General features: G+C 68.9%; 42 protein-coding genes (1 of these 42 only partly in view). 18 read left to right on the top strand and 24 right to left on the bottom strand.

The genetic code is table 11. The annotated features are described in order from the left end of the window. Together AD72_RS11050 and AD72_RS11055 are read left to right on the top strand one after the other, a co-directional pair. A protein-coding gene (locus AD72_RS11050; protein ID WP_031466373.1) for a cytochrome P450 crosses the window boundary here: on the top strand, positions 1-948 show its 3' portion. The gene continues 270 nt to the left of window position 1, outside the view; 948 of the gene's 1,218 nt are visible here — the last part of the coding sequence; its start codon lies off the left edge, out of view; the stop codon is at positions 946-948. Further along, positions 948-2,393 carry a flavin-containing monooxygenase gene (locus AD72_RS11055; RefSeq protein ID WP_031466374.1) on the top strand — a complete coding sequence of 482 codons (1,446 nt, stop codon included), beginning with the start codon at positions 948-950 and terminating at the stop codon, positions 2,391-2,393. Before AD72_RS11050 ends, AD72_RS11055 begins: the two co-directional genes overlap by 1 nt. A gap of 55 nt (positions 2,394-2,448) precedes the next feature. Here AD72_RS11055 and AD72_RS11060 read toward each other — a convergent pair whose 3' ends face one another. Next, on the bottom strand, positions 2,449-3,690 hold the full coding sequence (locus AD72_RS11060; protein WP_031466375.1) for a YeeE/YedE family protein: 1,242 nt from the start codon (positions 3,688-3,690) through the stop codon (positions 2,449-2,451). Positions 3,691-3,782: 92 nt separating this feature from the next. On the opposite strand from AD72_RS11060, the gene AD72_RS11065 reads away from it, so the two are divergent. Beyond that, positions 3,783-4,730 carry a phosphotransferase family protein gene (locus AD72_RS11065; protein WP_031466376.1) on the top strand — a complete coding sequence of 316 codons (948 nt, stop codon included), beginning with the start codon at positions 3,783-3,785 and terminating at the stop codon, positions 4,728-4,730. A gap of 27 nt (positions 4,731-4,757) precedes the next feature. Here AD72_RS11065 and AD72_RS11070 read toward each other — a convergent pair whose 3' ends face one another. After that, positions 4,758-5,150, bottom strand: coding sequence for a hypothetical protein (locus tag AD72_RS11070; protein ID WP_031466377.1), 393 nt, complete (start codon positions 5,148-5,150; stop codon positions 4,758-4,760). An 83-nt stretch (positions 5,151-5,233) separates the two neighbouring features. Continuing rightward, positions 5,234-5,815, bottom strand: coding sequence for a TetR/AcrR family transcriptional regulator (locus tag AD72_RS11075; RefSeq protein ID WP_231644787.1), 582 nt, complete (start codon positions 5,813-5,815; stop codon positions 5,234-5,236). 79 nt (positions 5,816-5,894) lie between these two features. Here AD72_RS11075 and AD72_RS11080 point away from each other — a divergent pair, with 79 nt between their 5' ends. Beyond that, positions 5,895-6,362, top strand: a complete 468-nt coding sequence (locus tag AD72_RS11080; RefSeq protein ID WP_051898486.1) for a hypothetical protein — start codon at positions 5,895-5,897, stop codon at positions 6,360-6,362. Here AD72_RS11080 and AD72_RS11085 read toward each other — a convergent pair. Genes AD72_RS11085 through AD72_RS11110 form a run of 6 tightly spaced genes read right to left on the bottom strand, consistent with a single transcriptional unit; the run spans position 6,340 to position 12,366 of the window. Beyond that, a complete protein-coding gene (locus AD72_RS11085) occupies positions 6,340-7,710 on the bottom strand; it encodes a pyridoxal phosphate-dependent decarboxylase family protein (RefSeq protein ID WP_031466380.1) in 1,371 nt (456 codons plus the stop codon). The two genes, AD72_RS11080 and AD72_RS11085, sit on opposite strands and share 23 nt — an antisense overlap. A 29-nt stretch (positions 7,711-7,739) precedes the next feature. Beyond that, positions 7,740-8,972: an acyl-CoA dehydrogenase family protein gene (locus AD72_RS11090; RefSeq protein ID WP_031466381.1), complete on the bottom strand. Its 1,233-nt coding sequence runs from the start codon at positions 8,970-8,972 to the stop codon at positions 7,740-7,742. Between the two features lie 4 nt (positions 8,973-8,976). Further along, on the bottom strand, positions 8,977-9,855 hold the full coding sequence (locus tag AD72_RS11095; protein WP_031466382.1) for an SDR family oxidoreductase: 879 nt from the start codon (positions 9,853-9,855) through the stop codon (positions 8,977-8,979). 13 nt (positions 9,856-9,868) lie between these two features. After that, the gene (locus tag AD72_RS11100) at positions 9,869-10,729 is read right to left on the bottom strand and encodes a MaoC/PaaZ C-terminal domain-containing protein (protein ID WP_031466383.1); all 861 of its coding nucleotides are present in this window, start codon (positions 10,727-10,729) and stop codon (positions 9,869-9,871) included. Positions 10,730-10,735: 6 nt separating this feature from the next. Further along, positions 10,736-11,167: a type II toxin-antitoxin system Rv0910 family toxin gene (locus AD72_RS11105; RefSeq protein WP_031466384.1), complete on the bottom strand. Its 432-nt coding sequence runs from the start codon at positions 11,165-11,167 to the stop codon at positions 10,736-10,738. Positions 11,168-11,178: 11 nt separating this feature from the next. Next, a complete protein-coding gene (locus AD72_RS11110; RefSeq protein ID WP_031466385.1) occupies positions 11,179-12,366 on the bottom strand; it encodes a lipid-transfer protein in 1,188 nt (395 codons plus the stop codon). Positions 12,367-12,478: 112 nt separating this feature from the next. Here AD72_RS11110 and AD72_RS11115 point away from each other — a divergent pair, with 112 nt between their 5' ends. The 5 genes from AD72_RS11115 (at position 12,479) to AD72_RS11135 (ending at position 16,569) form a co-directional block, all read left to right on the top strand. Then, on the top strand, positions 12,479-13,102 hold the full coding sequence (locus AD72_RS11115) for a TetR/AcrR family transcriptional regulator (protein ID WP_051898487.1): 624 nt from the start codon (positions 12,479-12,481) through the stop codon (positions 13,100-13,102). 26 nt (positions 13,103-13,128) lie between these two features. Next, the gene (locus AD72_RS11120; RefSeq protein WP_031466387.1) at positions 13,129-14,145 is read left to right on the top strand and encodes a hypothetical protein; all 1,017 of its coding nucleotides are present in this window, start codon (positions 13,129-13,131) and stop codon (positions 14,143-14,145) included. Then, a complete protein-coding gene (locus tag AD72_RS11125; RefSeq protein ID WP_051898488.1) occupies positions 14,142-14,948 on the top strand; it encodes a class I SAM-dependent methyltransferase in 807 nt (268 codons plus the stop codon). Before AD72_RS11120 ends, AD72_RS11125 begins: the two co-directional genes overlap by 4 nt. 63 nt (positions 14,949-15,011) lie before the next feature. After that, positions 15,012-15,419, top strand: a complete 408-nt coding sequence (locus tag AD72_RS11130) for a YciI family protein (protein WP_031466389.1) — start codon at positions 15,012-15,014, stop codon at positions 15,417-15,419. Between the two features lie 10 nt (positions 15,420-15,429). After that, positions 15,430-16,569: an RNA polymerase sigma factor gene (locus tag AD72_RS11135; protein WP_031466390.1), complete on the top strand. Its 1,140-nt coding sequence runs from the start codon at positions 15,430-15,432 to the stop codon at positions 16,567-16,569. A 3-nt stretch (positions 16,570-16,572) separates the two neighbouring features. Here the strand turns inward: AD72_RS11135 and AD72_RS11140 are convergent, their stop codons facing one another. Next, complete coding sequence (locus tag AD72_RS11140; protein WP_037345347.1) at positions 16,573-18,375, bottom strand: DEAD/DEAH box helicase; 1,803 nt, start codon at positions 18,373-18,375, stop codon at positions 16,573-16,575. Between the two features lie 111 nt (positions 18,376-18,486). After that, entirely contained in the window at positions 18,487-19,080 is a 594-nt protein-coding gene (locus tag AD72_RS11145; protein ID WP_231644788.1) for a TetR/AcrR family transcriptional regulator, read from the bottom strand. A gap of 104 nt (positions 19,081-19,184) precedes the next feature. Here AD72_RS11145 and AD72_RS11150 point away from each other — a divergent pair, with 104 nt between their 5' ends. Further along, positions 19,185-20,228, top strand: a complete 1,044-nt coding sequence (locus AD72_RS11150; protein WP_031466393.1) for an NAD(P)-dependent alcohol dehydrogenase — start codon at positions 19,185-19,187, stop codon at positions 20,226-20,228. On the opposite strand, the gene AD72_RS11155 is transcribed toward AD72_RS11150, so the two are convergent. Beyond that, entirely contained in the window at positions 20,225-21,481 is a 1,257-nt protein-coding gene (locus tag AD72_RS11155) for a carboxylesterase family protein (RefSeq protein ID WP_031466394.1), read from the bottom strand. The two genes, AD72_RS11150 and AD72_RS11155, sit on opposite strands and share 4 nt — an antisense overlap. Positions 21,482-21,581: 100 nt before the next feature. Here AD72_RS11155 and AD72_RS11160 point away from each other — a divergent pair, with 100 nt between their 5' ends. Beyond that, entirely contained in the window at positions 21,582-22,541 is a 960-nt protein-coding gene (locus tag AD72_RS11160) for an Lrp/AsnC family transcriptional regulator (RefSeq protein WP_031466395.1), read from the top strand. On the opposite strand, the gene AD72_RS11165 is transcribed toward AD72_RS11160, so the two are convergent. The 5 genes from AD72_RS11165 to AD72_RS35560 all read right to left on the bottom strand — a co-directional run bounded on the left by AD72_RS11165 (position 22,535) and on the right by AD72_RS35560 (position 26,341). Continuing rightward, positions 22,535-23,182 (bottom strand): phosphatase PAP2 family protein, encoded by a 648-nt coding sequence (locus AD72_RS11165; RefSeq protein WP_031466396.1) that lies wholly within the window; start codon positions 23,180-23,182, stop codon positions 22,535-22,537. The genes AD72_RS11160 and AD72_RS11165 overlap by 7 nt on opposite strands. 75 nt (positions 23,183-23,257) lie before the next feature. Further along, positions 23,258-23,635 (bottom strand): winged helix-turn-helix transcriptional regulator, encoded by a 378-nt coding sequence (locus AD72_RS11170; RefSeq protein ID WP_051898489.1) that lies wholly within the window; start codon positions 23,633-23,635, stop codon positions 23,258-23,260. A 202-nt stretch (positions 23,636-23,837) separates the two neighbouring features. Next, the gene (locus AD72_RS36465; protein WP_156365133.1) at positions 23,838-24,665 is read right to left on the bottom strand and encodes a class I SAM-dependent methyltransferase; all 828 of its coding nucleotides are present in this window, start codon (positions 24,663-24,665) and stop codon (positions 23,838-23,840) included. Between the two features lie 56 nt (positions 24,666-24,721). Further along, on the bottom strand, positions 24,722-25,801 hold the full coding sequence (locus AD72_RS11180; RefSeq protein WP_031466399.1) for a GNAT family N-acetyltransferase: 1,080 nt from the start codon (positions 25,799-25,801) through the stop codon (positions 24,722-24,724). A gap of 27 nt (positions 25,802-25,828) precedes the next feature. Beyond that, entirely contained in the window at positions 25,829-26,341 is a 513-nt protein-coding gene (locus AD72_RS35560; protein WP_082468870.1) for a pyridoxamine 5'-phosphate oxidase family protein, read from the bottom strand. A gap of 176 nt (positions 26,342-26,517) precedes the next feature. On the opposite strand from AD72_RS35560, the gene AD72_RS11190 reads away from it, so the two are divergent. The 4 genes from AD72_RS11190 to AD72_RS11205 are packed head-to-tail and all read left to right on the top strand — an operon-like array spanning position 26,518 to position 30,612. After that, positions 26,518-27,735: an aminotransferase class I/II-fold pyridoxal phosphate-dependent enzyme gene (locus AD72_RS11190; protein WP_197284930.1), complete on the top strand. Its 1,218-nt coding sequence runs from the start codon at positions 26,518-26,520 to the stop codon at positions 27,733-27,735. Then, entirely contained in the window at positions 27,735-28,577 is an 843-nt protein-coding gene (locus AD72_RS11195) for a class I SAM-dependent DNA methyltransferase (protein WP_031466402.1), read from the top strand. Before AD72_RS11190 ends, AD72_RS11195 begins: the two co-directional genes overlap by 1 nt. After that, positions 28,574-30,340: a fatty acyl-AMP ligase gene (locus AD72_RS11200; RefSeq protein ID WP_051898490.1), complete on the top strand. Its 1,767-nt coding sequence runs from the start codon at positions 28,574-28,576 to the stop codon at positions 30,338-30,340. The genes AD72_RS11195 and AD72_RS11200 overlap by 4 nt, the downstream gene beginning before the upstream one ends. Further along, on the top strand, positions 30,337-30,612 hold the full coding sequence (locus AD72_RS11205; RefSeq protein WP_031466404.1) for an acyl carrier protein: 276 nt from the start codon (positions 30,337-30,339) through the stop codon (positions 30,610-30,612). The genes AD72_RS11200 and AD72_RS11205 overlap by 4 nt, the downstream gene beginning before the upstream one ends. On the opposite strand, the gene AD72_RS36470 is transcribed toward AD72_RS11205, so the two are convergent. After that, the gene (locus AD72_RS36470) at positions 30,609-30,947 is read right to left on the bottom strand and encodes a hypothetical protein (protein ID WP_197284931.1); all 339 of its coding nucleotides are present in this window, start codon (positions 30,945-30,947) and stop codon (positions 30,609-30,611) included. The two genes, AD72_RS11205 and AD72_RS36470, sit on opposite strands and share 4 nt — an antisense overlap. A gap of 22 nt (positions 30,948-30,969) precedes the next feature. Between AD72_RS36470 and AD72_RS11215 the strand changes: the two genes are divergently transcribed. Further along, positions 30,970-31,569, top strand: coding sequence for a TetR/AcrR family transcriptional regulator (locus tag AD72_RS11215; RefSeq protein WP_197284932.1), 600 nt, complete (start codon positions 30,970-30,972; stop codon positions 31,567-31,569). Between the two features lie 11 nt (positions 31,570-31,580). On the opposite strand, the gene AD72_RS11220 is transcribed toward AD72_RS11215, so the two are convergent. From AD72_RS11220 to AD72_RS11245, 6 genes are all read right to left on the bottom strand, one after another. Beyond that, on the bottom strand, positions 31,581-31,880 hold the full coding sequence (locus tag AD72_RS11220; RefSeq protein WP_031466407.1) for a hypothetical protein: 300 nt from the start codon (positions 31,878-31,880) through the stop codon (positions 31,581-31,583). Continuing rightward, entirely contained in the window at positions 31,880-33,712 is a 1,833-nt protein-coding gene (locus tag AD72_RS11225) for a hypothetical protein (RefSeq protein ID WP_031466408.1), read from the bottom strand. Before AD72_RS11225 ends, AD72_RS11220 begins: the two co-directional genes overlap by 1 nt. Further along, the gene (locus tag AD72_RS11230; RefSeq protein WP_051898491.1) at positions 33,709-34,344 is read right to left on the bottom strand and encodes a toll/interleukin-1 receptor domain-containing protein; all 636 of its coding nucleotides are present in this window, start codon (positions 34,342-34,344) and stop codon (positions 33,709-33,711) included. Before AD72_RS11230 ends, AD72_RS11225 begins: the two co-directional genes overlap by 4 nt. A gap of 45 nt (positions 34,345-34,389) precedes the next feature. After that, on the bottom strand, positions 34,390-35,601 hold the full coding sequence (locus AD72_RS11235; RefSeq protein WP_031466410.1) for a helix-turn-helix domain-containing protein: 1,212 nt from the start codon (positions 35,599-35,601) through the stop codon (positions 34,390-34,392). 207 nt (positions 35,602-35,808) lie between these two features. Next, on the bottom strand, positions 35,809-37,107 hold the full coding sequence (locus tag AD72_RS11240) for an MFS transporter (protein WP_051898492.1): 1,299 nt from the start codon (positions 37,105-37,107) through the stop codon (positions 35,809-35,811). A gap of 113 nt (positions 37,108-37,220) precedes the next feature. Further along, on the bottom strand, positions 37,221-38,180 hold the full coding sequence (locus AD72_RS11245) for a LysR family transcriptional regulator (protein WP_031466412.1): 960 nt from the start codon (positions 38,178-38,180) through the stop codon (positions 37,221-37,223). 80 nt (positions 38,181-38,260) lie between these two features. On the opposite strand from AD72_RS11245, the gene AD72_RS11250 reads away from it, so the two are divergent. Together AD72_RS11250 and AD72_RS11255 are read left to right on the top strand one after the other, a co-directional pair. Then, positions 38,261-39,337, top strand: a complete 1,077-nt coding sequence (locus AD72_RS11250) for a PrpF domain-containing protein (RefSeq protein WP_031466413.1) — start codon at positions 38,261-38,263, stop codon at positions 39,335-39,337. Between the two features lie 19 nt (positions 39,338-39,356). Beyond that, entirely contained in the window at positions 39,357-40,742 is a 1,386-nt protein-coding gene (locus AD72_RS11255) for an MFS transporter (RefSeq protein ID WP_037345351.1), read from the top strand. Positions 40,743-41,025 lie beyond the last annotated feature (283 nt).

A 41,025-nucleotide genomic window follows, 5' to 3' on the forward strand; every position in this document is an offset into this window, starting at 1 on the left:
TCATTCCTCGTGCAGAACCCGCCCGAGCACACCCGGTTGCGCAAACTGGTCAGCAAGGCGTTCACTCGTGGCACGGTCGCCGAGCTCGCCCCGCGCATCGAGGAGATCACCGCACGGCTGCTGGACGGGATCCTCGAGCGCGGCGAACCGTTCGACCTGATCGACGAGCTCGCCTATCCGCTCCCGGTCGCGGTGATCAGCGAACTGCTCGGCATTCCCGATGCGGACCGGGAACAGTTCGTGCGCTGGTCGCATGCCATGGCCAGGGGCCTGGACCCGGATTTCCTCATGCCCGAAGGGCTCCGCGAGAAACAACTCGCGGCCCGGCTCGAATTCGGCGAGTATCTGCGCTCGCTCGCGGCCGAGCGCCGCGCGCATCCCGGCGAGGACCTGATCTCCGGACTGCTCGCCGTTCCCGGGCTCGCCGAGCACGACCTGATCGCGACCTGCATTCTGCTGCTGATCGCCGGGCACGAGACCACGGTGAACCTCATCGGGAACGGAACACTCGCGCTGCTGCGCCATCCGGACCAGCTCGCCCTGCTGCGCGCGGAACCCGAACGGGCCGAGGCCGCGGTCGAGGAACTGCTGCGGTACGACTCCCCCGTGCAGATGACCATGCGCCTCGCCAGGGAGGACGCCGAGGTCGGCGAGGTGCCGATTCCGCGTGGTGCGGCGATGATCCTGCTCGTCGGCTCGGCCAACCGCGATCCGGATGTGTTCGCCGAACCCGAGAACTTCGACATCGCCCGCAATCCTGCGAAGCATCTCGCGTTCGGCCAGGGCGTGCACTTCTGCCTCGGCGCACCGCTGGCCCGGCTGGAGGGCCGGATCGTGCTCCGCACCCTGCTCGAACGCGTTCCCGGGCTCCGGCTCGCCGGTACCCCGGCATGGAAGGACAACATCGTGCTGCGCGGTCTCCGGGAACTCCCCGTGGCGGTCCGGTGATGGCAGTGGACGAACACGTCGACGTGCTCATCATCGGTGCCGGGCTTTCCGGGATCGGCGCGGCCTGCCGCCTGCGCGCCACGCATCCGGGCAAGAGTTTCGCGGTGCTCGAGGCGCGTTCGGCGATCGGCGGAACCTGGGACCTGTTCCGTTATCCGGGAGTGCGCTCGGATTCGGACATGTTCACCCTCGGCTACGGATTCGCGCCCTGGCCGTCCGCGCGTTCGCTCGCCGACGGGGAATCCATCCGGGAATACGTGCGGCACACCGCGGACGAACACGGGATCACCGGACACATCCGGTTCGGCCACCGCGCGGTGCGCGCCGAATGGTCCACGAGCACGGCGCGCTGGACGGTCGAGGTACAGCACGCGGGCGAGACGACCAGGATCAGCTGCGGATTCCTGTTCGCCAACACCGGGTATTACCGCTACGACAAGGGATTCACCCCGGAGTTCCCCGGTGTCCAGCAGTACACCGGAACGCTCGTGCACCCGCAGCACTGGCCGGAAGACCTGGACCACGCGGGAAAACGGGTGCTGGTGATCGGCAGCGGGGCCACCGCGGTGACCCTGGTCCCGGAACTGGCCGAGACCGCGGAACAGGTGACCATGCTGCAGCGGTCGCCGAGCTATGTGCTCCCGCTGCCGTCCACCGACAACACCGCGGTCCGGCTCACCCGGCTGCTCGGCACCCGGCTGGCCTATCCGCTCGTGCGGTGGAAACACATCCTGACCGCGCTGGCCTTCTTCAAGCTGAGCAGGCTGCGCCCCGGATTCGTGCGCGGGCTCATCCGTACCGCGAACCAGCGCGCGCTCGGCGCCGATTACCCGGTCGACACGCACTTCAATCCCCGCTACCAGCCCTGGGACCAGCGGTTGTGCTTCGCGGGCGACGGGGACCTGTTCGCCGCGCTGCGCTGCGGAACCGCGAAGGTGCACACCGACACCATCGAGACGTTCACCGCCGGCGGGGTGCGGCTGTCCTCGGGCACCGAGCTCGCCGCCGATATCGTGATCACCGCGACCGGGCTGAATCTCCAGCTGCTCGGCGGGATGGAACTGCTCGTGGACTCCCGGCCGGTGCACCCGGGGAATGCCTTGGCGTACAAGGGAATGATGTTGTCCGGTGTGCCGAACTTCGCACTCACCATCGGGTACACGAACGCCTCCTGGACGCTCAAGGCCGATCTGGTCGCGAACTACGTCTGCCGCCTGATCGGGCACATGGACGCCCGCGGCTACCGGATGGGCACCCCGCACGCGCCCGGGCGGGTGACGCGCACGACGCCGCTGATCGACCTGCACTCCGGCTACGTGCGCCGTAGTATCGACGAGTTGCCCATGCAGGGGCCGAAGAAACCCTGGCGGCTGAACCAGAACTACCTGCGCGATGTGCTGCTACTGCGGCACGGGCGGATCGAGGACGGTATGCGCTTCGCCTAGGAATGATCGTGGCGGGCTCCGGGTGGCGAAAGCGGTTACGCCGCTGAGAAAAGAGCTAGCAGATCGAGTCGCTCGGTTTCGGGTTCGTCAGGCCGAATGCCGGACGCAGCAGGATGCCCGCGTAGGTACCGCCGACCGCCATGATCCCCCACAGCCAGCCGTGCAGGCTGAACGAGGCGATACCGGAGAAGTAGGCACCGATATTGCAGCCGCCCGCCATGCGCGCGCCGAAACCCATCAGGATCCCGCCGAGCACGGCCCCGAGCGCGGTACGCCAGGGCACATTGCGGTGCAGGATGAACGCACCGGCCAGCGCGGAGGCGATCAGCGCGCCGATCATGATCCCGAAGTCCATCACCGAGGTCTTGTCCGCGAGCACCGAGGCGTCCAGTTTCGCGGCGTGCTCGGGCACCCGCCAGTACGCGGAGCCGGAGATGTCGATGCCGAGCCAGCCGGACAGTTTGGCGCCCCACAGGCTGAACGCGGAGGTGATGCCCCACGGTCCCCCGGAGACGAACAGGGTCGCCGCGTTGAGCACGGCGAGTACGACCGCGCCAGCCCACAGCGGCCAGGAACCGCGCAGCACTCGCGCGATCCCGCGGGCCGAGGGCGGCCGCCCCGCGGGCGGTGGATTGCGCTTACGCTGCACCAGAATCGAGATCCCGACGATCACGCCGATGATCGCGAACGAGATCAGCACCGCGCCCGGATAACCGAGCGGAGTGTCGGCGAACGAGACCGTCGGGCCGATCTTCTGCAGCGTGGTGATCCAGTTCGCCGCGAAGGCGCTCGCGATCGAGCCGAGGATGAACCCGCCGAGCGTGTAGATGATCGCGGTCTGCCCGCTGCCCACCGCGAACAGGGTGCCGGACGCGCAGGAACCGCCGATCTGCATGCCCACCCCGAACAGGAAGGCGCCGAGCGCGACACCGACACCCGCGGGAAGCACATTCCCCTCCGGTGCCCCGGAAAGACTCGTCCCGGTGCCGAGCACCACGGAGAACAGCACGCAGGCGATCGCGAGCATCAGCATGTGCGCACGCAGCGCCGTGCCCTGTCCCACCGTCGCCAGCTGCCGCCAGGCCGAGGTGAACCCGAACCGCGAGTGGAACAGCGCCAGCCCGAGCAGCAGCCCGAACACGTAGAGCAGGGTGAGCTTCCAGCCCGCCGCGTTGAACACCGCGGCGCCGAGGGCGACCGCGAGGAGAACACCGACCGCGACCACTCCGGCCCGTGCCGCGGGTGCGCGCTCGATCACCGGTCGCTGGGCCGATCGCACGGCCTCGATTACCGCCATCCGTCCTCCGTTCAGCTCACTGTCCGGCAGCGTAATGCGCGCCCGCGCCCGGTTTCCCGGATGTCCATTCCTCGGGACGCTATCCTTGCCCCATGGAGGCGATCCAGTCACCGGACGAGTACGCGGAGCTACGGAATTCGCTCGAATTCTGGGAACCGCACGCGCGCACCGCGCTCGACTCGGCCGGGCTGGACCAGCCGGAACGGTTCACCGTCCCCGGGGAGAGCACGAACCCGGTATTGGTCGGCGACAACGGTTTCGTGGTGAAGTTCTACGGGGAGCACTGGTGCGGACCCGACAGCCTGGCCACCGAGACCGAGGCCTACCAGGTGCTCGCCGGGTCGGGGCTGCCGGTGCCCGAACCGGTGGCCAACGGCAGCCTCTTCCCCGGCGGCGAGCACTGGCACTGGCCGTTCCTGGTGTGCACCGCCGTACCGGGGCGGCCGTGGCCCGAGGCGGCCGGAAAAGCGGACAGGACAACCGAACTCGCCCTCGCCGCCCAGGCAGGCACCCTGCTGCGCCGGCTCAGCGCGCTCCCACTGAATGGGAACTCGCTGCTGCGCCCGGAATCCCCGGTGTTCGCCGAACTGCTCGCCGAGCGCCGCGCGGTCACCGTCGCCGAACACCGGGAATGGGGGTACCTCGCCCCGGAACTGCTCGATTCACTCGCCGAACAGCTGCCGGAGGTCCGGGAACTGCTCGGTGCGCCCGCCTTCGTGCACGGCGATCTGCACGGGCGCAACCTGTTCGTGGACACCGAGCGCGCCGAGCTCACCGGGCTGGTCGACTTCAACGACGTGTACGCGGGAAACCCGTACTACGGGCTGGTCCAGCTGCACCTGAACACCTTCCGCGCCGACCGCGAACTGCTCGGCACAGCACTGGACGCAGCAGGGTGGGCCCGCGGGACGGACTTCGCGCGCACCATGCTGGGATTCACCCTGCTGCACGATTTCGACGTGTTCGAAGAGGTCCCGCTCGATCTGACCGGGATCACCGATTACCCCGAGCTCGCCGAAGTGTTGTGGGGACCCGAATGAGCGTGTTCCGGCAGGCGCCATGCCGGTTCAGTCGGCGCATTCGCCGCGCCAGACCAGACTGGTCAGGATGAGGTCCCGGGTGAGGGTGACGCGGTAGTCGCCGGGTCCCGGGTTGTTGTGCAGGCACCGGCCGAAAGTCTTCCCGTCCGAGATCCAGGTCGCCTGGACATGATCCAGCCCCGGCTGCGGTGCGCCGTTGTTGAACACCACGGAACCGCTCGGCCCGACGGTATAGGAGCCGGACCAGTTTCCGGTCGTCTTGATCACTGCCGGTCCCTGGACGTCGTCGACCGAGAACACGCAGACGTTCCCTTTCGGACAGTCGGGCGGGTCCGGCTCGGCGGATGCGGGCACGGTTGCGACGAGCAGCCCTACAGCGACAACGGAGGCGCCCGCGGCCATGGCAGTCAATGTGCGCATCGTGTTTCCTCCTGAGCTATCCGTTCGGACTCGATGGCACCGATCAGGAGAACACGTCCCGGCGGGGACCGGTCCCGATCCGCTCAGGCGCTCGATTCGAGCGCGGCGCGCAGGGTGCGCAAACAGGTGGCGCGCACTTCCTCCTTGCTGATCTCCTTGCTCCGCAACCATTCCACGCACATCGCGCGGATGAATTCCAGCCAGGCCAGCAGCGCGGCCGAGGCGAGTTCGCGTTCGTGCCCGGTGTAACCGTACGCATCGAGCATGCGGGCGCGCAGTTCGTTCAGCTCCGCCGAGATGATGCCCTGCACGACGGGATCGCGCGCGGGCTCGCCGGTGTTCGCCTCAAGTACGAGCCCGGGATGCGCGGCGAAGAATTCGATGTGCGCGTCCAGCCCGGCGGTGATCTGTTCGTCCAGCCCGGCACCGGACTCGAGCGCGATACCGGCGAGCAACCGATCGGCGGCACGCTGGTACACGGCGGCGAAGTACTCCGCCTTGCCGGGGAAGTAGTGATACAGCAGCGCGCGGGACACCCCGGCGTGTTCGGCAGCACCGTCCATCGAGACCTCGGTATAGGGGTGCGTGGTGAACAGCTCGGCACCCACCTCGAGCAGGTGCTCGCGGCGCTGCTGCGGGGAAAGCCGTTTCCGTGGTGCGGGCACGAACACTCCAAGTTCAGCGATGGTTGACCGAAGCCGCCTGTCCGCTTATTGTACATGAATCCAATAACGGAGGTGTTCGATGACCGTGCGCAGGATCGAGGTGCCGGAACGGTTGCACGCGCTCGCCGCGCTGCCCGGCTGCGATGACACGGTGGCGTTCACCGCGCGGACCGCCGAGCAGCGCACCCCGGAACAGTGGGCCCGCGCGGTCTTCGAGGGCGGTTCCCCGGTCATGCGTGCCTTCCTGCGCACCGGCTGGTCGCTGGCCCTGGGTTTCCGGCTCGGCCCCAACGGTTCAGCGCGGCACGTGCTCGGCTGGCGCCTGGTTTCGGCGGACGGCACCGCCGCGGTTGTCGAACAGGAATCGGGCCTGATGCTCGCCCGCAACGTGTTCTGGCCGGACGGGGACCGCATCGTGTGGGGCACCTTCGTGCGCTATCGCACCGGTGCGGCACGGCTGATCTGGCCGCCGGTCTCGCTGGTGCACGTGCTCACCGCGCATCCCCTGTTGCGCAGGGCCGCACTCAGCCCGCGCGCGAGGAGCTGACCAGTTCTTCTATCCGTCCGCACAGCCAATCGCTGTACGGTTCGTGTTCGGGTTTCATCAGCACGCTGCGCAGGATGCGCCCGCTCGGCCGATCGGCCCGCACCGGGTGCCCGCGCGCGGCCAGTGCCTCGGCGCTGACCCCGTAGGTGGCGAGGAAAACCGAGTCCTCGGGTTCGGCGGTCATCCCCTTCTCCAGCACCTCGGCACTGATCCGGTCCACATCGGAGAGTAGCTCCGCACGCGGGAGGTAGCCGAGGATGTCCAGCTCGGGGCGTTGGTAGGGGGCGAGCACTTCGGACTCGGCGAGCAGTTCGTGCCAGTGCAGCGCGGCGCGCCTGCCGGGCCGCAGCACCGCGCCGAGCCCGTCGGCGGTGAGCGGGAGCAGCCGCATGGTCAGCCACAGCGCGGCGGCCGCGGCCCCGGCGCGCGAGCACTCCAGCGAGATCTCGCCCAGATGCAGCTCGTCCGAGGTGAAGTAGGTATAGGGCGAATCGTGCCGGTAGAACCGGCCGACCGAGGGATCGGCGTGCAGTACGGCACCGCAGCCATAGGGTTGCAGGCCGTGTTTGTGCGGGTCCACGACGACCGAATCGCAGGAGGCGATCGCGGCGTACGGGGCGGCGGCCACGCCATCGGGTCCGTCATCGGCGATCAGGATGAAGAATCCGCCGTACGCGGCGTCCACATGCAGCCGCACCCCGTAGCGCTCCCGCAGTTCGAGCGCTTCGTGGACCGGGTCGATCGCGCCCAGCCCGGTGGTGCCCGCGGTGAGCACGACGGTGCCGATGTTCTCGGTACGCAGCACGGATTCCAGCGCGTCGAGGTCCATCCGGCCTGCCGCGTCGGTGGCCACCGGATGGGCGGGCACGCCGAGCAGATGCGCCATCCGCGCGTGCGTGTAGTGCGCGTCCGCGCTGTAGGCGATCGCGGTGCCCGGGCGCAGTTCACGCGCCACGAAAAGGGCCTCGAGATTCGCGATGGTGCCACTGGTGGTGAGGTGGCCGAGATGGGTGCCGAAGCCGAACATGACGGCGAGCCCGGCGATCACCTCGCGTTCCATCGCCGCGGTCGCCGGTCCCCCGTCCAGCGCGTGGTTGTTGGGATTGATCAGCATCGCGGCCAGCTGCCCGGCTACCGCGGCCGGGTGCGGCGGTTTGAGCATCTGGCCCGCGTACCGGGGATGGAAGAACGGGTAGTTGTCTCGCAGCCGGGCCAGCAGTTCGCCGAACGCGGCACCGAACTCGCCGTCGCCGACCTCGAGCGCGGGGTGGGCGGCGAAGCCGCCGTACTCCGCCTCCCACTTCCCGATCTCGTCGATACCGTGCGCGAGCCAGTGCTTGAGGTCCATGGCGGCAATCCTGCCATCCACGGAGCCCGCTATTTGCCGAGCAGCCCCTTGGCGATGTGGGTGACCTGTATTTCGTTACTGCCCGCGTAGATCATCAGCGACTTGGCGTCCCTGGCGAGCTGTTCCACCCGGTATTCGGTCATGTATCCGTTGCCACCGAACAGTTGCACGGCCTCCATGGCGACCTCGGTCGCCGCCTGGGAGGAGTACAGCTTCATCGCCGAGGCCTCGGCGAGGCTCGGGGATTTGCCCGCGCGGCCGGCCTCCAGGGCGTGGAAGACCATATTGCGCACGTTGATCCGGGCGACTTCCATGTTCGCCAGCTTGAGCTGGACGAGCTGGAAACTGCCGATGTCCCGGCCCCACAGGGTGCGGTTGTTCGCGTAGTCCACGCACAACCGCACGCATTCCTCGATGATGCCCAGCGACAGCGCGGCCACCCCGACCCGTTCGAGGGTGAAGCTGGACTTCACCTCGCTGGTGGTGTCCTCCCCGCTCGCCCGGTCCTCGGTCTCGCCGAGCAGGTGCTCGCGCCCGAGCCGGACGTTGTCGAAGAACAGTTCCCCGGTCGGGGAGGACATGATGCCCATCTTCTTGAACGGTTTGCCCTGGGTCAGGCCCGGCATCCCGGATTCGAGCACGAAGGAGAGCACCTTGCGGTCCCGCATCGGGGTTCCGTCGCCCTCGTCGAGCTTGGCGTAGACCACGAGCACATCGGCGTACGGGCCGTTGGTGATGAAGGTCTTTTGTCCATTGAGGACATAACCCTCCCCGTCCCTGCGGACCACGGTCTTCATCCCGCCGAGCGCGTCCGAGCCCGAGTCCGGCTCGGTGATCGCCCAGGCGCCGACGTGTTCGAAGGTGGACAGCTTCGGCAGCCAGCGCTCCTGCTGGGCCAGGGTGCCCTTGCTCATGATGGTCTGCGCGGTGAGCCCGATCGAGACGCCCATGGAGACCACGATGCCCAGGCTCACCCCGGCGAGCTCGCTGATCGCGATCATCGCCATGGACTCGTTGCCACCGAAGGCCGATCCGCCACCGGAGCCGGAGCTTTTCTTGCCCTGCTTGCGTTTCTCCAGCAGCTTGGTGGTCTGCTCGCGGGCCAGCGCGTCGATCCCGAAGGCGGCGAACATCTTCCGGATGACCTCGTACGGGGGAAGCTCCCCGGATTCGAGTTCATCGGTGCGCGGGCGGACCTCCTTGTCGATGAACTCGCGGATCGAGTCCCGGATCAGGAGTTCGGTTTCCGACCATTCGATCATGCGATCAGGCCCATTCCCCGAGCCGCGAGGCGACATCGGTGATCGTCCACGGCCCCTCGGTCTCGGTGGTCTTGTCCACCGACCAGCCCTGCAGCTTCTGGATGGATCCGCCCTGCACGGCGAAAACCTGCCCGGTGTGCGGGCATTTCTCGGTCGCCAGGTAGGCCACGAGCGGGGAGATGTTCGCCGGGGAGAACGCGTCGAACTCGCCCTCGGGGACCTCCTGGCCGAAGATCGCGCCCATGCCGGGGGTGGCCAGGGTGAGCCGGGTGCGGGCGATCGGGGCGATCGCATTGGCCCGGACCCCGTAGCGTTCGAGTTCCTGTGCCGCGACAAGGGTCATGGCCGCGATCCCGGCCTTCGCCGCCCCGTAGTTGACCTGACCGGCGTTCGGCAGCGTGGTCCCGGAGGCCGAGGCCGTGTTGACCACCGCGGCGGAAAGTTGTTCGCCCGCCTTGGATTTGGCCTTCCAGTACGCCGCCGCGTGGTGCAGTACCGCGGCATGTCCCTTCAGGTGCACCGCGATCACCGCGTCCCACTGGGATTCCTCGATCCCGGCGATGAACGCATCGCGCAGGATGCCCGCGTTGTTCACCAGCACATCGAGCTTGCCGAACTCCGCGACCGCCTGCTCGACGAGGTTCTTCGCGCCCGCCCATTCGGCGATGTTGTCCGTGTTCGCGGCCGCTTTCCCGCCCGCGGCGCGGATTTCGTCCACCACCTCCTGGGCGGGACCGGCGTCGGTGCCCGATCCGTCATTGGCCCCGCCGAGGTCGTTGACCACGACGCTGGCGCCCTCCTTGGCGAACAGCAGCGCGTGCTCGCGGCCGATACCCCGGCCGGCCCCGGTGATGACGGCGACCCGTCCGTCGAGTTCTCCCATGAAATCTTCGCTCCTATCCGGTGATCTCGGCGAGGCCGTCGGAGATGACCACGGTCTCGCCCACTGTCGTCTCGAAGGCGTAGCTCGTCACGCCGTCCTGCTCGCCTGCTCGCCACATCCGCGTCGTGATGTCCTGCCCGGGAAGCACCGGCTTCGCGAATCGCACCGCGAGCCTGCGCAGCCGCGCGGTCTCCGAACCGGCGAGTTCGGTGAGCACCGCCCAGGAGGTGAACGCCTGGGTGCACAGTCCGTGCACGATGATCCCGGGCAGCCCGGCCTGTTTGGCGACCTCCTCGTCCAGGTGGATCGGCATCGGGTCACCCGCGGCCGGGCTGTACCGGAAGGTCTGGTCCTCGTCCACGTGCGCGACCACCTTCGCCACCGGCGCGGAATCCCGCAGTCCCTCGGGGAAGCGGTGCTCCGGTGCCTGTTCGCCGACCGTGTTCCCGGCGTTGAACCCGCGCACGAAGAAGGTCACGTACTGCTCGGTGACCAGTTCTCCCTCCGGGGTGCGGCTTTCCAGGTACACGCAGGCGGGGGTGCCCTTCTCGGTCCCGTGCCAGCCGGTCATCTTCCCCCTGGAGACCAGCTGGTCCCCGGGCCGGATCGGGCGGTGGAACCGGAAATCCTGTTCCCCGTGCACCACGCGGCCGATGGTGCTCGGCGGAACCACCCCGAGCACCGGCTCCAGCAACGATTCGAAGACCGGCACGATCGCGAACACCGGAGGCGCGAGGTCCCCGGCGCGGTGCGCGGGAACGGGATCGTTGGTGGCCTCCGCGTACTGCGCGATCCGTTCCCTGGTGACCTCGAAGGTCTTCGGCTCGTTCCAGGTGTCCAGCCCGGACTCGTCGAATGTCAGCTCTTCGCTCATCGCTCCTCAATCAAGCAGTTCGGCGAATTTCGCCATGGATTCGTCGAGGTTGTTCTTGCCGTCTTTCTCCACGGCCTTGCCGAGCGCCCCGGTGAGCATCTGCCCCTCGAATTCGGCGTCGATCGTGGCCAGCGTGCCACCTTCGGACGCGGCCACGCTCAGGTCGAAGCGGACCTTGACTCCCGCCATTCCGGTCCCGGAGATGGACAGTTTGCTCGGTGCCTCGAATTCGTCCACGGTCCAGGTGATGGTGTTCGGCATGCCGAGCATGGTCACCACCTCGGTCGCCTGTGCCCCCTTGGCGAACTCACCGGGCACCTCGCCCTTCCATTTCGTGTGGATCGTCAGCCACTTCTCGAAATTGTTCGGATCCGAGAACTGTGCCCACACCTTGTCCGGAGAGGCGTTCAGCTGCACCGACGCGTTGATCTTGCCCATGCGTTACTCCTTCACCGTTGTGCGCGCTGGTAGGCGGTGACCACGGCGGCCCCGCCGAGACCGATGTTGTGCTGCAGTGCCGCCGAGACCTCGGGAACCTGGCGCGCCTGGGATTCTCCGCGCAGCTGCCAGGAAAGCTCGGCGCACTGGGCGAGACCGGTCGCGCCGAGCGGGTGCCCCTTGGAGATCAGCCCGCCGGAGGGGTTCACCACCCAGCGGCCGCCGTAGGTCGTCGCGCCGTCGTCCACGAGTTTCCCGCCCTCGCCCGGGGCGCAGAGGCCGAGCGCCTCGTAGGTCAGCAACTCGTTGACCGAGAAGCAGTCGTGCAGCTCGATCACCTGGAAGTCCTCGGGGCCGAGCCCGCTCTGCTCGTACACCTCCCGCGCGGCCTGCACGGTCATATCGCAGCCGACGATGTTCTTCGCGGTGCCGTCGAAGGTGGAGGCGAAGTCGGTGGTCATGGACTGCCCGACGATCTCCACCGCCTGATCGGCGAGGTCGTGCTCGGCGACGAAGGCCTCGCTGGCCAGCACCGCGGCCGCGGACCCGTCCGAGGTCGGCGAGCACTGCAGCTTGGTCAGCGGTTCGTAGACCTCCCGCGAACCGAGGATGTCCTCGAGCGAGTACTCGTCCTGGAACTGCGAATAGGGATTGTTCACCGAATGCTTGTGGTTCTTCAGGCCGATCCTGGCGAACTGCTCGGCCGTGGTGCCGTGCTCGCTCATGTGTTCCCGGCCCGCGGCGCCGAACATCCACGGCGCGGGCGGGAAAACCGGATCGTAGAGCTCGCACAGCGCCTGGATGTGGCGCATCATCGGCTGCTCGCGATCGTCGAAGGTGGTGCCCAGCGATCCCGATTTCATCTTCTCGAAACCGAGCGCGAGCACGCAGTCGGCGAGCCCGCCGCGCACCGTCTCGGCCGCCATGTAGAGCGCCGTGGAACCGGTCGAGCAGTTGTTGTTCACGTTCACGATCGGGATACCGCTGAGCCCGAGCTCATACACCGCGCGCTGCCCGGAGGTGGATTCCCCGTACACATAACCGACGAACGCGCGCCGTACGGATTCGTAGGACACCCCCGCGTCCTCGAGCGCGCGCGTTCCCGACTGGCGCGCCATTTCCGGGTAGTCCCATTCCACCCGGCCGGGCTTTTCGAACTTCGTCATCCCGACACCGATGACGTACACCTTGTTCGCCACGACCACTCCTGATCTGTCGACGCTGACCGGGGCCAGGTTACATACTGGCATGCCGGTATGTAAATGGGAAGGTAAGATCCTCCGCCGAGTTGAGGGGAAGGGGATGTGAGTCGTGGCTGCTCCGAGGCGGACACAGGCCCAGCGGCGCGCCGAGACGCGGCAGGCCCTGCTCGAGGCGACGATCGACTGCGTCGTCGAGCACGGCTACGGCAATGTGACGACCGCGCAGATCGCCCTGCGCGCCGGGGTGACGAGAGGCGCGCAGAACTACCACTTCTCCGCCAAGACCGAACTCGTCGCGGCCGCGCTCGAGCACCTGATGGATCAGCTCATCGAACAGGTGCGGCTGGATCCCCCGCGCGGGACGGACACCACCGAGCGCGCGCTGCTGCTGCTCGACCGGCTGTGGAACCTGCACGACACCCCCGCGTTCAAGGCGGCGACCGAGATCGCCATCGCCAGTCGCACCGACCCCGAACTGCGCGCCCGGCTGGCCGGGCTCAACCGCAGGCTGATCGGGATGATCCGGGGAATGCTGGACGAGACCTTCCCCGAGCTGATGGGCAACGAGGACATCTACCCGATCATGCTGACCGTGCTCTCCGCGGTGCGCGGGGTCGCCGTCGTCGGGCTGATCGGCTCCCCGGAGTCCATCGAGTCGCTGTGGCGCATCGTGCGCGGTCAGCTGGAGCAGCTCATCGCGCGCGCGGTGGAGAAGGCCTCACTCGCCGGGTAGCGGCCCGTACTGGAAGACTGCTCGCCGTGGAATATCAGCTCATCGCCGAGATCACCGCACCGCAGGGTGCACCCGAACTGGACCCGCTGCAGCAGCTCGGGGTCGTCACGCTGATCGACGAACAACTGGACACGCTCGCCGGGGTCGACGGACCCGACGGGGTCGCCGTGGAACCGCTGGATCACCAGGTCAGCGGGCAACCGGACGGCGCGGTGGTCACCATGGTCGTGGAGGCCCCCGCGCTGGCCTTCGCCGAGGACGGGGCACGCGCGGTGCTCGGTGAACTGCTCGCCGAAACCCCGCTGCTGCCCGGCTGGCAGCTCACCCGCTGCGCGGTGACCGCCAGCGACGCGGATCTGGTCACCGCGGTACACGGGGACGGCGACCAGACCGCCGAGAAGGAGGAAGAGGCAGCGGAGGAGGGCCAGGACCTCGCCGAGCGGCGCACCCACCTGCTCTCCTATGCCGAGCGGTTGCGCGCCCTTGGCCCGGAGCTGTTCGGCACCGAGGACGAGGAGGTCACCGAGGGGCACGCGGCCTACCTGGCCGGGGCACTGCTCGAGGGACTGGAGATCCTCACCGATGAGCTGTTCGCCGACATCCAGATCCTGCGCGAGACCGAGGAACCGGTTAGCGAGCAGGACGGTCTGTGGGTGCTCGACCAACTGCCCGGCAGGTACGCGGAGCGGTACACGGCCCTGTTCGCCCAGCAGTTCCTGGTGACCACCGCGATCCTGGGGCACCGGCTCTGCGGGCCGGAGTGGCCGGGTCCCTCGTGCCCGGCGGAGGCACTGGCCCTGCATCTGGTCAAATCGCTCGCACTCGGGCAGCTGGACCTCGCCGGGCTGCTCGACGAGCTCCCGGTGGAGCGCATGCTCGCCGCCTTCGACGCGCGGGTGTTCGCCAATCTCGACCACGAATGGCTCTACGAACCGGACGAATCACACGGTCCCGCCTTCGAGGACTGGTTCAGCCCGTACCCGGAGCAGGAGGGGATCATCCACCCGTATCTCATCGAGGAGCCCGCCGAGCAGGACGCATGAACACCGACGGCAGCGCGGGGGACGCGGACTACGGGCGGATCGGCGCGGGTTATGCGCACTACCGCCGCCCGGATCCGCGCATCGCCGCGCCCATCGAGGCCGCGCTCGGCGGCGCCCGCACCGTGCTCAACGTGGGCGCGGGCGCCGGTTCCTACGAACCCGCCGATCGGGAGGTCACCGCGGTCGAGCCCTCGGCGACCATGCGGGCCCAGCGCGCGGATGCCACCGCGGTGGTGGACGCGAGCGCGGAGGAGCTGCCGTTCGCGGACGATTCCTTCGATGCCGCGATGACCACGTTCAGCGTGCACCAGTGGAGCGATCCGGAGGCGGGGCTGCGCGAGATGCGCCGGGTCAGCAGGGGCCCGGTACTCGTACTGACCTGCGACCCGGACTTGCTGCACGGGTTCTGGCTCGCCGAGTACGTCCCCGAGGTAATCGAGGTGGAGGCCCGGCGCTACCCCTCGATCGCGCGGCTGCGCGCCGGGCTCGGCGAACACACCACGAGCACCGTGATCCCCGTGCCGCTGGACTGCGCCGACGGGTTCAACGAGGCCTACTACGGGCGCCCGGAAGCCTTCCTCGACCCGCGGGCCCTGCAGGCCTGCTCGGCGTGGAGCTTCGTCCCGGACCAGGCCCGGCAGCGCGGGCTGGAACGACTGCGTGCCGAGCTCGCCGACGGCACCTGGGACCGGCTGTACGGGCAGCTGCGCACACAGCCGAGCTTCGCCGGTTCACTGGTGCTCGTGACGGCGGCGGAGAAAACCGCGGAGGAAATTCCCGCCAGGGATGTCGAGAATCGGTGAACGGCTCCGTCCCCGGGTCGAACGTGGCCAGAATGGGTCACGACCGACACCGAGGAGAACCTCATGGCCAAGTACCTGATGCTCAAGCACTACCGGGGCGCTCCGGCCGCGGTGCACAACGTGCCCATGGACCAGTGGACGCCGGAGGAGATCTCGGCGCACATGCGGTACATGGACGAGTTCGCGGCGCGGCTGGAGCAGACCGGTGAGTTCGTGGACGCCCAGGCGCTCGCCCCGGAGGGCACCTTCGTCCGCTATGACGGCGAGGGTCGCCCGCCGGTCACCGATGGACCGTTCGCCGAGACCAAGGACCTGATCGCGGGCTGGATGGTCATCGACGTGGACAGCTACGAGCGGGCCGTGGAGCTGGCCGGGGAACTGTCCGCGGCGCCCGGGGCGGGTGGGAAACCGATCCACGAATGGCTCGAACTGCGCCCGTTCCTGACCGAGCGGCCGGCGGTGACCGAATGACGGTGCCCGAATGAACGAGGAACTGCTGCGGGAGCTCGTTCCCGCGGTGATCGGCGTCCTCGTCCGCCGCGGCGCCGAGTTCGCGACGGCCGAGGACGCCGTGCAGGACGCGCTGCTGCGGGCACTGGAAACCTGGCCGACGGATCCGCCGCGGGATCCGAAAGGCTGGCTGATCACGGTCGCCTGGAACCGGTTCCTGGACACGATCCGGGCCGACACCGCCCGGCGCAGGCGCGAGGATCTGCTGGACGGTGAACCGGAACCCGGGCCCGCGTCAACCGTGGATGACACACTCGGGCTCTATTTCCGGTGCGCCCATCCGGCGCTGACGCCCTCCTCCGCGGTCGCGCTCACCCTTCGCGCGCTCGGCGGGCTGACCACCAGGCAGATCGCCGAGGCCTATCTGGTGCCCGAGGCGACCATGGCGCAGCGCATCAGCCGCGCCAAGCGCACCGTGTCCGGCGCGCGGTTCGACCGGCCAGGCGATGTGGGCACCGTGCTGCGCGTGCTCTACCTGGTCTTCAACGAGGGGTACTCCGGGGCGGTGGATCTCGCGGCCGAGGCGATCCGGCTCACCAGGCTGCTCGCGGCCAGCTACGACCATCCCGAGGTCTCCGGGCTGCTCGCGCTGATGCTGCTGCACCACGCCCGGCGGGTGAGCCGGACCGCCGCGGACGGCAGCCTGATCCCGCTCGCCGAGCAGGACCGCGGCCGGTGGGACACCGCGATGATCGCCGAGGGCGTCGGGATCCTGCAGGCGGCGCTGGCGCGCGACCGGCTCGGCGAGTTCCAGGCCCAAGCAGCGATCGCGGCACTGCACGCGGATGCGCCTACCGCCGCCGAGACCGACTGGGTGCAGATCCTGGAGTGGTACGACGAGCTGGTACGGCTGACCGACAGCCCGGTCGTACTGCTCAACCGCGCGGTGGCGGTCGGCGAGGCCGATGGTCCGCGAGCCGGGCTGGCCGCACTCGCGGAACTGGACGGGGCGCTGCCCCGCTATACCGCGGTGGCCGCCTACCTGTACGAGCGCGAAGGCGATCCGGGGACGGCGGCGCGGCTGTACGCCGAGGCGGCGGGCAAGGCGGGCAACCTCGCCGAGCGCGATCACCTGACCCGGCAGGCCGCCCGGCTCAACAACCGTTCCTGAACGTCAGCCCGCGCGCCCGGCGGTGCGGCGGTTGCCGCGCGACTGCGGCGCGCCGCCGCGCCGGTTACCCTGGCCGCCGCGGTTGCCCTGCGCGGCCCGGTTGCCCTGCGCCGTTCGGTTCCCCTGCGCCGTTCGGCTGCCCTGTGCCGTTCGGTTCCCCTGCGTGGTCCGGCTGCCCTGCGTGGTCCGGCTGCCCTGTGCGGTTCGATTCCCCTGACCAGCCCAGCTTCCCTGGCCCGCCCGGTTCCCCGTGGCACCGCGGTTGCCCTGGCCGCTCCGGTTGCCGTGCGCGGTCCGGTTGTCCTGACCGGTCCGATTGCCCTGCGTGGTCCGATTGCCCTGGCCGCTCCAGCCGCCCTGCGGGCCCCGGTTGCCCTGTCCGGCCCGGTTCCCCTGACCGCGACCGCCGCCCTGGCCGTTCCGGGCGCCCTGGTCACCGCGGTTGTCCTGGGTGCGCTGACCGTTCCTGCTCCCCTGGCCACCGCGATTCGGCTGACCGCCCCGGCCCTGGCCGTTGCGGTTACCCGGACCACCCCGGGTGTGCTGCTCGCGCCGGGGTCGCCGTGCGGGGCCATCGGCCACGGTCTCCTGCTCGGTCGCGGACTCCTTCGGGGCGGAGAACCCGCGCTTGCCCGGCACCAGCTCACTCAGGAACGGGTGCCCGAGCTGCACCGTCGTGGTCGTGGCATCGATCCCCGCCTTGCGGGTCAGCTTCGCCACATCCGCGGCCTGGTCCGCGGTCATCAGGGTCACGACCGTCCCGGATGCGCCCGCCCGCGCGGTGCGCCCGGAGCGGTGCACATAGGCCTTGTGCTCGACGGGCGGGTCGGCGTGGATGACGAGGGTGACGTCGTCGACGTGGATCCCGCGCGCCGCGATGTCGGTCGCGACCAGGGTGCTCGCCTTGCCCCCGGAGAACGCGGCGAGATTGTTCTCCCGCGCCTTCTGCCCGAGGTTGCCGTGCAGTTCGACCGCGGGAACCCCGGAGGTGACCAGCTTCTTGGCCAGCCGCGCCGCCCCGCGCTTGGTGCGGGTGAACACGACGGTGCGTCCCGGTGCGGCGGCCAGGTCGGCCACGATCGGCACCCGGTCCTCGTGCCGCACCCGCAGTACGTGGTGATCGACCTCACCCGTGCGCACCTCGGGTTCGGCGATGCTGTGTGTGACCGGGTCCTGGAGGAAACGCTTGGCGAGCACGTCCACCTCGCCGTCCAGGGTTGCGGAGAACAGCAGCCGCTGCCCCTCGCGCGGGGTCTGCTCGAGCAGTTTGCGGATCACCGGGAGGAATCCGAGATCGGCCATGTGGTCGGCCTCGTCGAGCACGGTGATCTCGACCGCGTCCAGTTTCGCGTGGCCCGCGGCGATGTGGTCGTTGAGCCGCCCTGGGCAGGCCACGAGCACATCGGTGCCCGCGCGCAGCCCGTTGATCTGCGGATTGGGGCGCACCCCGCCGAACACGGTCAGCGTGCGCAGCGCCAGCGCCTCGGCGAGCGGGGCGATCGCGTCGTGGATCTGGGTGGCCAGTTCCCGCGTCGGCGCCAGGATCAGCGCGCGCGGACGGCCCCTGCGGCGCGGGGTCGTGCTCTCCGCGAGGCGGGCGAGCACGGCGAGCGCGAAGGCGTAGGTCTTCCCGGAACCGGTCTGCCCCCTGCCGAGCACATCCCGTCCGCCGAGCGAATCGGGCAATGTCGCGGCCTGGATGGGAAACGGCTTGGTCACCCCGCGCGCGGCGAGCGCGTCCACGAGGGTGTCCGGCAGGCCGAGTTCGGCGAAACCGGGGAGGTCTTCTGGGCGTTGAGACGCCATGTGTTGTGCTCCGGGGGGCGTAGCGGGAAGCCTGCGTACTCGCGGGCTGGTGAACCTGGTGAACGATCGCCCTCGTGGGCAACCCTATTGACGGTACACGAACCCGGCGGATCACCCGCGGTCGCGGTAGGACTCGATCACCACACGCGCGGCGTCGACGGATTTCGCGGCCACCGCGGCAACCCCCGCGCCATAGCGCGGAAACACTCCGTCCAGATAGAACGCGGCGTATCCGTGCGCCTGGGCGAACACCTGCTCCATCAGCGCGAGCGCCGATTGTGCGTCGGAACTCACCGCGAAGGCCGAATTCAGGAACAGGTCGTTGAACTCGCGGCTGCGCTCGTGCAGCTCGGGATAGTTGGGCGCCCGCAATTCCTCGGTGACCAGCACGTGCAGCCCGGCCCTGGTGCGCGCGAAGTACTCGGTGTAGGCACCCGCGGCGTGCGCGAGCTTCTCCACCGGATCGGTCTGCGCCTCGACCGCGGCGCGTACCCGTTCGATGAGCTGGTCGGCGATCACCAGGGCCACGGCGGCGAACAGATCGTCCTTGCTCGCGAAATGCCGGTACGGGGCGGCCGGGCTCACCCCGGCGCGGCGGGCGAGTTCGGCGACCGAGAATCCCGTGACCCCACGCTCGGCGAGCAGCTCGAGACCCGCGCGCACCAGGGCCTCGCGGAGCTGCCCGTGGTGGTACCCACCGGGCATGAGCCACACCACCCCATCCCAGCTTGCATCGATGTAAGAGGGCTCTTACTCTAGGGGACGGGGAGAACGATCGCAATGTGCGTACTCATGCATGGAGGCAATTCGTGTCAGCTACACCTGCCATCGCCGCGCCCGGTGCGGGACAACCGCTCGGCGTGACCACCATCGAACGGCGAGAACTCCGCCCCGACGACGTGCTGATCGACATCGCCTACGCGGGGATCTGCCACAGCGACATCCACCAGGTGGACGAGGACTGGGGAGGTTCGATCTTCCCGATGGTCCCCGGGCACGAGATCGCCGGAACGGTGGCCGCGGTCGGCTCCTCGGTCACCAAGTACCAGGTCGGCGACCGGGTCGGGGTCGGCTGCATGGTCGACTCCTGCGGCGAGTGCGAGCAGTGCCGGGCGGGCCGGGAACAGTTCTGCGTCAAGGGCAATGTGCAGACCTACAACGCGCGCGGCTTCGATGGCGAGCCCACCTACGGCGGCTACAGCAAGCAGGTCGTCGTGCGGGACGCGTTCGTCTGCCGTATCCCGGAGGGCATCGGGCTCGACGTGGCCGCCCCGCTGCTGTGCGCGGGCATCACCACCTACTCCCCGCTGCGGCAGTGGAACGTCGGCCCGGGCAAGAAGGTGGCCGTGATCGGGCTCGGCGGGCTCGGGCACATGGCGGTGAAGCTCGCGGCGGCCATGGGCGCCGAGGTCACCGTGCTGAGCCAGAGCCTGAAAAAGCGTGAGGACGGGCTCAAGCTCGGGGCCAGCGACTACTACGCCACCTCCGACGAAGCCACGTTCGACACACTGCGCGGCCGATTCGACGTCATCCTGAACACCGTCTCGGCACAGCTCCCGCTTGACCGCTACCTCGGCCTGCTCGCCGTGGACGGCACCCTCGCCAATGTCGGCGCGCCCGCGGATCCGATGAGCTTCAACATGTTCTCGCTGCTCGGCGGGAACAAGAAGCTGGCCGGTTCGATGATCGGCGGGATCCCGGAAACCCAGGAGATGCTCGACTTCTGCGCCGAGCACGGCATCGGGGCCGAGATCGAGGTCATCTCCGCGGAGAAGGTGAACGAGGCCTACGAGCGGGTCAAGAACAGCGATGTCCGCTACCGCTTCGTGATCGACACCGCGACCATCGGCTAACCGAAGTGGCGCACCGGTTCGGGCCACGGCGCCCGGCCGGTCGCCACGAACTCGGCGACGGCCCCGGCCAGTTCCTTGTGCAGGGCGTGATCGGCCTCGGTGACGGGGCCCAGCATCGCGGCGTCCGGATAGGCCTCGAAGGTGCCGAACAGGAACGGCAGCTCGGCACAGTGGGTCGCGCCGAGCGCGCCCGGATCGGGGTCGGGAACCCGGTCGAAGCGGTAGACGTAGGTCCGGCCGGTGCGGTGCTCGGTGAGCGCATCCGGGCCAGCCGCGCCCAGTCCCGCGGCGGTCACGCCCGGTTCCCGGATACCGAAGGCGGTCAGCTCGTCGTGCACGGTGCCCACGAGCACGTCGAGACCGGCGAGGGGATCCTCGGCAAGGGCATCCGGCAGTGCGCGCGCTGCGCCGAATCCGCCGAGCACCGGATACAGCGCCGGGGCGACCTCACCCGGCCGCGCGGTCTCCGCGGCGAGTTCGGCAGCGGCGGCGAGCAGCCCGGTGACCGGTTCCGCGCGCAGCCCGGCGGCGTCGGTGCCGAGGATTTCCAGATAGCGCGTGGCCCGCTCGGTGGCGAGCTCCGGATCCATCGGGGACAGCGCCAGCGGACCGCTCTGCAGGATCACCCGGGAACTGAGCGGACGGGTGCGTTCCTCCATGGCGAGCAACAGGCTGGAGTACGCACCGGCGGACTGACCGCCGACGGTCAACAGCCCGGGATTCCCGCCGAACGCGGCGATGTTCTCGTGCACCCAGTGCAGTACCGCGGCCTGATCGCGCAGTCCGAGGTTGTCCGCGCCTAGTTCGGGCAGGTGCAGATAGCCGAGCGGGCCGAGCCGGTAGTTGGCGGTCACCACGACGATCCCGCCCAGTTCGGCCAGGCGCGCCCCGTCGTACCAGTCCCAGCCGCCGCTGCCGCTGCTGAACCCGCCGCCGTGGAACCACACCAGCACCGGCAGATCGCGCGCCCCGGCAGGCGCCCACACGTTCAGGTTCAGGCAGCCGTCCTCGTCCCAGTCCGGGGTGCGCGGCCCCATCACGGCTTCCAGGCGGGAGGCGTTCTGCGGCACCGCGGGCCCGGGAACCTCCGCCGCGCGCACCCCGGTCCAGCCCTCGTGCGGCACCGGCGGGGCCAGCCTGCGCTGCCCGACCGGCGAGGCCGCGTAGGGAATCCCGGTGAACGCGCCCACCTGTCCGAGGTCGCGCCCCCGCACCTTTCCCGAAGTGGTTTCCACGACCGGTTCACTGCTCATCTCGGCTCCTTTCCGCTGCGCCCGTTCTAGGTCCGTATCGCTGCTCGTGGCCAGTTTCAGGCCGCTGAATCGCGAAAACATGACATCGAGCTGGTCTAGGATGCCGATTGTGCGCCAAGAACTCGACGAGACAGATCGGCGGATCGCGGCCGCGCTGCTCGCCGCCCCGCGCGCCCCGCTGCGCACCATCGCCACCTGCCTCGGCCTCTCCGAACGCACCGTGGTCCGCAGGACGGGCCCGTTGTTCGCGGACGGGGTGCTGCGCAGCACCGCCGTGCGCAACCCGTTCGGCGATCACGTGCCGCTCGCATTGCGCGTCCGCTGCCGGCCGAACCGGATCCAGGAGATCGCGCGCACCCTCGCGCACCGCGGCGACACCCTGTGGGTGGACATCCTCGGCAGCGGGGACGAGATCAGCATGATCGCCTTCCTGGACGGGCCGGAGGCGCGCGTCCGGCTGCTGCTGCGCGATCTGCCCGCGACCACGGCGGTGCACTCCTGGCGCGCCTATACGCTGCTGCGCGTGTTCCCGCGGAGTTTCAGCTGGACCGCGGGGCTGCTCAGCGCGGCCGAGATGACCGCGCTGTGCCCGGATCTCGGGCAGCCGCGCGGAAAACCGGACCTCGACGCACTGGACGAGAAGCTCATCACCGCACTGGCCGAGGACGGGCGGGCGGGCTATACCCGGCTCGCGCACCGGATCGGCAGCACCGCGGTCACCGTGCGCCGCAGGCTGGATGCCTTGGTGCGGGACCAGGCGATCCGGCTCGCGACCGAGATCGACCTCACCCTGCTCGGCGTGCGCGCGGACGCCCTGCTGTGGCTCAGTGTTCCGCCCGCCAGCGCGCACCGGACAGGGGAACTGCTCAGCGAACGCCCCGAGGTGCGGTTCGCCGCCGCGACGACCGGGGCCACGAACCTGCTCGTGGCGGCCGCGACCGAAGACCTGGACACCCTCTACCGGTTCCTCACCGACACCATCGGCGGGATCACCGCGATCACGAACATCGAGACCACCCCGATCCTGGCCACCAGGAAACGGACCGGCCTGACCTACTGACCGCCGATCAGGCTCTGCTGGCCGACCAGGAAAACGCCGAGCGCGATCACGAAACCGAGCACCGCGCCCGCGCACACCTGCGCGGGCGTGTGATGCCGGACCACGACCCGGGACCAGCAGATCAGCGCGACCACCAGCAGCCCGAACAGGGCGTAGGGCGAGTACACGAACGCCAGCATCGCTACCGCGCCCGCCGAGACCGCCGCGTGCATGCTGATCTTCCAGCGCAGCGTGATCGGGAAGACCACGGCCAGCGTGAGCACCATCGCGATCGCCGCGAGGATCATGGCCCGGGGCGCGCCGCCGAGGATCAGCACGAGCAGCCCGGCCGCCGCAGAAGCGAAACACACCAGCAGCGGAACGGTGCGCCCGGCGCGATCCCGCACATGGTGCCCGTCCCATTTGCCCGCGCGGGCCCCGCGCACGATGAACACCATCGGCAGCAGCGCGCTGAACACCGCCAGTACCGCGGCCCAGAGCAGGGCCGGGCCGATCCGGTAGTCCGTGGCGCGCAGGCCGATCGCGAACGCGAACAGCACCAGCACCACCCACGGGGCGAGAATCTCCCCGATGGTCCGCGCGATGAACAGCACCGGACCGTCTGCCCGCGGCTGCGCGGTCGCGGTGTCGAACCGGCTCACCGAATCCTCCCGAATGCCTGAAGCCCCTGCCCTGCAAGGCAAACCAGCATACCGTGCGTTCGGGTCAGCCGTTACTCACGGGGCGGCCCGGTTGCCGCGGGCGTGTCTGCGCTGCGCGCGTTCGATGAGCCCGGCGTGCTGCTCGGCCCATTTCGCCGCGGGCCCCAATGCGGCGAGTAATTCCTCGGCGGACGCGGTCAGCGCATAACACACCGATCGCCGCAGAGCGCCCGGCGATTCGATGCGTTCGACGAGGCCGGCCAGCACCAGTCTGCGCAAGGTGCGTGTCAGCGTCGCCTCGTGCAGTACCCTTGCGCCCGCCGACCAGTTGTTGACGGTCATTTCCCTGCTGATCACACTGAGCAGTTCGCTGTACTGCAATGGCTTTCCGTACAACGCGGTGAGCACCGTCGAAACCCATTCCCCGGAAATCAGGCGGACGATATCATCCACTCCGCGCCACAATTGGAGATCGATTCCCATCGAAAGGTACCCCCAGCAGAATATTTTTCATACCGCGAACTCCAGAGAATCAGACACGCAGGACGCGATATACCGCCATTCAGCTGAATACGAACCATGCAAGCGGTCGAGGCAGGCAGAACTACCTGTTGCCACATGACAAAAGTCCCGCAAACACGCGATCCGACACCGGTCAGCGCACGGCGGCGACCACGACCATCGAGTCCGCCCAGTAGTACTGACAGTCGGCGGGCGGCCGGAAACCGGTGACCAGTGTGGTCTCGATGCGACTGAAGTACTCGGTGAGGATCCGCTGGTGCATGCGGCTCAGCGAATCGATTTCCACGGTGAAATAGGTGAGCACTCCGCTCTCGACGAGATGTTCGACGGCCGTCGGGAAGAAGTGCTGCGCATAAACCGGGGCATCGAGCACGTGCTCGGCGATTTCCTGCTCGGTCGAGGGGTAGGTGTCGAAGAAGATCCCGTCGTAGCGGCCGAGCGCACCGATGGCATCCTGCCAGCGCCCCGGCACGATACGGATGTCGCGGCCGGGGTACCGGGCGCGCCACTGCTCGGCTCGCTCCCGGACCTCCGGGTTCGCCTCGATCACGGTGTAGCTGCGTACGCCTTCCTCGAGCAGCATCGTCGCGGAAATACCCATGCCGAAACCGATCTCGAGCACATCGCCCCGTGCGCGCGCCGCGACCCTGGCCATCTCGGCCATGATCGGCCGTTCCCAGTCCTGCATCACCTGCTGACCGGAGATGATCAGCTGGGAATCAGCGTAGTGCGCAGCACCTTCGGCCAGTTCGCCGTCGATCTCCCGGGTCCGCGCGGCACCGGGAACTCCGCGTTTCCCACAACGGTGCAGCGCATCGAAATCGGCCACGGATTCCTTCAGAACCCGGTGGATTTCGAACTCGCGTATGGCGGGATTCAGCTCCTCGAGATACCCGCCGGTGAGGTCCTCGAGGGTGATCCGGACGTACTCTCCCGACTCGCTCATGCCGGTCTCGGTCATCATGCTCCTTTCCACGACTTCATCCTGTTCTTCGTCCTGCTGCTCCGTCCGGTCGTTCAGCGCGGCTCCGCCTCCTCCCGGATATCCGGTTCCTCGTCCGGGAAGACGAGTCTGTCCAGGCGCAGCTTCCGGGCCACCCGGGACAACGGTCGGACGTAGGCCCAGCCGAGGCGAAGCTCGCATCCCAGCTTGACCTTGGCTTCCTCGTTCGAGATCCCGAAATCCACGGCTTCGAGGCCGTGTTCGATGGCCAGCCGGACGATCCGGCCGCCGAGGTGCCGGTGCACCGGTGTATTGCCGATCCGTTCCCGGTCCACCCCGCTGTACAACGACTCGAGTACCGCGCCACGGCGCACCAGCAGGTCGAATCCGACCACCTCCGCACCGTGCAGCGCGAGCAGGACGGTGCTCTGCGGGAGCGCGGAAACCCGGCGAAAGTAGTCCTCCGGCAGCCACACTTGATCCCGGTCCCGGTATTTCTCGAAAAGCTTCCGCCACAACCGGTGCATGGCCGCGACCGTGGGATCGGCCGGCTGGGTGGTCACGGTCTCCACGCGGAATCCGGCCCGCTCGAATCGGCGGGTGTCCCTGCGCACGGTCTTGCGCCGGTCGGCGGGCAACCATTCGAGATAGCCCGCGTAGTCCGGCCATCGCACCGGAAGCAGCGCGTCCAGGTACATCGGCGTCCTGCGGTATCCCCCGGAAAACAGTTCCCGCCCGCAGGTTCGCCACACCTGGGTTTCCCAGAGATCGCGGACCACCAGCAGCTTCGCCCGCAGCGCCGCGGCCTCGGCGGCCATCGCGTCGAGCAGCAGGGGAAGCACATCATCGACGACCCCGGGCGAGGAGAAGTAGAACGGCGAGCCCACGTTCACCGGTGTCCCGCCGGCGAACACCGGGATGGACAGCGGGCCCGCGACCGGATACCGCATCAGGAAACCGTGCGCCGCACCGATGACCCGGCCGTCCCGCCTTGCGAGGAAGTAACGGAAGACACAGCCGATACCGGCATCGGCAATCGCGCGCAGATAGGCCAGGTCATGCGGCCGCTCCGGAAACCATAACCCGGCCCAGTCGGCCTCCGGAATGTCCGGTCGACCGATCCGGACGACCGTGATCCGCGTATCTCCGATCATCTCCCCAGCTCCAGTGGCGGTGCCGAGTCACCTGGCGTAGCCGGATTCCACGGCGGCGAACAACGCTGCCACATCGACCCGTTGCCGGGTGTCGATGCCTCGCTCGATCCATTCCCGTTGGTCGAGCACATAGGCTTCCCGCACGGTGATCTCGTACAACCGGAATTCCTCGTTCGCCCGGAAGGCAGCCAGTTCCTCGTCCACCGGGTCGGCGAGCGAGTCCGCCGCCCGATCGAGGAACAGGCGCAGCAGGCTCTCCGAACCGTCCGTCTCCCGGCAGCTACCGGAGAACTGGATACCGTCCGCCTCCTCGAGGGTGCTCGTCGAATCGTAGATGGCACCACTCACCTCTGGATTCCGCAGAACAGCAGCACCATGCCGGGAACAGTTCCTCGATACGAAGTAAAGATAATGCGGCGCCACCGGAACGAATCCCACGACCGCAGCCCACGGCCCCTGCTCGTCATGAGTCGCCAACGCGACATATCGATTGGCCCGCAGGATAGAAACAGATCTTTCCGCTGATTCCAGATAATCCACCGAGTCAGAATATCCGCGATGTCAACCTGAACGAAACGATCACATCGGCACGTGCAGCCGTGCACGCGGACACCCGAACGCGTGCCAGAACACGGCCTTGACCAGGCCGGGAAGCAAGAGTAGGAATTCAACCGAAAACGTCGACAGAAATGCATGAGCGACTTGGGGAAACGATAGTGAATGCACTCGACGAGAAATGGTCGTTCGACGATTACCGGCGCAGATCGGCCGCCGAGCGAATGTTCGCCCCACCGATCGTTGACGGCCGCATCGGACCGGCGATCATCTGCGACGGCCAGGAGCTCGTCAACTTCGCGAGCATCAACTTCCTCGACCTGCAGTCGAAGCCTGGGGTGCTCCGCTACTTCTCCGAAGGCACCGAGGAATACGGAATGACGACCGGCGGATCACGGATGACCCAGGGCATCTGCCGTCCGCACCTGGAAATGGAACGCGAGCTGTGCCGGATCACCGGGAAGGAGCGAGCGATCAGCTTCGCGAGCGGGCTGCTGGCGAACATCGGTTTCGTGCATGCGATGGCCGGCGACATGCGGATACGCGAGGGCTGGGAGATCCGCAATTCGGACGCGAATTTCGTGCTCGACCGGGACTCGCACTGGAGCCTGTGGAAGGCCACGGAATCCCTGCAGCACGGCCGCAGATTGCGCCCGTTCCGGCACAACGACCCAGCCAGCCTGGAGAAGGTACTGGCACCATTGGCGGGCGAAAAGACCGTTGTGGTCTTCGAAAGCGTCTACTCCGCCGACGGTGGGGTCGCGCCGATCGGCGAACTACTCGATGTCTGCGAACGCCACGGCGCGGTGAGCTACGTCGACGATGCGAACGGATTTCTGGTCTACGGCGGGAAACACCGGCCGTTCGCGTCCGAGTTCGCCGCACTGCGCAGGGCCGACTTCGTCATGGTCTCGTTCTCCAAATCGGTCGGCCTCGAGGGCGGCGCCATCGCCGGACCGGAGGACCCGATCCGCGCGTTCGAGGTGCTGTCCGGGACCTCCATGTTCACCGCGGCGATACAGCCACCGACCGCGTACACCGCGGGCAAGGTGATGCGCCTGCTCCAGGAGGTCCCGGGCATCGTCGATGGCTACCTCGACCGGGTCGAGCGGTTCCGCGAACAGTTGACCGGCATCGGTTGCGCACCGCACGACACCGGCACCTACCTGTTGTCGGTCCCGGTGAACGACGATGAGGTGGCGACGCGGCTGCACCACGAATTCCTCGCGCGCGGCTACCTGGTCCCCGTGTTCTGCTATCCGGCCGTCCCGCACGACGGGGCGCTGCTGCGGCTGATCCTCAACGCGGGGCACAGCAGGGAGCAGCTCGATGGCTTCGTCGAAACGCTCGCCGAGCTCAAGCGGAAGTTCCGGTTCTGATGCCGGATCGAACCACCGGATGGCAGGCCATGGCCGCGGTGCTGCGCTGCCCGGCCTGTCCGGGCTCGGAGTTCCGGATGGCGGCCGCGGATCTGGTCTGCACCTGCTGTGAGCGGCGCTATCGCCCGCGGCACGGTGTTCTGGACCTGGCCGGGACCGGGAACGCGGCGGGTGACCGGCCGTACGAGGGTTTCTGGGCCACCGTGTACGGCTGGGTGATGGACCGGCCGGGGCGGCAGCGCCTCGATGCCTGGTTACTCGGACTGGATGTGCGGCGCTATTACCGCGAGGTCATCGCCCGGCTCGAGGGTTGTGGTGCCGGTCCCCATCTGGAACTGCCCTGCGGGAACCTGCCGTTCCTCGAGCTGACCGAGGCCTATCGCGCGGGTGGTCCGTGGATCTTCGCCGATCTCTCCTCCGCGATGCTCGGCAAGCTCGCCCGCAAACTCGACGCGGACGGTGCCGATGGCCAAGTCCTCCTCCGGGCCGACGCGTGCTCGCTTCCGGTGCGCGACGGTCGGCTGCGGACCATCGTGTCGCTGTTCGGGCTGCACTGCTTTCACGACAAGGCAGCGGTTTTCGCCGAACTGCGGCGCTGCCTGCACCCGGAGGGAAAGCTCGTGCTGAGCACGCTGACCGCCGACGGCTCCGCGCTGTCGCGCGGCTATCACCGGCTCAACCAGCTGGACGGCACCTTCGCCCCGGCCGCCACGGCAGCGGAGATCGTGGCATCGGCCAGGCGCCACGGCTTCGAGATCGAGGACGAATTCCGACAGGGCAGCGTCTTTCTCTGCACCGCTTCGCCACGCGCGCCCGAGCACGGCAAGGAGAACACGGCATGACCGTCGCGAAAGATCTCGCGGAAACCGTCACCGCAGGATTGCGCGCCCGCGCGGAGCACACGGGCGGGCGCGCGGCGGTGCTCTTCGTCCGGGACCCCGGTGAGCCCGGGCGCACCGAGTCGCTGACCTACCGGCAGCTCGACGAACAGGCCCGCCGAATCGGCTCCTGGCTGGCGGCGCGTTTCCCCCAGGGCGAACGGATTCTGCTGCTGGACACCACCGGGATCGGGATGGTCACGGCCTTCTTCGGTTGCCTCTACGCGGGAATGATCGCCGTGCCCGCGCCACCGCCCGGCAGGCATCGGCACCAGCGCGACCGGGTCACGGCGATCGCGCACGACGCCGGGGTGGCCACCGCGCTCACCACCGGGGCACAGCTGCCGGGCGTCCGGCAGTGGGCCGAGGCGGAGCGGCTCGGGCTGCGGCACCCGGCCGTCGACCCCTCCGGTGCGGGTTCCACTGCGGACTGGAGGATGCCGCCGACAGCACCGGAAACGGTGGCGCTGCTGCAGTACACCTCCGGTTCCACCAGCGAACCCAAGGGGGTGATGGTCACGCACCGGAATCTGGTGTACAACGCGCACCTGATCGGGGAGCAGCTGGAACTCACCGAGCGGGACCGGTTCGGCGGCTGGCTTCCGCTGTACCACGATATGGGGCTGATCGGCCAGGTGATCTCGCCACTGCTGCTCGGCAGCGCCACGGTGCTGATGGAACCCAGTGCGTTCGTCAAGCGACCACACCACTGGCTGCGGATGATCCAGGAGCAGCACGTGGCACTGTCCCCGGCGCCGAATTTCGCGTTCGATCTCTGCCGGCGAGGCGTCACCGGTGAGCAGGCGGCGGAGCTGGATCTTTCCGGGTGGAAGTGCGCGGCCAACGGATCCGAGCCGGTGCACGCGCCGACCCTTGCCGCGTTCGCCGAACGGCTCGCGCCCGCCGGTTTCCGCGCCGAATCGCTGGCGCCTTGCTACGGGATGGCCGAGGCGACCCTGTTCGTCAGCGGGCGGCGCAACCGGCCCGCGGTGGTCCGGCGGGCGGCACCGGCCGAACTGGAGCGCGGCGAGTTCCAGGCGGTCTCCCGGGCCGGGCGCGCGTTGGTTGGCCTCGGCGGGGCAGCCGGATTCGACATACGCATCGTCGATCCGGAGAGCGGAAACGTGCTGCCGGACGGACGGATCGGCGAGATCTGGCTGCGCGGCGCCAGCGTGGCCGCGGGCTACTGGCGGCGTACCGAGCTCACCGAGCAGGTCTTCCGGGCGAGCACCGCGGATGGCGACGGCGGTTACCTGCGCACCGGGGACGCCGGGATGCTGTTCGAGGGCGAACTGTTCATCACCGGACGGTACAAGGAAATGTTCGTCTTCCGCGGGCGAAACCTGTTCCCGCAGGATCTCGAACACGAGGTGCGGCGGGTGCACGAGAATCTGGCCTCCGGTGTCGGCGCGGTGTTCTCGGTCGCCGCACCGGACGAGGAAATCGTGGTCACCCACGAGATCCGCGCGCGCCGGGGAGAAAACGAATTCGGCGAGATATCCGACCGGATCCGGATCGCGCTCGGCCGTGAGTTCGGGGTTCCGGTTTCCGGGATCGTCCTGCTGCGTCCCGGCACGGTGCGCCGCACAACCAGCGGGAAGATCCAGCGGCTCACGATGCGTGAACTGTTCCTCGGAGGCGAGCTCGACGCGCTCCACGAGGACATCAGCCCCGAACTGCACACCCTGCGCAAAGCCGAACGCCGAACGAGGAAGGAACTCCGATGAACGAGAGCACGGTGCTCACCGAGTCCGGGATGCGAATCTGGCTGACCGAACGAGTCGCTTTCCATCTGGAACGGGCCCCAGGGCAGATCGCCCCCGATGTCCCACTGATCAGATACGGACTGGATTCGGTGTACGCGATGAGCGTGAACGGCGATATCGAGCAGGAGTTCGGTCTGGAGCTGGACCAGACCGTGCTGTGGGACAGCCCGACCATCGAGGCGCTGACCCGGCATATCCTCGACCGGTTGCGGGCACCCTCGCGAATCGGCTAGTCGTGCCCCGGGAGACGGCGAACCCTGCGGACGCGCTCCCCCGCCGCCCAGAACAGCTGCATCGGTTCCCCCTCCGGCCAGGCCAGCTCCACGATCCCGGCAACGGCGGGTTTCGCGGTCACGATCATCAGCCATTTCCGCTTCTCGCCCGCGAGGCCGAAGACCACGATATCGCCGGTGACCAGCTCCTTCGCGTGGACCGATTCGGTGGGAATGTCCCCGTCGGCGGTATCCGGCCCACTGTCCACAATGTCCTCGATGATCTCGGCGACCTCCGGTCTCGCGTGGTGTGCCCTCGCGGCTGCATTCGCCGAGGGGGATTTCCGACTGACCATTCGCGTGTTACACATGGAGTCCATGACGGACATTCCGCCGGCGGGTGCGCGGCAGCGTACCGCGCTCATCCTGGATGCCGCCCTGGATTTGTTCGCCACCAACGGTTTCGCCACCACCTCGATGCCGATGATCGCGGAACGCACCGGGCTCGAGGAAGAAGCACTGCGCGCCTGTTTTCCGAGCACCAGGGCGATCTACCGGGAACTGTTCGAACGGTACGGGCCGATCTCGGCCGAGGTGCTGCGGATCGACCCGGCCGCGCTCGGCCGGCGCACTCCGTACGAGGTGCTTCCCGAACTCATCGACCGAATGGTAGCCGACTGGTCGAGTCACCGAGCGCGCCAGTTCGTCACCATCACCGGAATGGAACCCGCGAAGGACGAGGACATCCTCAGCCTGGACGAAGCGAAATGGGTCACCGGGCAGCTGTTCGACGTCTGGCAGGGCCGTGGGCTGCTGCGCGGTGATCTGTCCCCCGAACAACTCGGGTGGGAGCTTTTCGCACCGCTGTGGTGGTTGCGGACCCGGCTGCTGCGGATCGGCGGCGACACCGGGAGGGCGCACCGTGCCATGCGCAAGCACCTCTCATTCTTCCTCACCGTCACCCGACCGGGGAATTGACCGTTCGGGGTTCACTCGGACTCTTCGGTGTCGCTGGCCCGCAGATGCTGCGCGACATGGGGAAGACCGGCCGCTTCGAGGACGTTCGCCAGCCGCCACGCGGTCAGCGCACGCTGTTGCGGCCGCACCTGGCGGAGCAGACCACGCGCGTGCTGCAGGGCCTCGTGCGCGGCGGGCTCGCACACCGGGCAGTCGAAGTCGCTGCGCTGCGGGCCGCGCGGCCCGCAGCGGCTGCGCAGCCAGACGACGGCCGCGATGGCGAGGGCGGCGGGGAGGAGTGCATGCGGTCTGCCGAGGCGATTGAGGCTCATCATTCCAGGGGATTCGTGGTCTCGGTGAGCATGGCGGCGAGCCAGTCGAGTCCTTTGTGGACAGTCGAATCCGGGTCGGCGCCCTGCTCGGGGATTGCTCCGGGAAGGTTCTCCGGCCATGGGCGGTACCCGGGGTCGAGCAGCCCCCGCCAGAGCCGGATCTCGGCGGCGGACGGCGCGCGTTGCTGTTCGCGGGCGCGCAGCAGTTCGAGCAGCCTGCGGTAGTTTCCCGGCACGGTGGCCAGCTCGAGCAGCACGGTGACGGCGGTTTCGGCGAGGCGGGACTCGGCGTTCCTGGTGAGGTGTTCGAGTCGGGTCAGGGCCTCGGCGGGACTCGTGTGCACGAGGGTTTCCACGCAGAGATCGAGCACGGTTGCGGCGAGCGCGGCACCGGTTTCCGGATCCCTGGCCCATTCGAGTGTCCGGGCGCTGGTGCCGAGCGCGTGTTCCCCGGTGCGCCACAGCCCGGCGAGCACGGTGCATGCGGCCGCCCGCAGTCGCCCGTTCACCGCGTTCGGCCCGGTCCGCCAGCCGCGCACGGTGGCGAGCAGATCCTCGGTGCGCATGCTGGCCCCGGCATGGCGGAGATAGCCGTGCAGCAGCACGGTGCGCCCGGCCCGGTCCAGGCGCGGATGACTGAGCATGGTGGTGAGCCACGCGGTGAACTGCGGGCGCAGCCGCGGATAGTTCGCCCAGAAATGCGCGGCTACCAGTTCGGCATAGCCCTCGTTGGGGAACCGGACCTGCCGCCGCTCGTCGAGTTCGGCCCCGATCTCGGTGAACCGCTGCATCAGGTCGGGTCCGCGCAGCAGGGGAGCCTCCTCGGCCGCGCCCAGCCGCAGCGCGAGCGCTTCCGCGGCGTCCTCGAGCAGCTCCGCGTGCCCGCCGGGCAGCATGGCGGCGGCGAACAGCAGCGCGCGGTCCCGTTCCTCGCGCAGTCCGCGAACCTGATCGGCCACCTCGATCGCGGGCAGGGTCAGTGCGCGCAATCCCGCCTCGATGCGCCGCTCGATCCCGGTGTCCGGGGAGCGCGCGGTGTTCCCGGCCAGGTGGGCGAGCTGGCGCATGGTGTAGGCGGTGAACGGGATGCGCAGGCTGCGCTCGGGAAGGGTGCCGCGCCCGCAGCGCACCCCTTCGGCACGCAGATGCCGCAGCAGCACGGTCGCCGGATCCGGCCGGTCCAGCCGCACCAGCTGGGCGCGCAGTTCCTCGGCCAAGTAGGGCTCGTGCCCGGTGCGCAGCAGCACCACGAGCGCACCCGAGCGTTCCCGGGCCAGCCAGCACAACCCGGCCAGGGTGCGGCGCAGTTCGCGCACCTCGCGGGCCTCGAGGGCGCGCAGGTCGAGCAGTAACCGGTCACCTTCCTCGATACCGCCGTCGGAGGCGAGCTCCCCGGCGAACGGTTCGCGCACCGCCGCATCTCCGGCGGGCACATCGTGCAGCAGCATCAGCGCCGCGCTGCGCCGGCCGACCCCGCGCGGCCCGCTGAGCAGCACGGCGCCGTGTTCGCGCAGCGCGGCGGCGGCCCCGGCGTACCCTTCCGGCGGCACGAACCGCCCGCGCAGCCAGGCCAGGTGCGCCGTGCTCACCGGAGGCGCCACCACGCTGGGCTGCCCGGTGCCACCGCGCTGTTCGGCATCACTGTGCTGTTCGGTGCCACTGGGCTGCCCGGTGCCACCGTGCTGTTCGGTGCCGATGAGCAGGATCGTGCTGTCCCGGATGGTGCCGTGGAACTGGTGCCCGCTCCCGGTGTGCACATCCCCGGCGGTGTCGTTGACCAGCAGCCGTACATCCCCGGTCACACTGCCGAGCCCGCCGTGCCCTCGGGTCATGGGCAACCGTCCGCGCCGAGCAGCCCGTCCCGCCGGGCGTGGCGCTCCGGGCAGGGGGCGGCATTGATCACCGCGCCGGAGCCGAAGACGATGGTGCCGACATTGCCCGCGATGTGCCCGATGCCGCCGAACCGCACCTGCTTCTCGGATTCCCCGGACTGCCCGGCCGTCTCGGGCACGAACCGGCGCACCGCATCGGCAAGGCGCTCCAGATCGGCGTCGATGGTGCGATGGTTGACCCGCACGTACTGGCAGCGGGCCAGTCCGGCCAACGGCCCGGGCAGCTGCGCGGTCTCCAGCCGCGGTGTGTTGTCCACGAGCACCGGGACGACCGCGATCCCGAGCCCGAGCGCTTCCTGGATCTCCCTGCGCGGCCAGTCCGCTGGGTCGTCCACGAGCCTGCGCCCGTCCTGCCCGCGGGCGAACCAGCGGGCCCCGATCACCGCGAGCAGTACCCGCGCCCCGCGCACCCCGCGCACCAGTCCCTCGGGGAAATCCTCACCCGGCTCGATGGATTTGCTCGCGCGGAACACCTCGGCGCGCCCGAACCGCCCGGCGAGGTCCCGCTCGATCATCGCGGCGAGCCCTGCCTCGTCTCCCGTGCGATAGTTGACGAACACACTCCAGGACACAGTGGTCCTCCCAAACGATTCTTCCGACACCCATGAACTGCCCGGTCAGCTCGCCAGTCGCTCGAGCCGCTCGGCGAGCTCCACCGCCTGTCCCTCGCCGCGGTAACGGCGCAGGCTCCGGGAACACTGGCGGACATCCAGGGCCACGGTCGCCGAACCGACGGCCTGGATGTCGTCGGCGAAGCGGCCGAGTCTGAGATGCGCGCCCCGCAGGTCCTCGGCGCCGACGCAGGAGAGCACCGCGCGGATGCCGAATCTCGCGCGGGCCCGCCGCGCGTCCGGGGCGAGCCGGTCGATTTCCTTGTCCAGCAGGGAAATCGCCTTCTCGTGCTCGCCGAGTTCGGTGGCGCACCAGCCCTCGGTCATGCTCACCTGGTCCGGGACGTGGATCGAACCGAGCGCCATCGCGTCGGGTTCCTCGGCCACCGCGAGCGAACGCGCGCGGTCCACGCTGCGCCTGCTGTTCGCCTCATCGAAGGCGAGCGCGTATCCCTGCGCCTGGCGTTGCGCCGCCCGGCAGCGCACCCGGGGATCGATCCGCTCATCGCCGACCAGCGCCTCGGTCAGCTCGATCGTGCGCCGCGCCCAGCCGGCGTAGTAGGCGATCAGCGCCCTGCGGAGCACGAGATTCGGCAGCAGCTCGGTGTATCCGGATTCCTTGGCCATCTGCTCGGCGAGCGTGATCCACCGCTCGGCCATCCCGGCGTCCCCGGCCTCCTGCTGCATCCACGCCGCGTACTCCGCGCTGCGCGCCCCGAGCCGCAGTGCGGACCTGCGGGCGGCTTCGTCCCCGGTGCCGAGTGCCTGCTGCTGGGCACCGGCGCACACTCCCGGAAGCAGGGCGAGCGCCATGTTCGCGTCCCCGCGCTGCCCCATCTGCCGCGCGTGCAGGAAGCACTCCCGCAGCCCGGCGAGGACTCCCTCGTCGGCGGCACCGGCCCGCGCCGGAAGCCCGAGCGGGAGCAGCGAGGACAGCGCCGCTCCCGCCGAGGCACACAGCACCCGGCGCCGGGTCCACGCCCCGGGCGGACCATCCGCTCTTCGGCTCGCCTCAAAGGCAGGCAGCAGTTCTCCCGCGCAGCCAAGCGCCGCCTCGCAGGCGCGCACCAGTTCGAAGTGCGGGTTGCGCTCCCCCGATTCCAGGCGGGATATCTGGCCTACGCTCTTGCCCACGAGCCCGGCGAGCGCACCCTGAGTCATCCCGGCCCGCTCCCGCGCCCTGCGCAGCACCACCCCGAACGACTCCCGCTCGCTCATCACCGAGCCCCTTCTCTTCGGCGACGGGGTCACCGCCGCACCGAAAGCTGGCCTGACTCAGTGTGCACACTGCGCACGTTTCCGGTAAGCCCCCGAAAGCGCTAGACAAATGACAACTGGCAAATGCCGATCTGAGCAGCGCAAACGGATCCGGGCGTTGAGGCGAGAGTCCCCCATGGTGGACGAAGGACGGGCGGCGAACACGTCTCACATGGCCGCCTCCACCGCCGAGGGACGTTGCGCGGAGCGGCCCCGCCACCCGGTCTCGGGGTAGCTCAGCGCACCGAGCAGGGACACCACCGAGGCGGCGAGGACATAGACCGGGATCGCCATCGGGGTTCCGCTCGCCGCGACCAGTCCGGTGAGGATCAGCGGGGTGGCACCGCCGAAGACCGAGACGGCCACGGTGTAGCCCAGCGAGATCCCGGTGTAGCGCACCCGAGCGGGGAACGACTCGGCGATCGCGCAGGAGATCACCCCGCAGTTGATGGCCAGCCCGAGGTTGAGCAGCAGATAGCCGCAGATCACGCTCACCGGATCGCCCCGCGCCGCGAGCAGGTACACCGGGATCGCCAGCGCGCCCTGGGCGATGGGACCGGCCACCAGGAACGGTTTCTGCCTGCCGATCCGGTCGGCGAGCCGCCCGCACACCAGGATGCCGATCGCGCCGACGAGGGAACCCACCAGCATCCCGGCGTACACCAGCGATTGCGGGACCCCGGCCTCGCGCACGAGATAGGCGGGGAAGAACCCGGCCTGCAGATAGGTGACCGAGGTGCCGACCACGATCATCGCGATGATCTTGAGCACCGAGCGCCAGTGCTGGCGCAGCACCACGCCCAGCGGTGCCCGCTCCGGATGCTCCGCCGCCCGGGTGAATTCCTCCGCCTCGCTCAACCGCAACCGCAGATAGAGGCCGATCAGGCCGAGCGGAAGGGTGAGCAGGAAGGGGATGCGCCAGCCCCAGTCGTTCAGCGCGGTGCCGGACATGCTGACCGCGAGGATCATGCCGATACCGGTCGAGGCCACCGTGGCGAACAGCTGGGTCGCGTTCTGCCAGCTGCCGTAGAACGCGCGCCTGCCATCCGGTGCTCCCTCGATCATGACCGTGGTGGCCCCGCCGAACTCGCCGCCGGTGCAGAATCCCTGGGCCACCCGCGCGATCACCAGCACCACCGGAGCGGCGATCCCGATCGAGCCCGTCGCGGGAAGCACCCCGATCACGAAGGTGGCCACCGAGATCCCCACGATCGTCACCGCGAGCGCGCCCCGCCTGCCGAGCCGGTCCCCGAAATGCCCGAACACCACCGCGCCGAGCGGTCGGAACACGAACGAGACCGCGAAACCGGCGAAGGTCAGCAGCAGGGACGCCTTTCCTTCCACCGGGAAGAAATTCAGTGCGATCGCGGTGGTGAAGATGCCGTACAGGCCGAATTCGAAGAAATCGATGAAGTTGCCGACCGAGGCCGCGAGCACCCGCTTGCGCCGCATCACCGTGTCCGTCATACCCGGCGACCTCCCTGTCCTCGGCGAGCGGATGCCCGCGCTACTGCCAATAGACCAAACCGGGCAGCGGTCCGACAAGACCGGAAAGCACGCGAATGGCACCATTCACTCGGTCAGCGGCCCCGTTCGCTCGGGACCGCGCCGAGACTGCCCCGCCGCGGAGCGGGACCGGCGAACTTCGCCGCGACCGAACCCAGGACCTCGATCATGGCGAGCGCCGCCGGGGTCGGTGACCGATTGTCCATGTGTGCCAACAGGATCCGCCGGGTCGGCGCGGGCACCCCGGTCGGGAACCCGGCCAGCCGCACATCGCTTCGCCGGTTGGCGAGGGCGAGCCGGGGTGCGATCGCGATCCCCAGTCCGGCGGCGACCATGGCCTGAGCCTCCTGGTAGTCGTGCGATTCGTAGGAGATCTCGGGTTCGAAACCGGCCAGCCGGCAGCTGCGGCGCAGCACCTCGGCGACCGGATGATTGTCCGCGCGGATGATCCACTGCTGCCCGGCGAGGTCCGCGAGCCGCAGCCGCCGGTCCAGCAGTTCGGAATCGGCGGGCAGCACGAGCATGCTCGGGTCATCGAGCAGCTTGGTCATGCGCAGCGCGGGATCGGTGATCCGGTTCCATTCGTAGTCCCACAGCATCGCGAGCTCGGTTTCCCCGGTGTGCAGTGAATCGATGAGCTCGGCGAGCAGCGCGGAGTACACCCCGGTGCGGGTGCCGGGATGTTTGCGGGCGAACCTGGTGAGCGCGAGCGGGAGCAGCGAGGCGCTCGCGGTCGGGAAGGAACCGAGTCGCAGGGTGCCCCGTTCCAGGCGGGCGAACGAGTCGAGATCGGCCTGCGCGGCCCGCAGTTCGCGCCGGATCGTGCGCCCCCGCTCGGCCAGCGCGCTGCCCGCCGCGGTCAGCCGCACCCCGCGGGGCAGCCGGTGCAGCAGCGGTTGTCCCGCCTCCTGCTCCAGCCTGGTCATCTGCTGCGAGGCGGCGGAGGCCGTCATACCGAGCGTTTCGGCGGCCGCGGTGAGCGAACCGTGCTCGGCGATCGCGGTCAGCAACGACAGTCTGCGGGCGTCCACCATGCACCGAGTTTAGCTGAGCTTAACTCGACCTAAAGGTTTCGCTATTGTGCTAAATCCAGGGTCGCGGGCATGGTCGGCGCATGCACGTTTCCGCGAGCCTCGTCCGTGGTGGCACGAGCAAGTGCTGGCTGTTCGACCACCGCGATGTCCCGGCCACCCTGGACGGTATCGAGCGGCTGCTCGTCGACGCCTACGGTGCCGCCGATCCGGGCCAGCTCGATGGTGTCGGCGGGGCGACCCCGACCACCTCGAAAGCGGCCGTGATCGCTCCCTCCAAGCGGCCGGGTATCGATGTGGACTACCTGTTCGGGCAGGTCGGAATCGGATCCGGCCGGGTGGAATGGGGCAGCAACTGCGGCAACTGCGCGACCGCGATCGCGCTGTGGTCGGTGCGCACGGGCCTCGTTCCGGTCACCGGGGACCGCACCGAAGTGGCACTGCGCAACACCAATACCGGCGCGGTGCTGCGCGCTGAGGTGGACACCGAAGGCGGGGTGCTGCCCGAGTTCGGCGAGCAGACGGTGCCGGGAACCCGGGCACGCGGAGTGCGGGTCGGGCTGAGTTTCCTGAACCCCGTGAGCGCGCCGCCGCCGAGCCCGCGCGAACGGCTGGGGGACGCCGTGGTGAGCATGCTCGACGCGGGCGCGCCGATGGTGCTCGTCGACGCGGAACACGCGGGGCGGACCGGGGCCGAGACACCGGCCGAGCTGCGTGCGGATGTGCCGTGGCTGTGCGGAATCCGGCAGGCCGCGGCACCCCGGTTCGGTATCGCCGAGCCCGGTGACGCGGCGCCGAAGGTCGGTTATGTCGGCGTTCCGGTCGACTACCTGAGCAGCACCGGACAGTGGATCGGCGCGCAGGACTACGACGTGTCCGCGCGCATGCTCTCGATGCGGGATCCGCATCCGGTGATCGGCCTGACCTCGGCGGTCGGCATCGCGACGGCGAACCTGCTGGACGGTTCGGTCGTGCACGCGCGTTCGGCCGCGCCCGGTGCGGCCACACTGCGGATCGGCACCGCGGGCGGAGTACTCACCGTGCACTGCTCGGAGTTCGCCGACGGCCTTCCCCGCACGATCACCGTCCGCCGCGCGGCGCGGATCATCTGCGAGGCACAATTGTTCGTCCCGGAACCGGTGCTGACCGTTTCCGCATGAGATAAGGATTGTTCCACCAATGACGATGGAAACGATCGCGGCCCGGATCGACCGGCTGCCCAGTTCCCGGTTCCACCGCGGTGTGGTGCTCAGTCTCGCGTTCATCTATTTCTTCGAGTTCGCGGACAGCAACGCGTTCTCCTATGCCGCGCCCGCACTGCGCGAACACCTCGGCCTCGGTATCGGCTCGATCGCGCTGGTCACCTCGGCCACCTTCCTCGGTATGTTCTGCGGGGCGGTCGGTGCCGGGCGGTTCGCCGACCGGGTGGGACGGCGCAGAGGGCTGATCGTGGCCACCGCGGTGTTCACCGTGTTCTCCCTGCTGAACGCGCTCGCCTGGTCCACGGGGGCGCTGCTGGCCGCCCGGTTCGCCACCGGGATCGGGCTGGCCGCGATGACCGTGTGCGCGAACACCTATCTCGCCGAGCTGATGCCACCGGCCCGGCGCGGCAAGGCGCAGGCGATCGTGAGCTTCATCGGCCATCTCGGCATTCCCGCGATGGCGTTCGCCGCGAAACTGGTGGTTCCGCTCGGCGAACACGGCTGGCGCCTGGTGTTCTGCATCGGTGCCGTCGGCGCGCTCGCGCTCCCGCTCGTGGCCCGGCTGCCGGAATCACCGCGCTGGCTCTACAGCACCGGCCGCACCGAGCAGGCCGTGCGGGCGCTGACCGCGATCGAGCGCAGGGTCGCCGCCTCCGGGCATCCACTTCCCGAACCGGTTCCGGTTCCCTCGGGCGGCGGTGCGGGCGAGCGCGTCACCCGGCCGTATCGCGCACTGTTCTCCCCGGGGCTGCGCCGATCCACCCTGGTGCTCGCGGTCGTGTGGATCTTCACCACCCTCGGCTACTACGGGTTCCTCACCTGGGTGCCCACCCTGCTCGCCGATCAGGGCATCTCCGTCGTGGACAGTCTCGGCTACACCACCCTGATCACGCTCGGCGCCGCACCAGGCGCCCTGCTCGCCTGGCCCATCTCCGCGTGGCTCGGGCGCAGGCTCGGGATCGCACTCGTCTGCGTGCTCGCCGCGATCTGCGGGCTGGTGTACGGACTCTCGTTCAATCCGGTCCTCGTGGTCGTGTTCGGTTTCTGCATGGCCGCGCTGCTGATGGCCTTCGGGGCGCAGATGTACACCTACAGCCCCGAACTGTTCCCGACCGCGCTGCGCAACACCGGAAACGGTCTGGTGTACGGACTCGGGCGACTGTCCAATGTGTTCGGTCCGATGATGATCGCCGCCGTGTACGGGTTCGCCGGTTACCAGAGCGTGTTCGTCTACATTGGACTGTGCTGGCTGATCAGCGCGGCAGCCCTGGTGTTCTTCGCACCGCGCAAGGTTTCCGGCGGGCTCACCGAATCCCTTGGGGAACAGAAGGAAACGGTTGTCGGGTACCGCTCACCCGCCTAGCTCCCGCCGCGACCACCGGTGTCGGCCCGTGCCCGTCGACCAAGTGAATCCCGCATCGATACCGGTAACCGATGCCCTCACCCATCAATGCGCAGCACACCACCGCACCACTTGCCAGACAAGACCTAGCCGCCCACTACTCCGTTCAGGCGATTCTCTGGTGAATGGCGGGAATCCGCGTTGGTGGTTGGTATTATAGATGTATGAACACTGGGGAAATGGGAGCAATACTGTCGAGCCGGGAGCGGTTGGACCGCTTTGTCGAGCAGGCTGTTGTGGTGCG

Origin of the sequence: Sciscionella sediminilitoris, assembly GCF_000737195.2 — a bacterium.
Taxonomy (GTDB): Bacteria; Actinomycetota; Actinomycetes; order Mycobacteriales; family Pseudonocardiaceae; genus Sciscionella; species Sciscionella sediminilitoris.

What these genes read in the sequence shown, in the direction of transcription:
- AD72_RS11055 (WP_031466374.1), top strand. Translation starts at nt 948, where the DNA reads ATGGCAGTGGACGAACACGTCGACGTGCTCATCATCGGTGCCGGGCTT.
- AD72_RS11060 (WP_031466375.1), bottom strand. Translation starts at nt 3,690, where the DNA reads ATGGCGGTAATCGAGGCCGTGCGATCGGCCCAGCGACCGGTGATCGAG.
- AD72_RS11065 (WP_031466376.1), top strand. Translation starts at nt 3,783, where the DNA reads ATGGAGGCGATCCAGTCACCGGACGAGTACGCGGAGCTACGGAATTCG.
- AD72_RS11070 (WP_031466377.1), bottom strand. Translation starts at nt 5,150, where the DNA reads ATGCGCACATTGACTGCCATGGCCGCGGGCGCCTCCGTTGTCGCTGTA.
- AD72_RS11080 (WP_051898486.1), top strand. Translation starts at nt 5,895, where the DNA reads ATGACCGTGCGCAGGATCGAGGTGCCGGAACGGTTGCACGCGCTCGCC.
- AD72_RS11085 (WP_031466380.1), bottom strand. Translation starts at nt 7,710, where the DNA reads ATGGACCTCAAGCACTGGCTCGCGCACGGTATCGACGAGATCGGGAAG.
- AD72_RS11090 (WP_031466381.1), bottom strand. Translation starts at nt 8,972, where the DNA reads ATGATCGAATGGTCGGAAACCGAACTCCTGATCCGGGACTCGATCCGC.
- AD72_RS11095 (WP_031466382.1), bottom strand. Translation starts at nt 9,855, where the DNA reads ATGGGAGAACTCGACGGACGGGTCGCCGTCATCACCGGGGCCGGCCGG.
- AD72_RS11100 (WP_031466383.1), bottom strand. Translation starts at nt 10,729, where the DNA reads ATGAGCGAAGAGCTGACATTCGACGAGTCCGGGCTGGACACCTGGAAC.
- AD72_RS11105 (WP_031466384.1), bottom strand. Translation starts at nt 11,167, where the DNA reads ATGGGCAAGATCAACGCGTCGGTGCAGCTGAACGCCTCTCCGGACAAG.
- AD72_RS11125 (WP_051898488.1), top strand. Translation starts at nt 14,142, where the DNA reads ATGAACACCGACGGCAGCGCGGGGGACGCGGACTACGGGCGGATCGGC.
- AD72_RS11130 (WP_031466389.1), top strand. Translation starts at nt 15,012, where the DNA reads ATGGCCAAGTACCTGATGCTCAAGCACTACCGGGGCGCTCCGGCCGCG.
- AD72_RS11135 (WP_031466390.1), top strand. Translation starts at nt 15,430, where the DNA reads ATGAACGAGGAACTGCTGCGGGAGCTCGTTCCCGCGGTGATCGGCGTC.
- AD72_RS11140 (WP_037345347.1), bottom strand. Translation starts at nt 18,375, where the DNA reads ATGGCGTCTCAACGCCCAGAAGACCTCCCCGGTTTCGCCGAACTCGGC.
- AD72_RS11145 (WP_231644788.1), bottom strand. Translation starts at nt 19,080, where the DNA reads ATGCCCGGTGGGTACCACCACGGGCAGCTCCGCGAGGCCCTGGTGCGC.
- AD72_RS11155 (WP_031466394.1), bottom strand. Translation starts at nt 21,481, where the DNA reads ATGAGCAGTGAACCGGTCGTGGAAACCACTTCGGGAAAGGTGCGGGGG.
- AD72_RS11160 (WP_031466395.1), top strand. Translation starts at nt 21,582, where the DNA reads ATGCCGATTGTGCGCCAAGAACTCGACGAGACAGATCGGCGGATCGCG.
- AD72_RS36465 (WP_156365133.1), bottom strand. Translation starts at nt 24,665, where the DNA reads ATGACCGAGACCGGCATGAGCGAGTCGGGAGAGTACGTCCGGATCACC.
- AD72_RS11180 (WP_031466399.1), bottom strand. Translation starts at nt 25,801, where the DNA reads ATGATCGGAGATACGCGGATCACGGTCGTCCGGATCGGTCGACCGGAC.
- AD72_RS11195 (WP_031466402.1), top strand. Translation starts at nt 27,735, where the DNA reads ATGCCGGATCGAACCACCGGATGGCAGGCCATGGCCGCGGTGCTGCGC.
- AD72_RS11200 (WP_051898490.1), top strand. Translation starts at nt 28,574, where the DNA reads ATGACCGTCGCGAAAGATCTCGCGGAAACCGTCACCGCAGGATTGCGC.
- AD72_RS11205 (WP_031466404.1), top strand. Translation starts at nt 30,337, where the DNA reads ATGAACGAGAGCACGGTGCTCACCGAGTCCGGGATGCGAATCTGGCTG.
- AD72_RS36470 (WP_197284931.1), bottom strand. Translation starts at nt 30,947, where the DNA reads ATGGTCAGTCGGAAATCCCCCTCGGCGAATGCAGCCGCGAGGGCACAC.
- AD72_RS11215 (WP_197284932.1), top strand. Translation starts at nt 30,970, where the DNA reads ATGACGGACATTCCGCCGGCGGGTGCGCGGCAGCGTACCGCGCTCATC.
- AD72_RS11220 (WP_031466407.1), bottom strand. Translation starts at nt 31,880, where the DNA reads ATGAGCCTCAATCGCCTCGGCAGACCGCATGCACTCCTCCCCGCCGCC.
- AD72_RS11225 (WP_031466408.1), bottom strand. Translation starts at nt 33,712, where the DNA reads ATGACCCGAGGGCACGGCGGGCTCGGCAGTGTGACCGGGGATGTACGG.
- AD72_RS11235 (WP_031466410.1), bottom strand. Translation starts at nt 35,601, where the DNA reads ATGAGCGAGCGGGAGTCGTTCGGGGTGGTGCTGCGCAGGGCGCGGGAG.
- AD72_RS11240 (WP_051898492.1), bottom strand. Translation starts at nt 37,107, where the DNA reads ATGACGGACACGGTGATGCGGCGCAAGCGGGTGCTCGCGGCCTCGGTC.
- AD72_RS11245 (WP_031466412.1), bottom strand. Translation starts at nt 38,180, where the DNA reads ATGGTGGACGCCCGCAGACTGTCGTTGCTGACCGCGATCGCCGAGCAC.
- AD72_RS11250 (WP_031466413.1), top strand. Translation starts at nt 38,261, where the DNA reads ATGCACGTTTCCGCGAGCCTCGTCCGTGGTGGCACGAGCAAGTGCTGG.
- AD72_RS11255 (WP_037345351.1), top strand. Translation starts at nt 39,357, where the DNA reads ATGACGATGGAAACGATCGCGGCCCGGATCGACCGGCTGCCCAGTTCC.